46 protein-coding genes and 1 pseudogene (1 of these 47 only partly in view) are annotated in these 57671 nt (G+C 72.6%); 23 read left to right on the plus strand and 24 right to left on the minus strand.

The window, feature by feature from the left end:
• Positions 1–219: 219 nt before the first annotated feature.
• The gene (locus AB0K00_RS14215) at positions 220–2628 is read left to right on the plus strand and encodes a tetratricopeptide repeat protein (protein WP_363520193.1); all 2409 of its coding nucleotides are present in this window, start codon (positions 220–222) and stop codon (positions 2626–2628) included.
• 1095 nt (positions 2629–3723) lie between these two features.
• Here the strand turns inward: AB0K00_RS14215 and AB0K00_RS14220 are convergent.
• Together AB0K00_RS14220 and AB0K00_RS14225 are read right to left on the minus strand one after the other, a co-directional pair.
• On the minus strand, positions 3724–3900 hold the full coding sequence (locus tag AB0K00_RS14220; RefSeq protein ID WP_363520196.1) for a hypothetical protein: 177 nt from the start codon (positions 3898–3900) through the stop codon (positions 3724–3726).
• 673 nt (positions 3901–4573) lie between these two features.
• On the minus strand, positions 4574–4987 hold the full coding sequence (locus AB0K00_RS14225; protein WP_363520199.1) for a cellulose binding domain-containing protein: 414 nt from the start codon (positions 4985–4987) through the stop codon (positions 4574–4576).
• 204 nt (positions 4988–5191) lie between these two features.
• Here AB0K00_RS14225 and AB0K00_RS14230 point away from each other — a divergent pair.
• The 6 genes and pseudogenes from AB0K00_RS14230 to AB0K00_RS14255 form a co-directional block, all read left to right on the plus strand.
• A pseudogene (locus AB0K00_RS14230) lies at positions 5192–5350 on the plus strand (hypothetical protein); the annotation flags it as partial.
• A gap of 144 nt (positions 5351–5494) precedes the next feature.
• On the plus strand, positions 5495–6376 hold the full coding sequence (locus tag AB0K00_RS14235; protein WP_363520382.1) for an alpha/beta hydrolase: 882 nt from the start codon (positions 5495–5497) through the stop codon (positions 6374–6376).
• A 14-nt stretch (positions 6377–6390) separates the two neighbouring features.
• Positions 6391–7251, plus strand: a complete 861-nt coding sequence (locus tag AB0K00_RS14240) for an alpha/beta hydrolase (RefSeq protein ID WP_363520202.1) — start codon at positions 6391–6393, stop codon at positions 7249–7251.
• A 75-nt stretch (positions 7252–7326) separates the two neighbouring features.
• The gene (locus tag AB0K00_RS14245; protein WP_363520205.1) at positions 7327–7827 is read left to right on the plus strand and encodes a PH domain-containing protein; all 501 of its coding nucleotides are present in this window, start codon (positions 7327–7329) and stop codon (positions 7825–7827) included.
• The gene (locus AB0K00_RS14250; protein WP_363520208.1) at positions 7824–9368 is read left to right on the plus strand and encodes a PH domain-containing protein; all 1545 of its coding nucleotides are present in this window, start codon (positions 7824–7826) and stop codon (positions 9366–9368) included. The genes AB0K00_RS14245 and AB0K00_RS14250 overlap by 4 nt, the downstream gene beginning before the upstream one ends.
• Before the next feature lie 152 nt (positions 9369–9520).
• Positions 9521–10096, plus strand: coding sequence for a GIY-YIG nuclease family protein (locus AB0K00_RS14255; RefSeq protein WP_363520211.1), 576 nt, complete (start codon positions 9521–9523; stop codon positions 10094–10096).
• Positions 10097–10114: 18 nt separating this feature from the next.
• Here the strand turns inward: AB0K00_RS14255 and AB0K00_RS14260 are convergent, their stop codons facing one another.
• A complete protein-coding gene (locus AB0K00_RS14260; protein ID WP_363520214.1) occupies positions 10115–10648 on the minus strand; it encodes a hypothetical protein in 534 nt (177 codons plus the stop codon).
• Positions 10649–10782: 134 nt separating this feature from the next.
• Here AB0K00_RS14260 and AB0K00_RS14265 point away from each other — a divergent pair, with 134 nt between their 5' ends.
• The 3 genes from AB0K00_RS14265 to AB0K00_RS14275 all read left to right on the plus strand — a co-directional run bounded on the left by AB0K00_RS14265 (position 10783) and on the right by AB0K00_RS14275 (position 13217).
• Positions 10783–11985: an FAD-dependent monooxygenase gene (locus tag AB0K00_RS14265; RefSeq protein WP_363520216.1), complete on the plus strand. Its 1203-nt coding sequence runs from the start codon at positions 10783–10785 to the stop codon at positions 11983–11985.
• A 108-nt stretch (positions 11986–12093) separates the two neighbouring features.
• On the plus strand, positions 12094–12606 hold the full coding sequence (locus AB0K00_RS14270) for a hypothetical protein (protein ID WP_363520218.1): 513 nt from the start codon (positions 12094–12096) through the stop codon (positions 12604–12606).
• Between the two features lie 20 nt (positions 12607–12626).
• Complete coding sequence (locus tag AB0K00_RS14275) at positions 12627–13217, plus strand: DUF3995 domain-containing protein (RefSeq protein ID WP_363520221.1); 591 nt, start codon at positions 12627–12629, stop codon at positions 13215–13217.
• Positions 13218–13227: 10 nt separating this feature from the next.
• Here the strand turns inward: AB0K00_RS14275 and AB0K00_RS14280 are convergent, their stop codons facing one another.
• Positions 13228–14133, minus strand: coding sequence for an SAM-dependent methyltransferase (locus AB0K00_RS14280; RefSeq protein ID WP_363520224.1), 906 nt, complete (start codon positions 14131–14133; stop codon positions 13228–13230).
• A gap of 106 nt (positions 14134–14239) precedes the next feature.
• Between AB0K00_RS14280 and AB0K00_RS14285 the strand changes: the two genes are divergently transcribed.
• Positions 14240–14956, plus strand: a complete 717-nt coding sequence (locus AB0K00_RS14285; RefSeq protein ID WP_363520226.1) for a septum formation family protein — start codon at positions 14240–14242, stop codon at positions 14954–14956.
• A 51-nt stretch (positions 14957–15007) separates the two neighbouring features.
• Here AB0K00_RS14285 and AB0K00_RS14290 read toward each other — a convergent pair whose 3' ends face one another.
• The gene (locus AB0K00_RS14290; RefSeq protein ID WP_363520228.1) at positions 15008–15319 is read right to left on the minus strand and encodes a Dabb family protein; all 312 of its coding nucleotides are present in this window, start codon (positions 15317–15319) and stop codon (positions 15008–15010) included.
• Between the two features lie 136 nt (positions 15320–15455).
• Here AB0K00_RS14290 and AB0K00_RS14295 point away from each other — a divergent pair, with 136 nt between their 5' ends.
• The gene (locus tag AB0K00_RS14295) at positions 15456–15995 is read left to right on the plus strand and encodes an SMI1/KNR4 family protein (RefSeq protein ID WP_363520231.1); all 540 of its coding nucleotides are present in this window, start codon (positions 15456–15458) and stop codon (positions 15993–15995) included.
• A 3-nt stretch (positions 15996–15998) separates the two neighbouring features.
• On the opposite strand, the gene AB0K00_RS14300 is transcribed toward AB0K00_RS14295, so the two are convergent.
• Positions 15999–17225, minus strand: a complete 1227-nt coding sequence (locus tag AB0K00_RS14300) for an MFS transporter (RefSeq protein ID WP_363520234.1) — start codon at positions 17223–17225, stop codon at positions 15999–16001.
• A 137-nt stretch (positions 17226–17362) separates the two neighbouring features.
• On the opposite strand from AB0K00_RS14300, the gene AB0K00_RS14305 reads away from it, so the two are divergent.
• Complete coding sequence (locus AB0K00_RS14305; protein WP_363520237.1) at positions 17363–17968, plus strand: methyltransferase domain-containing protein; 606 nt, start codon at positions 17363–17365, stop codon at positions 17966–17968.
• Positions 17969–18065: 97 nt separating this feature from the next.
• On the opposite strand, the gene AB0K00_RS14310 is transcribed toward AB0K00_RS14305, so the two are convergent.
• Positions 18066–18689: an adenylate kinase gene (locus AB0K00_RS14310; RefSeq protein WP_363520240.1), complete on the minus strand. Its 624-nt coding sequence runs from the start codon at positions 18687–18689 to the stop codon at positions 18066–18068.
• Positions 18690–18827: 138 nt separating this feature from the next.
• Here AB0K00_RS14310 and AB0K00_RS14315 point away from each other — a divergent pair, with 138 nt between their 5' ends.
• Positions 18828–21632, plus strand: coding sequence for a LuxR family transcriptional regulator (locus AB0K00_RS14315; RefSeq protein ID WP_363520243.1), 2805 nt, complete (start codon positions 18828–18830; stop codon positions 21630–21632).
• A 60-nt stretch (positions 21633–21692) separates the two neighbouring features.
• On the opposite strand, the gene AB0K00_RS14320 is transcribed toward AB0K00_RS14315, so the two are convergent.
• Entirely contained in the window at positions 21693–24122 is a 2430-nt protein-coding gene (locus AB0K00_RS14320; protein ID WP_363520246.1) for a glycoside hydrolase family 32 protein, read from the minus strand.
• 143 nt (positions 24123–24265) lie between these two features.
• Here AB0K00_RS14320 and AB0K00_RS14325 point away from each other — a divergent pair, with 143 nt between their 5' ends.
• Both AB0K00_RS14325 and AB0K00_RS14330 read left to right on the plus strand, forming a co-directional pair.
• Positions 24266–25264, plus strand: a complete 999-nt coding sequence (locus tag AB0K00_RS14325; RefSeq protein ID WP_363520249.1) for a LacI family DNA-binding transcriptional regulator — start codon at positions 24266–24268, stop codon at positions 25262–25264.
• Between the two features lie 90 nt (positions 25265–25354).
• Positions 25355–26137: a hypothetical protein gene (locus AB0K00_RS14330; protein WP_363520251.1), complete on the plus strand. Its 783-nt coding sequence runs from the start codon at positions 25355–25357 to the stop codon at positions 26135–26137.
• On the opposite strand, the gene AB0K00_RS14335 is transcribed toward AB0K00_RS14330, so the two are convergent.
• Positions 26055–26501 (minus strand): helix-turn-helix domain-containing protein, encoded by a 447-nt coding sequence (locus AB0K00_RS14335; protein ID WP_363520254.1) that lies wholly within the window; start codon positions 26499–26501, stop codon positions 26055–26057. The two genes, AB0K00_RS14330 and AB0K00_RS14335, sit on opposite strands and share 83 nt — an antisense overlap.
• Before the next feature lie 82 nt (positions 26502–26583).
• On the opposite strand from AB0K00_RS14335, the gene AB0K00_RS14340 reads away from it, so the two are divergent.
• Positions 26584–27249 carry an NAD(P)H-binding protein gene (locus tag AB0K00_RS14340; RefSeq protein WP_363520257.1) on the plus strand — a complete coding sequence of 222 codons (666 nt, stop codon included), beginning with the start codon at positions 26584–26586 and terminating at the stop codon, positions 27247–27249.
• Here AB0K00_RS14340 and AB0K00_RS14345 read toward each other — a convergent pair.
• Positions 27235–27981 (minus strand): DinB family protein, encoded by a 747-nt coding sequence (locus AB0K00_RS14345; RefSeq protein WP_363520260.1) that lies wholly within the window; start codon positions 27979–27981, stop codon positions 27235–27237. The genes AB0K00_RS14340 and AB0K00_RS14345 overlap by 15 nt on opposite strands.
• 111 nt (positions 27982–28092) lie before the next feature.
• On the opposite strand from AB0K00_RS14345, the gene AB0K00_RS14350 reads away from it, so the two are divergent.
• On the plus strand, positions 28093–29349 hold the full coding sequence (locus tag AB0K00_RS14350) for an alpha/beta hydrolase (RefSeq protein WP_363520263.1): 1257 nt from the start codon (positions 28093–28095) through the stop codon (positions 29347–29349).
• A 184-nt stretch (positions 29350–29533) separates the two neighbouring features.
• Here the strand turns inward: AB0K00_RS14350 and AB0K00_RS14355 are convergent, their stop codons facing one another.
• Entirely contained in the window at positions 29534–34102 is a 4569-nt protein-coding gene (locus AB0K00_RS14355) for a pentapeptide repeat-containing protein (RefSeq protein WP_363520266.1), read from the minus strand.
• Positions 34099–34575, minus strand: coding sequence for a hypothetical protein (locus AB0K00_RS14360; protein ID WP_363520269.1), 477 nt, complete (start codon positions 34573–34575; stop codon positions 34099–34101). Before AB0K00_RS14360 ends, AB0K00_RS14355 begins: the two co-directional genes overlap by 4 nt.
• Positions 34576–34697: 122 nt before the next feature.
• Between AB0K00_RS14360 and AB0K00_RS14365 the strand changes: the two genes are divergently transcribed.
• Positions 34698–35894: a HAMP domain-containing sensor histidine kinase gene (locus AB0K00_RS14365; protein ID WP_363520272.1), complete on the plus strand. Its 1197-nt coding sequence runs from the start codon at positions 34698–34700 to the stop codon at positions 35892–35894.
• Here AB0K00_RS14365 and AB0K00_RS14370 read toward each other — a convergent pair.
• From AB0K00_RS14370 to AB0K00_RS14380, 3 genes are read right to left on the minus strand one after another with little or no spacing between them, the layout of a single operon-like run.
• Positions 35879–38596, minus strand: coding sequence for an ATP-binding protein (locus AB0K00_RS14370; RefSeq protein ID WP_363520275.1), 2718 nt, complete (start codon positions 38594–38596; stop codon positions 35879–35881). The two genes, AB0K00_RS14365 and AB0K00_RS14370, sit on opposite strands and share 16 nt — an antisense overlap.
• Before the next feature lie 36 nt (positions 38597–38632).
• Entirely contained in the window at positions 38633–39595 is a 963-nt protein-coding gene (locus tag AB0K00_RS14375) for a TIGR03885 family FMN-dependent LLM class oxidoreductase (protein ID WP_363520278.1), read from the minus strand.
• Positions 39596–39628: 33 nt separating this feature from the next.
• Positions 39629–40663 carry an aldo/keto reductase gene (locus tag AB0K00_RS14380; RefSeq protein ID WP_363520281.1) on the minus strand — a complete coding sequence of 345 codons (1035 nt, stop codon included), beginning with the start codon at positions 40661–40663 and terminating at the stop codon, positions 39629–39631.
• An 88-nt stretch (positions 40664–40751) separates the two neighbouring features.
• On the opposite strand from AB0K00_RS14380, the gene AB0K00_RS14385 reads away from it, so the two are divergent.
• A complete protein-coding gene (locus AB0K00_RS14385) occupies positions 40752–41354 on the plus strand; it encodes a TetR/AcrR family transcriptional regulator C-terminal ligand-binding domain-containing protein (protein WP_363520284.1) in 603 nt (200 codons plus the stop codon).
• 125 nt (positions 41355–41479) lie between these two features.
• Here AB0K00_RS14385 and AB0K00_RS14390 read toward each other — a convergent pair whose 3' ends face one another.
• Positions 41480–42760 (minus strand): FAD-dependent oxidoreductase, encoded by a 1281-nt coding sequence (locus AB0K00_RS14390; protein ID WP_363520287.1) that lies wholly within the window; start codon positions 42758–42760, stop codon positions 41480–41482.
• 138 nt (positions 42761–42898) lie between these two features.
• Here AB0K00_RS14390 and AB0K00_RS14395 point away from each other — a divergent pair, with 138 nt between their 5' ends.
• Positions 42899–44872 (plus strand): ATP-binding protein, encoded by a 1974-nt coding sequence (locus tag AB0K00_RS14395; RefSeq protein ID WP_363520290.1) that lies wholly within the window; start codon positions 42899–42901, stop codon positions 44870–44872.
• A 33-nt stretch (positions 44873–44905) separates the two neighbouring features.
• Here AB0K00_RS14395 and AB0K00_RS14400 read toward each other — a convergent pair whose 3' ends face one another.
• From AB0K00_RS14400 to AB0K00_RS14410, 3 genes are read right to left on the minus strand one after another with little or no spacing between them, the layout of a single operon-like run.
• Positions 44906–45520, minus strand: a complete 615-nt coding sequence (locus AB0K00_RS14400; RefSeq protein WP_363520292.1) for a methyltransferase domain-containing protein — start codon at positions 45518–45520, stop codon at positions 44906–44908.
• 52 nt (positions 45521–45572) lie between these two features.
• Complete coding sequence (locus AB0K00_RS14405) at positions 45573–46238, minus strand: response regulator transcription factor (protein WP_363520295.1); 666 nt, start codon at positions 46236–46238, stop codon at positions 45573–45575.
• On the minus strand, positions 46235–47365 hold the full coding sequence (locus AB0K00_RS14410; RefSeq protein ID WP_363520298.1) for a sensor histidine kinase: 1131 nt from the start codon (positions 47363–47365) through the stop codon (positions 46235–46237). Before AB0K00_RS14410 ends, AB0K00_RS14405 begins: the two co-directional genes overlap by 4 nt.
• Positions 47366–47529: 164 nt before the next feature.
• On the opposite strand from AB0K00_RS14410, the gene AB0K00_RS14415 reads away from it, so the two are divergent.
• Positions 47530–48258, plus strand: coding sequence for a DUF4386 domain-containing protein (locus tag AB0K00_RS14415; protein WP_363520301.1), 729 nt, complete (start codon positions 47530–47532; stop codon positions 48256–48258).
• Here the strand turns inward: AB0K00_RS14415 and AB0K00_RS14420 are convergent.
• The 5 genes from AB0K00_RS14420 to AB0K00_RS14440 all read right to left on the minus strand — a co-directional run bounded on the left by AB0K00_RS14420 (position 48216) and on the right by AB0K00_RS14440 (position 55153).
• Positions 48216–49811, minus strand: a complete 1596-nt coding sequence (locus AB0K00_RS14420; protein ID WP_363520304.1) for a CHASE3 domain-containing protein — start codon at positions 49809–49811, stop codon at positions 48216–48218. The two genes, AB0K00_RS14415 and AB0K00_RS14420, sit on opposite strands and share 43 nt — an antisense overlap.
• A 51-nt stretch (positions 49812–49862) precedes the next feature.
• Positions 49863–50849: a DnaJ C-terminal domain-containing protein gene (locus AB0K00_RS14425; protein WP_363520307.1), complete on the minus strand. Its 987-nt coding sequence runs from the start codon at positions 50847–50849 to the stop codon at positions 49863–49865.
• Positions 50842–51339: a nucleotide exchange factor GrpE gene (locus AB0K00_RS14430; RefSeq protein ID WP_363520310.1), complete on the minus strand. Its 498-nt coding sequence runs from the start codon at positions 51337–51339 to the stop codon at positions 50842–50844. The genes AB0K00_RS14425 and AB0K00_RS14430 overlap by 8 nt, the downstream gene beginning before the upstream one ends.
• Before the next feature lie 4 nt (positions 51340–51343).
• Positions 51344–53209, minus strand: coding sequence for a molecular chaperone DnaK (dnaK, locus tag AB0K00_RS14435; protein WP_363520313.1), 1866 nt, complete (start codon positions 53207–53209; stop codon positions 51344–51346).
• A gap of 144 nt (positions 53210–53353) precedes the next feature.
• On the minus strand, positions 53354–55153 hold the full coding sequence (locus tag AB0K00_RS14440; protein WP_363520316.1) for a right-handed parallel beta-helix repeat-containing protein: 1800 nt from the start codon (positions 55151–55153) through the stop codon (positions 53354–53356).
• A 195-nt stretch (positions 55154–55348) separates the two neighbouring features.
• On the opposite strand from AB0K00_RS14440, the gene AB0K00_RS14445 reads away from it, so the two are divergent.
• Positions 55349–57671 carry the 5' portion of an AAA family ATPase gene (locus AB0K00_RS14445; RefSeq protein ID WP_363520319.1) on the plus strand. Its footprint extends 884 nt past the window's final position, so the window shows 2323 of its 3207 coding nt (coding positions 1–2323); the start codon lies at positions 55349–55351; its stop codon lies off the right edge, out of view.

Consider the following 57671-nt stretch of genomic DNA (forward strand, 5'->3'; position numbering starts at 1 on the left):
CCGGGGCTTTTTCCCCCCCCCCCCGCCCCCGCGCGCCGGGGGGGGTCCCCCGCCGCCGGGGGGGGGGGCCCCCCCCGGCCGGCCCCCCCCCCCCACTGCGGTGGGTATCCGCCTACGCTGCCACGCATCGACCGCCGCGCCCGCACCGCAGCCGCCGACGCCCTCGCGGCGCCGGTCGCGGGTGCGCGCGCTGTTGGTGGCCCGGCGGTGGCCGCGGGTGTGCGCACCGTTGCGGATCTGGCGGCGGTGGCGGGGGTTCGCACTGTTGCGGAGCTGGCGCGGCTGCTGCGTGAACTGCGGCGCCGGGACGCCCGGCGGCGCGGCGGCACCGAACTGACCTACCGGGAACTGGCCGCGGCCACCGGCTGGTCGCACGGGATCATCGGCGGGTACCTGGCCGGGCGGGTCCTGCCGCCGACCGACCGGTTCGACGTCCTCATCCGCCTGCTCGGCGCGTCGCCCGCCGAGCAGGGCGCCCTCGCGACCGCCCGCGACCGGGTCCAGGAAGGTCGCCGCCCGGCCGCCGCCGCTCCCCCGTCGACACCTGTCCCCAGGCAGCTGCCGGCGGACGTGCCCGCGTTCACCGGCCGGGCGTCGCGGCTCGCCGACCTCGACACCGTCCTGGACGGCGGCCCGGACCGCTTCGTGCCGCGGGTGGCGCTGATCGCCGGCACCGCCGGCGTGGGCAAGACCGCGCTGGCGGTGCACTGGGCGCACCGGGTCGCCGCCCGGTTCCCCGACGGTCAGTGCTACGTCGACCTGCGCGGATACGACCCTCAGCAGCCCGTCGACGCCGGCGACGCCCTCGCGGAGCTCCTGCGCGGCCTCGGCGTCCCCGCGTCCGGCGTCCCGGCCACGACCGCCGAGCGCGCCGCCCGCTACCGCACGGAGGTGGCCGGCCGGCGCCTGCTCGTCGTGCTGGACAACGCCTCCGCCGCCGACCAGGTCCGGCCGCTGCTGCCCGGCACCGGCACCTGCGTGGTCGTGGTGACCAGCCGCGACGCGCTCGGCGGCCTGGTCGCCCGCGACGGCGTACACCCGATCCGCCTCGGCCGCCTCGACCGGGCCGACTCGCTCACCCTGCTGCGGCGGCTGATCGGCCCGGACGCCCCCACCGGCACCGTGGAGCTGCTGGCCGAGCGGTGCGCCGGCCTGCCGCTGGCGTTGCGGGTCGCCGCGACCCGGCACCGCGACCTGCACAACGACGGCCTCGACGCGTTCGACGCCGACGGCGACCCGCGCACCGCGCTGCGATCGGTGTTCTCCTGGTCGTTGCGGCATCTCACCCCACCGGCCGCGCTCGCGTTCCGGCTGCTCGGGCTGCACCCCGGCCGGGTCGTCGACGGTCCTGCGACAGCCGCGCTCGCCGGTGTACCGCTCCCCGCCGGCCGTTCAGCCCTGGACGAGCTGGCCCGCGCGCACCTGGTCGAGCCGGCCGGCGACGGCTGGTTCGGTATGCATGACCTGCTGCGGGCCTACAGCGTCGAGCTCGCCGGGCAGCTCGGACCCGACGGGTCACGCGCCGCCATGGACCGGCTCACCGCCCACCTGCTGCACACCGCGGCCGCTGCAACCGCCACCCTGTTCCCGCACGACCACCCGACCCGACCCACCGCTTCGTCCATTGTGGACACACCGGAGCGGGCCCAGCGGTGGCTGGACCGGGAACGGCCCGGGCTCATCGTCCTTGCCAGATCCGAGGCCGCTGTCGAGCTGTCTCGGATCCTGTGGCGGTATCTGGAGGTCGGCGGCCATTATCGCGACGCACTCGCGCTGCACACCGCCGCCGCGGTGCACGGCGACGCCGACGTCCACACAAACCTCGGCGCAATCCACTGGCTACTCGGCGACCACGACCGGGCAAAGCTCCACTTCGGACGGTCGCTGCACGGGCACCGTTCTGCCGGCGACACGGCCGGCGAGGCACGCGCGACGGCCCGGCTCGCACTGGTGCACGAGCGGCTCGGTGACCACGAGGAGGCCGCGGCCCGGCTCCGCGACGCCCTCGCCATGTACCGCGCCACCGGCGACCGCCACGGCGAAGCCGCACAACTGCTCAACCTCGGGTTCACGTACCATCGCATGGGCCGGCACACCGAGGCCCTCGGCCACCTGGAGCACGCCGCGGCCCTGTTCGCCGCCCTCGGCGACCGCCGCCTCGAAGGCTACGCACTGGGCAACCTCGGCGCCGTCGAGAGCGCCACCGGCCGGCACGACCAGGCTCTCACCCGCCTGCGACAGGCCCTGGAGCGCTGCGTCGCCGCCGCCGACCGAGGCGGCGAGGGCAGCGCCCACGCAACCATCGGCGCTGTGTACCACCGGATGGGCCACCACACGAAGGCGCTCAGCCACCTGCGCCGCGCCCTCACCATCAGCCGCGCCACAGGCGAGTGCGGCCTGGAGATGGAGACGCTCAACACCCTCGGCGACGTCCTGCTGGCCACCAACCACCCGGCCGCCGCCGCCCACCGGTTCACGGCCGCCCGCGCCCTGGCCGAACAAACCGGCGACCGCCACACCCTCACCCACGCGCTGGACGGCCTGTCACGCTGCACCCCCCACCTCAGCCAGCACCCACCCACCACCCTCGACCCGTCGCCCCACAACCACCACCCTCATCCCGCATAGCGACAGCCCAGACAGCACGCCACCCTCCCGCAGGGCAAGGCCATCATGGCGTGCCGCAACACTGCGGGCGGACGGCGAGACGGGCGGGCGGGACGGCGGATGGCGAAATGACGGGACGGCAGGTGCGCTGACGTCAGGTCGCGGTGTGGCGAGGCGGGCGCCGGTTTAACACAGCTTTCCGCGCAGACACCGGCAGCGCGGGCGCGGCGAGACGCGGGCGCAGGCGCGGGCGTGGCGGGGCGTGGGCGCGGCGAGACGCGGGCGCAGGCGTGGCGAGGCGGGGCCGGGCATGGCGAGGCCGGGCATGGCGAGGCCGGGCATGGCGAGGCCGGGCATGGCGAGGCCGGGCGCGGGCGCGGCGGGACCGAGCGCGGCGGGGCGGCGGATGGGGGCGGATGACGGGATGGTCGGTGCACTCAGGCCAGGTCGCGTCGAGTCGCGGCGGGCGCGGCAGCGGCGGGTTTGAACGCGGCATTCGGGCAGACGCCGGCGTGCGGCGGGGCGGGCGTGGCGAGGCGGAGGCGGAGGCGGAGGCGGAGGCGGAGGCAGGAAAGCGTGAGGGAATGGTCGGTGCGCTGACACCGGGGTCCGGGCGACTTTGGGCGTGCGCAGGCGTCCCGTTGGCGGCGGTGGCGGACGACGCGCCGTCAGCGGAAGGCAGGCGTTGGCGCCATGCCAGCGCAGGGCGGGCCCCGGTTTGGCGTCGCTGCAGATGCCAAACGGTTGCCGGACGCCCGCGCGGCGTGGCCCACATGGTGCGGGGCGTCGGTCGGCACGCAGGAGTGGCGGCGGAGCGGGTTGTGCCGTGTGCGGTGTTCGCGACGAGCCCCTGGGATGTCCGCCGGCTGGTGCACGGGCCGCGCTCGAGAGGACTCAGTGGTTGTGGGGCATGGATGCGAGCGAGTGCCCGGTGTTGCCGCAGCGTTCTGGATCGACGGTTGCGACTCAGCTGCCGGGCGAGCGGGCGCGGCTGCCGAGGTGTCGTCGGCTGCATCGCCTGGTGCGGGAATGGCCGTGACTGCTGCGTCATGCGGCGCGCCGCCGGCCGATACTGCCAGGGCTGATGGAGGCACGAGGCTGGCCGTGACTGCGGGATCACGTGGTGCTTGGCAAGCCGCCATCGTCGGCGCCATCGCCATCGCCCTCGTCGGCGTCGGCGTCGGCGTCGGCGTCGGCCGATCCGTTGCCGCTGGCGCTGGCGCTGAGGAGAGGCCCGCCGTGACCGTCGGTGCTGTACTGATCATGACTGCCGGGTCGCCGGACGTTGGCCACGCCGTCGGTGCCACCGCCGGCGCCGGCCTGACCACGGCGGCCGGCTTGGCACTGACCGCGGCGGCCGACTTAGCACTGACGGCAGCGGCCGGCGCGGAACTGACGGCAGCGGCACGCTTAGCAGCGGCACCGGCACCGGCACCGGCGGGCGGAGCGGAACTGGCGGTAGCAATCGGCGCGGAACGGGCGAGCGCCGGCTCAGCACTGACGGCGGGCGGAGCGGAACTGGCGGTAGCAGTCGGCGTGGGGCTGGCGGTGGTCGGCCGGTCTTCCGGCGTAGCTCTTTCCGCGCTCATTGCCGGCGCAGAAGAGGCCGCATCGGCCAGCAATCGGGCGGTTCGCAGCCGGGCCAGTTTCGTTGCGTGCCGGGCGGCCAGCCCGTGCGCGCGGGCCTCCGCGAACTCCGCCCTGACCCGAGCCTTCTCATCCCACCGACGCTGCCACTCGGCCCTCTGCGCGGCGAAACGAGCATCCCAGTCGATCGACCCAACCGTCGCGGTCGACCCGGAATCTGGTGCTTCCAAAGAGAAATACGGTCGTGGCACGTGCCGCCTCCCCCCGGTAGGCGCTACCCCTCCATTCTCGAGCCTGCACACCACCAGGTCCAGCGCCATGACCCCATGTAATCGACACCACACGCGCCGCAGCGCCCAAGAGCCCTGGCGGCACGCTGTCAGCAGGGTGTGCCGTTGACGGTGAGGTCCGTGGGCGCGGCCGTGGTTGTCGCCGAGGCGGTCCAGCCGAACGTCACCGAGCGGCCGGTGTCGATGACCGCGTTGTACGGCACGTTCGTCGCCGCCATCGTGAACGGGTCTGGCTGCTCAATCTTCGCCTGCCAGACGCTCAGGTTGCCGGTCGCGGCGGGCATCGTCCACCGGACTGTCCACCCGACCACAACCGGGCCATGGTTGGTGATCGTGAGGTCCGCGACGAACCCGCTGGGCCAGGCGACGAACCGGTAGTCGCACGCGACGGCACCAGCGGCACCCGCAGACGCAGACGCAGGCGCGACCCAGGCCAACGGCAGAACGGCAGCCAAGGCAACGGCCAAGAAGCGAACGGCAGGGAAGCGAACAAGACGGGGCACGGAGCCTCCACGAGGGGGTGGGGTACGGATCGGACACGGCGCACGCCGGACTCACGGCCCCACAGGCCGCGCCGGCCGCTCGGCTCCCACCGCGGCTCTCGCGGCCTGGAATCTACCGACCCGCCCACCCGCCGGTCAACGAATCGATCCCCGACCGGCAGTGTCAGCGGTAGCGGTTCGCCGTCGAGGAACGATGCGAAGGCAATGTCGTCGCGGTCCGGAAGGCTCGGCGCGCTCGTCTCCGCCGCGGACGGCCACGTCGGCACCGGCTTCCTGTCGACCCGCTACCTGCTACCGGTCCTCGCCGCGCGCGGGCACGTCGATTCGGCGTACACCATCCTCCTGCAGGACACAGCGCCGTCCTGGCTCACGATGCCCGCGACTCGTTGGACCGCGCCGAGAAGGGCACGGGCGCCGCGCTGCGGGTCGCCGGCCCGGGCCGGCGCACGTTTCGGCACGGCGAAACTGGCTAGAGACACCGCTTCAGTCTCTCGGTTCGGGAGGTGCGTGGCTGTGTTCGATGGCTTCCAAACGTTCGACATCGCGACCGCGGGCGCGACGATCCACGGGCGTCTCGGCGGCAGCGGCCCGCCGGTCCTGCTCCTGCACGGCATCCCGGAGTCCCACCTCATGTGGCACCGGGTGGCGCCCCGCCTCGCCGAGCGGCACACCGTCGTCGCCACCGACCTGCGCGGGTACGGCGACAGCGGCAAGCCGCCCAGCACCGCCGATCACGAGCCGTACAGCATGCGCGCCCTCGGCCGGGACCAGCTCGAGGTCATGCGACAGCTGGGCTACGACACGTTCAGCGTCGCGGGGCACGACCGCGGCGCGCGCTGCGCCTACCGGCTCGCCCTGGATCACCCCGACGCGGTGCGCCGGCTCGCCGTGATGGACGTCGTGCCCGTCGGCGAGGCGTACGACCGTGCCGACAAGGACTTCAGCCTCACCTACTGGCAGTGGTCCTTCCTCGCCGCGCCCGAGCCGGTGCCGGAACAGTTCATCGGCGCCGCGCCGGCCACCATGGTGGACTTCATGCTCGACACGTGGGCCGAGGTGAAGGACGCGTTCCCGGCGTCGCTGCGGGCCCGGTACATCGAGCATTTCAGCGACCCCTCGACGGTCCACGCGATCTGCGAGGAGTTCCGCGCGGCCGCGACCCTGGACTACCAGCAGGACGAGGAGGACCGCGGCCACCGGAAGATCGACTGCCCGGTGCTGTTCCTGTGGAGCCAGCACGGTTCGGTCGCGAAGCTGTACGACGATCCGCTCGCGCTGTGGCAGGCATGGGCCGACGACGTGCGCGGCGTGCCGGTGCCGGTCGGCCACTTCATTCCGGAGGAGGCACCATCGCAGACCGCCCGCCAGCTCATGTCCTTTCTCCAGTAGGACGGAGCCCTGTCATGGTCGACATCGCATACCGCACTGCGGACGTGGATGGCCTGACGGTCTTCTACCGCGAAGCCGGCGCCCCGTCGGCGCCCACGTTGCTGCTCCTGCACGGCTTCCCGTCCGCCAGCCACATGTTCCGCTCGTTGATCCCGCTGCTCGCCGACCGGTTCCACGTCGTCGCTCCCGACCTGCCCGGCTTCGGCAAGTCCGACATGCCGCCCCGGGCCGGGTTCGACTACACGTTCGACCACCTCACCGACGTCATCGACGGCCTGACCGAACGGCTGGGCCTCGACCGCTTCGCGCTCTACGTGTTCGACTACGGCGCGCCGGTCGGGTTCCGGATCGCCACCCGGCACCCCGCACGGATCACCGCGATCGTCTCCCAGAACGGCAACGCCTACGAGGCCGGCCTGAGCGACGCCTGGGCCCCTGTCCAGGCCTACTGGAAGGATCCGTCGCCGGCCAACCGGGAGGCGATCCGGACGCTCCTGGCACCGCAGACGACGGTCTGGCAGTACACCCACGGCGTCCCCGACCCGGCCCGCGTCAGCCCCGACGGCTACGAGCTGGACAACCACTACCTCGCCCGGGCCGGCGCCGATGAGATCCAGCTCGACCTGTTCGGTGACTACGCGAGCAACGTTGCGCTCTACCCCGCGTTCCAGCAGTACTTCCGGACCTCCCGGCCGCCGCTGCTGGCCGTGTGGGGCCGCAACGACCCGTTCTTCCTGCCCGCCGGCGCCGAGGCATTCAAGGCCGACCTCCCCGACGCCGACGTCCGTTTCGTCGACACCGGCCACTTCGCCCTCGAGACCCACGTCGAGGCGATCGCCACCGCCATGCGCGAGTTCCTCGCCGCCAACCCATGACATTTGTACCGCCAATCCCACGACGAACGGGCCCATGATGATTGGAGGCTGGATGCGACCCTGAAAGGCGTGACAATGACGGCAGATGTGGTGCGGCTGCGGCCTCCCCTGCACCGGGTCAGCCCCCGCGCCCTGTGGTACTGGGCGGCGAGGGCCGCGGTGCTGTGGATCGTCCTGCTCGTGCCCCAGGGGATCTGGTGGTTCGCCGACAGCGACGGCGCGCGGCTCCCCCACCTGGTCGTGGGCGCGGTGTGGCTGGTGCTGGCCGCGGCGCACCTGACGGTGATGCCGCAGTGGCGCTACCGGGTGCACCGCTGGGAGGCCACCGACACCGCGGTGTACACCCAGACCGGCTGGCTCAGCCAGGAACGGCGGATCGCGCCGATCTCCCGGGTGCAGACCGTGGACAGTGAACGCGGGCCGATCGAGCAGCTGTTCAAGCTGGCGAACGTGACCGTGACCACCGCGTCGGCGGCCGGCCCCATCAAGATCGACGGCCTGGCCGCGAAGGACGCCGACCAGCTGGTCGCCGACCTGACCACCCGGGTCGGCCAGAGCACCGGGGACGCGACGTGACCACGGCGGTCGAACCCGCGGAGGTGGCGGTCGAGGAACGCTGGCGCCGGCTGAGCCCCCGGATGCTGGCGGTACACCCGGTCATGGAGCTACGGCGGCTGATCTTCCCGCTGCTCGCGGTGCTGATCGGGCTGCGCAACGGCGACGGCGGCGAAGGCGGCTGGTGGGCGCTGGGCATCGGCGGCATCGGCATCGCGCTCGGGTTCCTGCGCTACTTCACCACCTCGTTCCGGATCACCCCGGCCTCCGTACAGGTCCGCCGGGGGCTGCTGCGCCGCCGGACGCTGACGGTGCCGCGGGACAGGATCCGCACCGTGGACGTCACGTCGCACGTGCTGCACCGCATCTTCGGCCTGGCCCGGGTCACCGTCGGCACCGGCAAGACCGACAAGAAGAACAACGGCGTGAAGCTGGACGGTCTCAGCGCCGCCGCCGCGGAGAACCTGCACCGCGAGCTGCTGCACCGCCCCGCGGCCCAGCCGGCCGGCGTCTCCCAGCCCGCCGAGGCCACGTCTGAGACCGTGCTGGCGGCCATGCGCCCGGCCTGGATCAGGTACGGCCCGTTCACGCTATCGGGCCTGCTCACCATCGGCGTGCTGTTCGGCATCGGCTCCCGCCTGGTGAACGAGAGCCACATCGACCTCACGAAGATCGGCGTCGTCCACGACGCGATCAACGACCTGCGCGACAGGCCCCTGCCGGTGGCGATCCTCCTGGTGGCCGCCGCGGTGGTCGTGTTCACCGCGGTCGCGTCGACCGGCGGCTACGTCCTGGCATTCTGGAAGTTCCGGCTGAGCCGGCACAGCAGCGGCACGCTGCACGTGCGGCGGGGCCTGCTCACCACCCGCAACACCACGATCGAGGAGCGCCGGCTGCGCGGCGTGGAGCTGAGCGAGCCGCTGCTGCTGCGGTCGGTGCGCGGCGCCCGGGTTCTGGCCATCGCCACCGGCCTGCGGGTCGGCCGCGGCGCCGAGCGCGGCGGTTCGGTCCTGCTGCCACCCGCGCCCCGGGCCGTCGCGGTGGCCCTGGCCGGCACGGTCATCGGCGACGCGGACCCGCTGACCGCGACCCTGACCCGGCACGGCTCCCGGGCCACCGTGCGCAGGTTCACCCGAGCCTTCACGTTCAGCACGGTGCTGATCCTGATCGTCCTGGCGTTCGTCCTCTTCGCCGGCGCCCCGTGGTGGGCGTTCTGGACGGCGGTGCCGCTGTTGCCGATCGGCGCGCTGCTGGCCTTGGACCGGGCCGGGTCCCTGGGCCACACCCTCACCCCCGACTGGCTGGTCAGCCGGCACGGCAGCCTGGTGCGCCGCCGCTACGTCCTGCGCACCGACGCGGTGATCGGCTGGAACATGACCACCTCGCTGTTCCAGCGCCGGGCCGGTCTGACCACGCTGACCGCCACCACGGCCGGCGGCCAGCAGCGGTACTCCATCCTCGACGTCCCCGACGCCGAGGCGATCCGGGTGGCCCGCACCGCCGTCCCCGGCCTGCTGGAACAGTTCCAGCCGTCAGCCGAGGACGTGCGCGGCCACCGGTGATCGTTGCGCCTCGGAAGTCAGGGCGCGTCTTCCCCTGCAGGTGGCCCGCGGGCAGCTCACCGAGGGCCACCACGACGACCACGGCTTCCAGTTCGGCCTCGACGTCATCCTCGACGGCCTGTCCCCACTGCTGCACGCCTAGCATGGTCCCGATGACCACTTCCGAAGCGCGACCCGACAACGTCCCGATCGACCGAGCCCGGGTCGAGGAGGCGCTGCGGCTGCTCTCCGGCGTGCCGTTCGGACTCGGTGTCGCCGTCAAGAGACTCAGCCGTGGCAGCGGCGTCTACGCCTGGTGGGCTGCGCCAACGGTCTTTCCCGACCTCGCCGGGCCGCCGAATGCAAGCGCCCCGTCGCTGCGGCTGTTGTACCTCGGGCGGGCGACCAGCCTGCGGGGCCGGATCCTGCGCAACCATCTGCGGCGCTCGGGCAGCTCGACGCTGCGCCGCACGCTGGCCGGGCTGCTTGTGTCCGAGGGCTACCGGACGACCTGGACCGATCGCGTCGTCCTGGTCCCTGAGGACGAGACGCGGCTGACCGCGTGGATGCACACGCACCTGCGCCTGACCTGGGCGGAGGACGCGGAGCCGGCATCGATCGAGGCCGAGCTCGTCCGGCGCATGCACCCGCCGCTCAACGTGAGCGGCGTCGACCCCGAGCACCTCCAGGCGGCCGTGGTCGCCGCCAAGCACTCGTACAACACCAGCAGCAGCCCGGTCGAGCCCTAGCCGTTTGCCCGGTGCGGCTCACCCGTCCGCCGGCTTTTCGCGCAGTTCGCGGATCACGCCGTGGCGCCGCAGCGCCCACGCGAGACGGCGGGCGTGGCGATGCCGCACGACGAGGATCACCGCCTCGCGGATCAACGCCCAGCGGCGCCCCCGGAACTGGTTCTCGACCACCTTCCAGATCACCGCCCGCAGCGGCGCCGACTCAAGCGCGTCACGCAGGTCGGCGCGGACCTCCGGATCGTCCAGCGCGGACCGGATCGACAGGGCCAGGCCCGGCCGGTCAGCGATGCTGCCGGCGATGCCCGCCGCGAGGTTGTGCCGGATGTCGTCGTCCTCGACGAGCAGCAGCGTCGCGCGCCGGATCTCCGCCGTGTCCAGGCCCGAGCGGAGCAGGTCCATCGCCCGCAGCTCGACCTCGTGGTCGTGATCCTCGACGGAGAGCGCGGCGAGCAGGCTGGTCACCTCGTCGAGGTCAATCACATGCTGCAGCCCGGTCCGAAACTCGGCCCGGTCCCAGGCGAAGAGCAACGCCTTGACGAAATGACGATCCATGCCCGCTGATACCCGCAATCCTGACCACCCGAAACGGATCCTCGCAGCCGAGCAGTCCGGCAGTCGACAACGTGGCCACCGTACGTGTCAACCTGGGTTGACAAAGGATCGCGTGTCAAGTTAGGTTGACAGCCATGTCGACCCTGACTGATGCATCCGTCCTTGACGTGGTCATCGTCGGCGCCGGGCCAACGGGCCTGCTGCTCGCCGGCGACCTCGCCGGCGCAGGTGTCCGTGCGGTCGTTCTCGACGACACCGCCGAGCCGGTCCAGATCCCAAAAGGCAACGGCGTTGTCGGCCGGGCCGTGCTGGAGCTGCGGCGACGCAAGCTCCTGCGGGGCACCGGCCTGCGGGTGGTACGGCCACCGCGGTTTCGCTTCGGCCCGCTCACCCTCGAACTCGGCCTGCTGCGCAGTCCACTGCACGTGCTCCCGGTGCCACAGCACCGGCTGGAAGGCCTGCTGGCGGAGCGCGCCGCGCGCCTCGGCGCCACGGTCTTGCGCGGGCACGAGGTCACCGGGTTCGAGCAGGACGGCAACGGCGTGACCGTCCAGGCCACCGCCGAAGGCGCGCCCGTCGAGCTGCGCGCCCGGTACCTCGTGGGTTGCGACGGCGCACACAGCTTCGTGCGCAAGAGCCTCGGCATCGGCTTCCCCGGCGTCACGAGCACCAACATCTCCCGGCTGGCCCGCCTCACCATCCCGGCGGGAGCCGTGGCCCGGGTCGGCGATCGCATCGACGTGCGCGGCGTCGGCCAGCTCGTGCCCTTCCAGCCCAACCGGACCGGCCACGGCTCGATCACCATCGCCCCCGCCGACGCGCTCGACCGCTCCGCCCCGGATGACGTGTACATCGTCAGCACGCACGAACCACGCGGTGACAGCGAACCGACCAACGAGCTGAGCGACGACGAACTGCGGGCAAGCCTCCGCCGCGTCCTGGGTACCGATCTGCCGTACACGACGGCCTATGCCGCGAGGAGCGTCGTCGCGAACAGCCGGCACGCGGAACGGTACCGGGAAGGCCGGGTCTTCCTCGCCGGCGACGCCGCGCACATTTTCAGCGCCGGCGGCTCGGCCATCAACGCCGGCCTGCTCGACGCCATCGCCCTCGGCACGACCCTCGCCGCGGTACTGCGCGGCGCAGCGCCGCAGACCCAGCTCGATGCCTACCAGTCGGAGCGGCACCCTGCCGCGCAACGCACCCTCGCGCTGACGCGCCTGCAGGTCACGCTCGAAGCCGACGACGAGACCGGCGAGGCACTGCGCGAGGTGCTCGGCAGGCTGGTGCAGGACCGCGCCACCGCACGCCGCATCGCGACGCTCATCGAAGGCTGACTGGCCCTCTCCGCATCTGGCCCGCAACTCCTCCAAAGCATCGGAGCAGAAAAATGTCGGTGGTGGTCTCTATGCTGCTGTCGCTGGTTCACGACACGGGGAGACAACATGCGAACGCCACGACTGCTACCGGTGCTGCTCCTTGCCACGATGGTCGGCCTGACCACCGGATGCACCAAGGAGCCGGACACCACAACGGCCACGAACGGGGCGGCTGCGGGCGGGGCAGCCACGAATGCGGCGGCCGCACCGAGCGCCACCGTTGACGTGAAAGCCAACACCGAGGCGGTGTGCAAGGCGGTGGTGGCCGCCTACAAGGCAGAAGAGGGCCAGCTGCTGCCGCTCGGCAGTGCGATGGCCAAGGCGGCGCTCAGCCATGACCAGCAGCAGATCGCGAAGGTCAAGGCAGATGCCGAGGTCGTGCTCAGCAGGCTGGACAGGGTGATCGACGCCGAGCTGGCCAAGGCCGCCGATACCGCGGCGAAGGCAGCGATCAAGCAGTATTCGGTGGTCTACGCGGACACCTGGCGTGCCGACAGCTTTGCCACCATTGACCCCATCGACGAGATGGACAAGGCCAATGCCGCGGTCAAGCCGTACTGCCCGGCCTTGAAGATGTAGCCGGTTCCCATGCCTGCTCCATGTCCATCGGCACGCCGTCCCGCACCGGCAGATCCTGCCGGCTTGTAGCATCGATGACCATGGCTATACGGCGGCTACGGCAGGCGGCGGCGGTCACCTTCGGGTGGATCGTCGTGTTCGACGCGCTGCATGTGTACTGGGAGTTGGGCGGCCGGTTCGGCTTCGGTGACCAGGCCGATCCGCTGCCGTCGGCACAGACCGCCGGGCAGCGGGTGTTCGCGGCCGTCGTGCTGGCGCTGTTCGTGATCGGTACGGTGCTGCCGCTGGCGTTCGTGCAGCGGTGGGGCAAGCGCATCCCGCGATGGATCCTGATCACCATGGCGTGGGTTGCCGCAGGCCTGCTGAGCGTGCGTGCCGTGGCCGCGTTCCTCGATGATGCGATGCGCACGGTGTTCGGGTCGCCGACCGGTCTGTCCGGGTTGACGTACGAGCAGGTGTTGGGCACGGCCACGCCTTCGGCGTACACGCTGTGGTCCGCCCGGACGATCGACTTCTACTTCCTCATCGGCGGCGTCCTCTACGGTGCGACCGCCTGGTCCGCCAGTCGCCGTGCTGACGAGCAACCGGACCCGCCGCACCGAGCCGAATGACGGCGTTTGATCAGCGACGATCCAGCACGGCGCTCAGGAACCGGGTGTCCAGCCACGGTGGCGTCGCCTGCCGGCCGAACGGGTCGGACAGGTCCCGGCCGTACCGTGCCGCCACGGCCGCCACGGGCTCCTCGCCGACGCTCCAGCCGGCCGCCCGCAGGTGCTCCGCCGGATCCCCGCGCCGCTCGGTATTGATCAGGGACCGCATCTGGACACCGGACCGTTCGCTGAGCTCGTCGAGCGGCGCACGGTCGGCGGCGAGGTGGTCCACCTGGACGATGTGGTCCAGCGCAAGGCGGCTCCCCGGCACGGAGTGTTCGTCGACGCGCCGCAGCAGCTGATCCTCCGCCTCCGCCGGCAGGTACGCCAGCAACCCCTCCGCCACCCAGACGGCCGGGGCGTCGGCGTCGAACCCGGCGCCGGTCAACGCCGCCGGCCAGTCCTCGCGCAGGTCCGCGCCGACCGGGACGCGGACGCAGGCCGGGCTGGCACCCGCGTGATCGAGCACGTCATCCTTGAACGCGACGACCTGCGGCTGGTCCAGCTCGTACACGGTCACTCCGGGCGGCCAGCCGAGCCGGAACGCCCTGGTGTCCAGGCCCGCGGCGAGGAGCACGACCTGCCGGACGCCACCGCCGACCGCCTCGAGGACGACGTCGTCATAGAACCGTGAGCGCACCCCGATGTAGCGCGAGCCGTGCAGATGCAACGCGTCCCGGTCACCGACCTCAGCGCCGGGCTCGGGCCAGCGCACCGGGAACGCGACCGGCGACTCGACGGCGCGGATGAACGCGGCGCCGAACGGGTCGTCGATCAACGCGTCCGGACGCGACGATTCGACGGTACGCGACGCGGCAAGGCCGAGGGCCGTGATGCCCGGCCCGGTGGTGACATCCCAGCTGCGGTGTCCCGCCACGTCCCACACCTTCCTCGTGTCCCGGCGAATCTCCACGCTCCCGCCGCAGCAAGGCAGGGCGGCGGGCGGGCCTGCCAGAGTCGTGTCCGACGGGTATCTTCCGCGCGTGAAGTTGAAGATTGCGATCGGTGTGGCCGTTGCCCTCGTGCTGTCGTGTTGTGGTTTCGCGCTGTACCGGCGCATCGTCCCGAATCATCACGCGTCCGGCGAAAAAGGCTGCGTTGCGAGCACGACCAACGCCGGCAAGCTCGCGTCCTCGCGTTGCACCGAGTCACACGAGGCCGAGATCGTCGACTTCTTCTACCCTGAGGGTGCCGAGGCCGGCTGTCACCGGTCGGCCGAGGAGTTCCTCGGCGGGTCGCTCGCGGACGCCCGGATCGACCTGCGCCTGCTCAACTACGTCCGGAAGGACTTCACGTCGTTGGCGTGCGGGCTGGTCGTCGTCAGTGACTCCGACGGTACCGATGCGCCGCACACCGGGAGCCTGCAGGGCACCATGCGCGGGGACCGGCCGATGGCGATCACCTGCGGCCACTACACCAATGGCGTGCTGAAGTACCTGACGTGCGCCGAGGCGCACTCGGCGGAGTACGTCGGGTCCGTTGTGGACGGCGGCGATCACGACACCAGCTGCCGGCAGGCGGGGGCAGCCTACCTAGGGCTGAGCGACGACGAGTTCGCGACCCGCGGCGATCTGCGGTCGCACTGGCTGACCACGCCGCGCGGCGGCGAGCGGACCGGCTGCGTCGTGGTGGAGGTGTCCGGCAAGGACGTCCTGACCGGCTCGGTCAAGGGCCTCCGGACCGGACCGCTCCCCGTTTGAGGCCGCGCAGCGCGGTGGGCCGCTCCCGACGGTGTACGGCAGGCGTGACCGTCAGCTCAACAGGTCGGTGTCGAGGTCGAAGATGCGTACCGCTGACCACAGCGTGCCGCATTCGTCGCGGAACGCGTCGTGCACCGGATCGGTCTGGTAGGCATCATGGGCCGCCTGGTCGGGAAATCTGAGAACCATGCCGTACGAGTAGGCACGGTCGATGACGGCCCGGTCGGTGCCGGCGGGCGGGCCGAAGCTGCCGTCGATGGCAGACCGGATGGTCAGCAGGGAACGGACGCCCGCGAGAAACCTGTCGTGCTCGGCCGGCGTGAGGTCGGACCGGAGCGAGAAGTACACGGAGTGGATGAACACGTCGGCACGCTACAACACACACCGCTGACCCGTCTCCTACACCACCAGCGCGGACGCGACCCGCGGATCAGACCGACTGGATCGATCACGAGACCAACGACGCGGGTGGGATCGACGGACCGCATAGACTTCGTTGGTGGAAGGCGAGGACCGTACTTTGCCGGCGGCGCTGGCTGCTGCTCACGTTGAACGCTTCTGCGACGACCATGACGGTCACGACTTCCAGCCGTACGACGAGTTCATGTGGTCTGTCGAGACGCTTGAGTGGTGCCGGTCCTGGATCGGAAACCCGGCTGTGGATGCAGTGCCGTTCCGGGTCTTCGGGCAAGACGGGTCTGGTGGTCTTGCGGCCTTCTGGATCCGGGTTGCGGACGCCGAGATCGAGACCCAGCCCATCGTGTTCCTGGGTTCCGAGGGCGAGCTGCACGTGGTTGCCAAGGATCTCGGCGACTACCTGTGGCTGCTGGCCAACGGCGTCGGCCCTCTCGAGACCGTCGACGGCACCAACCGCACGACGACGCCCATCCCCGCGCTGACCGCGGTCGCGCAGCGCTACACCGGTGAGCTGCACCGGCCCACCGCGACGGTCATCGACGCAGCCCAAGCCGAACTCCACGCTTTGACAGCGCTGGTCGACAAACGTCGGGAGCATCCAAATGCCTCCCCCACCAGGTGATGGTCACCGACGCACCGGGCGGCGGCGGGTCGGTCCGGGTGAACGTGGGAGCCGCTCGTCCGCAGGGGTGGTCAGGTGCCGGACGGTGCGCCACCAGATGGCCAGTTGTGCGACGGCGAGGGCGAGGGCGAAAGGCGGCAACGTCCAGAGGCCGATGCTCTCGGCGATCGCGCCGGCCAGGAACGGGAACAGCGCGCCGCCGAGCACCGACACGCCGTTCAGCAGGCCGATCGTGGTGGGTGCCAGCCGCTGCGAGGCCAGGGACGGGGCGACCGCCATCGTGGTCGGGAAGATCGGGCCGAGGCAGAAGCCGAGGAGGGCGAGCGCGGGCACGGCCAGTACCGGCGCCATCCAGAGCAGCGCGGTGGCGGTGGTGACGCCGACCAGGCACGCGAACGTCAGCCGAGTCGCGGTCCAGCGCAGGCGCGCCGCGAGGGGGCTCAGCACGAACCGGCCCAGGGTCAGGCCCAGCCAGTACCCGCTGATCGTGTAGCCGGCGAGGAGGTCGCCGTGGCCGCGCTCGCTGACGAGGAAGCTGAAGCCCCAGTTGCCGACGCTGATCTCCAGCCCGACGTACACCGCGAGGAACGCGGCGCCGAGCAGGACCGCGGGCCGGCGGACCGCGACCCGCAACAGTCCTTCCCGCGGCGGGTGCCCGTCCGGCGGCCGGGCGGGCAGTGGGCGCAACGTGGCCTGGAAGCCGACCACGAGCGGCACACACGCCAGCGCGAGGACGAGCCAGACCGACGTCCACGCGGTGAAGCCCAGCATCCACGTCGCCAGCGGCGGCCCGATCAGCGCGCCGACGCCGAAGAACGCGTGCAACCAGTTCAACAGCGTGGTCGAGGAGGGCAGCGCGGCGAGGTGGGCGTTGAGCACCGATTCGAGGACACCGGTGCCGTACCCGGCGACGACCTGCACCGCGACGAGCGCGACGAACGCCGGACGGGTCGCTGTTGCCAGCCCGGCGACGATGAACGCGGCCCCGCCCACGCTCAACGCCGCCCGCGTCCCGAGCCGGTGGATCAGCGCCCCGGCGGTGGCCCCGGCGAGCAGGAACCCCGCCGAGAAGGCGAAGAACGTGACGCCGATCGTCGCTTTGTCCAGCCCGTAGTCACGGATCTGCGCGGGCAGCAGGACCCCGCCGACGCCCGCGCTGAGACCGACCAGGACGAAGGCGGCGTACGCGAACACGATCGGCGCCCAAGCGCGCGGCGGAGACGCTGACACCGGACCTCCACGGGACGACGTATGGTCGACATCATGCCGAACCACGGCCATCCGTTGGTGCGGTCGGGCTTTCGAAAGTCGAAGAAGCCGAAAGCCGAAAGTCGAAAAGCCGGACGAACGCAGCGAAAGAGGCGTGGATGTCGCACCGCAACGGCTGGCTCGAGCTCGTCGAGGCCGACCCGGCGCACTCGCAGCGATACATCGACCGTTTCGCGTCGATGGCCGAGGCCGGCGCCGACCTGGCCGGCGAGGCTCGGCTCATCGACGCGATGCTGCCGCGCGGGTCACGGATCCTGGACGCCGGTTGTGGTCAGGGTCGCGTCGGCGGTCACCTCGCCGCGGCGGGGCACGACGTGCTCGGCGTCGACCTCGATCCGGTCCTGGTCGCGGCGGCGCGGCGGCACCATCCCGCGGCGCGGTGGCTCGTCGGCGACCTGTCGGAGCTGGACCTGCCGGCGCAGGGCATCGATGACGGGTTCGACGCCATTGTCTCCGCCGGCAACGTGATGACGTTCGTCGCGGTGGACACCCGGCGGGAGGTCCTGCGCCGGGTGCGGGCGCACCTGCGTGGTGCCGGCCGGGTCGTGGCTGGGTTCGGCGCCGGCCGCGGCTACGACTTCGACGAGTTCGTCGCCGACGCCGCGGCCGCGGGGCTGGTTGCAGACCTGATGCTGGCGACATGGGACCTGCGCCCGTTCACCGCCGGCGCCGACTTCCTCGTCACGGTCCTACGTCCCGCGTAACCGTCACGGTCCAGCGTCCCGCGTAACCGTCGCGGTCCTGCGGGACCGCATAACCGTCGCGGTCCCGTGGCCCGCGTAACCGCGTGCGCCGTGGCGATCAGGCGGCGGCCAGCAGCTCTGGGACCGGGCCGGGGCGGCTGACACACTGTCCCCGCCTGGTCCCCAGCGCCGCGATGACGTCCGCGGTGACCTGGTCCGGGCTGGGCATCCCGTCGACGGACAGCAGGATGCCGCGGCGGTCGTACCAGTCCAATATCGGCTCGGTGACCTCGTGGTACAGCGCCAGCCGCCGCCGGATGACGGGCTCGGTGTCGTCGGAGCGGTGCTCGATCCCGGCCCGCGACAGCAGCCGGCGGACCACCTCGTCGTCGTCGACGCGCAGGTGCAGCGCGACCTCGGCCGTCGCCCCCAGCGACGTGGCGATCTGGTATGCGGCCCACGCCTGCGCGGGGGTGCGCGGATAGCCGTCGAGGACATAGCCGCCGCCGGCGGCGGTCGCGTCGGCGAGTGCCCGTCTGACCAGGTCCTGCATCACGCGATCCGGCACCAGGCTGCCACGGTCCAGGTAGTCCTGCACGGTGCGGCCCAGGCTCGTGCCTCGGGCGACGTGGCGCCGCAGCAGGTCGCCGGTAGCGAGGTGCGGCACCCCGAAGTGGGCGGCGATCCGGGCGCCCTGCGTCCCTTTTCCGGCTCCGGGTGGCGCGATCATCAGTACCCGCATGGTCTCTCCTTGTCCGGTGGATGGCTACCAGTGAATGCTGCGACGGGGCCCGGTGCCCGGCATGGGTCAGATGACTGCATCCCGGGCTACCGTGGGACACGCCACACATCGCAACCCTCGCACCGGGGGGTCTCCACGGTGAAGGTTCCAGCGCCGCCCGGCGACGACCTGCTCGGCCGGGCATCCGAACTGCGCACCATCGACGCGTTGCTCGCCGGCACCGACCCTCCGGGGCCGAGCCTGCTGCTGCGCGGCGATCCGGGCGCCGGCAAGACCGCCCTGCTCGACGCCGCCGCCGAGCGCGCGACCGCCGCCGGTGCGCGGGTGCTGCGGGCGGCCGGCGCGCCGTTCGAGACCGGGATCCGGTTCTCCGCGCTGCATCAGATGTTGTACGCCGCCCGGGACGTCGCCGGGAGGCTCCCCGACGACCAGCGCGATGCCCTGGGGCACGTCTTCGGCCGGGTCGCTGCCCCTGACCCCGACCCGCTCGTGCTGTCCACCGCGGTGCTGGCGCTGATGGGTGAGCTCGGCTCGGGACGGCCCCTGCTGCTGGTGGTCGACGACGTCCAGTGGATCGACCGGGCCAGCGCGACGGTCCTCGGGTTCCTCGCCCGCCGCGTCGGCAGCACCCCCGCGCGGTTCCTCGCCGCCCTGCGCAACGGCACGCCGGGCATCTTCGACGAGATGCGGCTGCCGGAGCGCACCGTCGGCCCGCTGCCCGCGCAGGCCGCGGCCGCGTTGCTGGACACCTGCCAACCCGGCCTGCCGGGTGTCGTGCGCCGCCGCCTGCTCGCCGACGCCGCCGGCAACCCCCTGGCGCTCGTCGAACTGCCCGGGTCGCTGACGGACCAGCAGCGGTCGGGGCAGGTCGCGCTGCCGGCGTTCCTGCCGCTGAACGGCCGCCTGGAGGCGACGTTCGCGGCCGGGCTGGCGGCGTTGCCCGAGCCGGCCCGGGCGGTGCTCCTGCTGGCCGCGCTGGACGCCGAGGCGGACCTGCCCACGATGCGGGCCGCCGCCCGGCCGCACGCGGACCTGCGGGACCTGACGCCCGCGCGGCGCGCCGGTCTCGTCACCGTGGACGAGGCCGGCGACCGGCTGGTCTTCCGCCACCCGCTGATCCGCGCCGCGATCGTCCAGCTGGCGTCCGCCAACGAGCAGCGGCACGCGCACGAGGCCCTCGCGGCGGCGCTCGCCGCCGCACCGGCCGGCGGCGGGGGCACCGCGCCGGAACGCCGCGCCCGTCATCTCGCCGAAGCCGCGACCGGACCGGACGAGACGGTCGCCCGCGCGCTGGACGCCGTGGCCAAGGCCGCCTGGGACGGCGGTGCGGGGCGGCGGCACGGCGGGGCGGCCGGGGCGGTCAGCGCGCTCGTGCGCGCCAGTGAGCTCAGCGACCGGCCGGCGCAGCGGTCGCGGCGGCTCGTCGAGGCCGCCTTCCTCGCCAACGTGACCGGACAGCTCAACCGGGTGCCGCAGCTGCTGAACGACGCCGGGCAGACCCCCGACACGGCGACCGGGCTCGTCTTCGCCGCCACCGCGCACTTACTGACCAGCGGCGACGGCGACGTCGAAACGGCCCAGCACCTGCTCGTCAAGGCGCTCGACGACCTCGACAGTCCCCCGGGTGGCGTCGTCAAGGGCTGGGACGGCTACGGTGTCCTCTACGCCCTGCTGTTCGTGTGTGTCTACAGTGCACGACCGGAGCCGTGGGAGCTGCTGCGCACGGCGCTGGACCGGTTCGACCCGCAGTCGGTGTCGGCGCTGCGGCTGTGCTACGACGCCTACGCCGACCCGGTCAGCACCGCGCACCCCATCCGGCAGCGGCTGGCGATCGCCTTCGAGGACCTGTCCAACGATCCCGCGCCGTGGCAGTTCATCCCCCTGGCGTATGCGGCCGTCGAGCTCGACGCGCTGGCCGGATACCGGCACCTGTGCGAGCGGGTCATCGACCGCGAGCGCGACGGCGGCATCGTGACCGTCGTCATCGTCGGGCTGCTCATGCTCAGCGTCGACTCGATCGCGCACGGGCAGTGGGACGAGGCGGAACGCCTGGCGACGGAGGCGCTCGACATCGCCCAGGCGGACGGCTACCACCTCCTCGAAGGGCAGATCCGGTGCCGGCTGGCGCTGATCGGGGCGGCCCGCGGCGACGTCGGACGCACCCGGACGCTGACGGACGAGGTCACCCGCTGGGCGACGCCGCGCGGCGTCGGCCTGGCCCAGGCCCTGGCGCGGCAGGCGCGCGGCGTCGCAGCCTTGGGCCGCAGGGACTACGAGGACGCCTACCTGCAGGTGGGCCGGATCGACCCGCCCGGCGACCCGAGCGTCGGCATCCCGGGCCGGTGGATGGTGCTCGACCTCGTGGAGGCCGCCGTCCACATCGGACACCTCGACGAGGCGCGGGCCCACATCGACGCCGCGCGCCGCGCCGGGCTCGCCGACGTGTCCTCCCGCACCGCGCTGCTCACCGCCGGCGCCGCTGCGCTCGCCGCGCCCGACGCCGAGGCGGACCGCCTGTACGCCGCCGCGCTGGCCGTGCCCGAGTCCGACCAGTGGCCGTTCGAGAAGGCACGGATCCGGCTGGCCTACGGCGAATGGCTGCGCCGTAACCGTGACACCGCCACGGCCCGGCTGCAGCTGCGGCGGGCGCTGGAGTGCCTGGAGCGGCTCGGGGCCCGCCCCTGGGTGGAGCGGGCCCGCAACGAGCTGCGGGCCGCCGGCGTGGCGACGGCCCGCAACGGCCAGACCGGGACGCTGACCCCGCAGGAGCGGCAGATCGCCACGCTCGCGGCGACCGGCCTGACCAACAAGCAGATCGGCGAGCGGCTGTTCCTGTCGCACCGCACTGTCGGCGCCCACCTGCACCGGCTCTTCCCGAAGCTCGGCATCACCTCACGCGCCGCCCTCGCCAGCGCCCTGGAGGCGCATCCACCCGAGGACTGACGCGCCGCCCTCGCCAGCGTCGTGGAGGCGCATCCGCCCGAGGGCTGACGCACGCCGCCCTCAGCCGCGGGTGAGGTTCTGCACCACCCCCGTGCCGTCGAAGACGTTGGCGCCGAGGAATCCGCTGCTGTACGCGGTGTCGGTGGCGTCGATGACCGGCGCGGCGCCGCGGTTCAGGTACACCTTGATGCTGGCGCCGCTGGCGACGACCTTCAGGTGGTAGCTGCGGCCCGGCACGACCGCCGTGGCGAAGGTGGCGATGTCGCGGCCGGGCCGCCACAGCTTCACCACGCCCGACGCGTCGATGTTCGCGGTGTAGTGCTGGGTGGCGTCGGCGTTGGCGCGGAACGTGAGCGCGGCCGCGGTGCCGTTGACGATGGTGACGTCGCCCTCGTAGGTGAAGTCGGCGGCGACGGTCCGGCTGAGGTAGAAGGCGTCGCCGGCGGCGGTGCCGTGCACGCCGGGGCGCGCCGCCGCCGTCGTCCAGGTGCCGTTGACGGGCTGCCACGGGCCGGCGAGGTTGGTGGCGAACCCGGGGCCGTTGAGGGTCAGGTTCTGCACGGTGCCGGTGCCGTTGAAGACGTTGGCGCCGAGGAGCCCGCTGCTGTACGCGGTGTCGGTGGCGTCGATGACCGGCGCGGTGCCGTGGTCGAGGAACACCTTGATGCCCGCCCCGGCGGCCACGACCTTCAGATGGTAGGTCCGGCCGGGCGTGACCGTGGCGGCGGCGGTGGCGATGACCCGGCCGGGCCGCCACAGCTTCACCACGCCGGACGCGTCGATGTTCGCGGTGTAATGCTGGGTGGCGTCGGCGTTGGACCGGAAGGTGAGCGCCGCGGCGGTACCGGTGGCGATCGTGACGTCTCCCTCGTAGGTGAAGTCGGCGGCGGTCGTGGCGCTCAGGTAGAAGGCGTCGCCGCCGGCGGTGCCCCGCTTGCCGGTCGCGGCGTCGCCCCACGACCCGCCCACGGCACGCCAGGGCCCGGCGAGGTTCGTCTCCAGGGTCGCCTCGCCCTGGCCCCACGCGGAGCGCAGCCGGTGCATTTCCGCGGAGACCAGCCGCACCGAGCCGCCGGTGGCGAACAGCCGGATGCCCTGGCTGGCCGGCGCGGAGTTGAAGTTGACGTTGTCGGTCCAGGACAGCCGCCCGTCGTTGCCGAAGATCTCCAGCTGCCCGCGGTCGACCAGCAGCCGCAGCTTCACCCGGCCGTTGAGCGGTGGCAGCGGCGCGCCGTACAGCGTCTGCGCGGCCCGGTCGTAGGTCACCGCCCGGTCGTAGCTGCCGTCGGCGCGGCGGTGCAGCTGGAAGCCGAACTGTGCCGCGGTGGCGGTGCTGGTGTCGAACTCGGCGATGATCTCGTATGTGTCGGCGGTGATCCCGGCGAACGGGTCCGTGGCCGGGTCGGCGGTGATGGTGCGGTTGGACCAGGTGGTGGTGTCGGCGCGCAGGCTGGCGAGCTCCGCGACCGGGTTACGGGTGATCCGCAGGCCGGCAGGCGTGGTGATGAGCCGCAGCTGGGCGGGGAACGACGCGTTGCCGGTCCAGGTGCTGCCGTGGTTGCCTGGCTGCCAGGCCATCTGCACGGTCCGGCCGTCGGGCAGGTTGTTGAACGTCAGGCCCGCGTAGAACGAGCCGTCGAAGGCGTTGCGGCCCTGGTCCATGCGCTGCGGAGCGGACCAGTCGGGTGCGAACGTGGCGCCGTCGAAGGTACCGGTGACGTATTCGCCGGACGCATCGGTCATCACCCACCGGACGTTGCCGGTGTTGCCGTCCACCGGCAGCGGGAAGAAGTCGGGGCACTCGAAGAGCCAGCCGGCGGCGTACCGGCTGCGGTAGGTCCAGTCGAGCAGGTTCGTCGACGTGTAGACGTTGACGCCGTTCCCGCCGCCGTCGGACCAGACGACCATGACCCACCGGCCGCGGGCGGCGTCCCACAGGACCTTCGGGTCGCGGCTGGTGCCGGCCGGGGTGACGACCTTGCGGCCGCGGTCGTAGCTCTGGAAGGTGCGGGCGCCGTCGGTGCTGTAGGCGATCGAGACGCCGTTGGTGCCGGTGAACACGACGATCGGGGCGTCCGTCGCGGTCCGCAGGCCGGAGGTGTTGCCCGCGTCGACGACCCCGGCGCCGGAGAACAGGTCGCCGGGGTGCACCCCGGGCTCCAGCGCGATCGGCTTCTGCGTCCAGTGCACCAGGTCCGGGCTGGTGGCGTGGCCCCAGTGCATGGTGTCCCAGGCCAGGCCGTGCGGGTTGTGCTGGTAGAACAGGTGGTAGAGGCCGTTGTAGTACAGCGGCGCGTTGACGTCGTTCATCCAGCCGCTGCGCGAGCTGAAGTGGAACTGGCCGCGGTAGGGCTCGTCGTAGCCGGTGGCGGCCGGGTACGGGAACTCCGGGTAGTCGCTGGACGCGCTGGCGCCGGCGGGCGCGGCGGCGAGCAGCATGCCCGCGACGAGCGCGAGCACGGACAGGATTCGGAGGCGAACGGTGCGCATGGTTGCGGTCCCTTCGGCGGGAAGGTGCCTGGTCTCCGGCTGGCGGTGCCGGTACGTTGTGGAAACGTTTCCTGACGCGTGTTCGACAGTGTGCGCTTGACGATGGAAGATGTCCATATATGAATGTCCATGTGCGTGCCACGATGAAGGATGTCGCGGCCCTCGCAGGGGTCGGCCTGGCCACCGTCTCCCGGGTGCTCAACGGCGTGCCGGTCGACCCGCACCTCACCGGCCGGGTCCTGGCCGCCGCGCGGCAGCTCGGCTACCGCAAGGACACCGCCGCCACCAGCCTGCGCCGCGCCGACCGGCGCACCAACACCATCGGCCTGGTCCTGCAGGACGTCGCCAACCCGTTCTCCTCCGCCCTGCACCGGGCCGTCGAGGACGTCGGCGTCCAGCGGGGCCTGCTCGTCCTGGCCGGCAGCAGCGACGAGGAGCCCGAGCGGGAGCGCGAGCTGCTCGGCGTGCTGCGCACCCGGCGGGTCGACGGCCTCATCGTGGTGCCGACCGGCGCCCCCGACGACGAGCTGGAGTCAGCGCACCGCGACGGCACCCCGATCGTCTGCGTCGACCGCGCCTCACCGGTGCCCGGCGTGGACACCGTGACCGCCGACAACCGCGGCGGGGTCGCCGGCGCGGTGCGGGCGCTGCACGCGCTCGGACACCGCCGGATCGGGTTCGTCGCCGACCACAGTTCACTGTGGACGGCCCGCGAACGGCACGAGGGCTTCGCCGGCGCGATGGCGCAGCTGCGGTGCCGGACCCGGCCCGCCTGGGTGTGCCGCGACGTGCACACCGCGGAGGCCGCCCGGCTGGCGGTGACGGGGATGTTCGCCGCCACGCCCGCGCCGACCGCGCTCGTCACCGCGCAGAACTGGCTGACCGTCGGCGCCCGGCGCGCCCTCGTCGACCTCGGGCTGCACCGCACCGTCGCCCACGTCGGCTTCGACGACTTCCCCCTCGCCGACATGCTCGACCCGCCGGTGTCCGTCATCGCCCAGGACCCGGCCGAGATGGGCCGGCGGGCAGCGCTGATCCTGCTGTCCCGCCTCGACGGAACGGACGCACCGCCGTCGGCCGTCACGCTGCCCACCCGGTACATCGCCCGGGGCTCTGGGGAGATCCCCGCACCGCGCCGATGACCCGAACGTCACCGGCGCCTCCACCGCCGATCCGTTTCTGCCCGAACGGGCGGATGTGGCGCCGGGTGGCGGGCCGTAGCGTGGCGTGCCATGACCGAGGATGTGGTACGTCCGCCGCGCCCCGCACAGGTGAACGTGGCGTTCTGGCTCCAGCTCGCCGCCGTCACCCTGCTGCTGGGCGTCGTCGGGGCGACCATCGCGCAGGCCGTGCACTACAACGCCGAGGTCTCGCGGGTCGCCGCGCTGGTGGGTGGCGTCGACCCAGGAGAGGTGCGCGACGAGCGCGCGAGCAACATCATGCTGGCGCTGTTCGTCGGCGTGCCGACGGTGGTGCTGTGCCTCTGGCTCGCCGTGACGGCGTGGCCGGTGCGGCGCGGCAGCAACATCGCGCGGATCTTCGTCTTCGTCGCCGGGGGCGGGCAGGTCCTGCTGGCCGTGGCGCAGGTCTGCGGCGGGTTCCTGCTGGCGCCGCTCGCGTTCACCGCCATGGACAGCGGTGACGACGTGATCGTGGACGACGGCGTGTCCTGGGAGGGCGACTCGGAGTTCATCGACACCCTGTACTCCAGGACCGAAACGGTCTCCGGGATCTACTTCGTCGGCGTGCTGCTCGCCGCGCTCAGCGTGCTGGCCATCACCCTGACGGTCGTGCTGCTGCTGGCCCTGCCGCCCGCGCACCGCTACTTCTCCCCGAAGCCCCCGCAGGCCTGGCCGCCGCACCCCGCCCTCGGGCCGATGCCCTACTACATCTGCCCGGACCCGTCGGCCCACCTCCCGGCCGCGGCCACCATCACCGCCGAACCGTCGACGCTGGCGCCACTGTCGGCACCGACACCGGCGCCGGCGCCGGCGCCGGACCAGCCGCAGGACTGACCCCCGCGGCGGCGTCGTGGGCCTGCCTGGCGGCGAGCAGCCTCGGCAGGTGCTCGCCGCTCCAGGCCCGCACCGCCGCGATGAGCGTCAGCAGGCTCCGGCCCAGCTCCGTCAGTTCGTACTCGACGCGCGGCGGGTGCTCCGGGTACGCGGTGCGCACCACCAGGCCGTCGCGCTCCATGGCGCGCAGGGTCTGGGTGAGGACCTTCGGCGTGACGGCGCGCAGCGGGACCCGCAGCTCGGTGAACCGCCGCGGGCCGTGCTCCAGGCACAGCACGACCATCGCCGTCCACTTGTCGCCGATCTGGAACGGCAGCGCGCCCGACGGGCACACCGGGTCGAACATCTCGGGGTCGAGGTCCATCCCAGTACCTTTGCAGTAACCGGTGCCGGCATGGGTACCGTCCCCCGCAGTCAGTGTCACGGCCGGGCGGAGGAGCGGGAACATGGGCGGTATCGCCATCTTCGGGGCGGGCGGCAGGGCCGGTCGGGCGGTCACCGCCGAGGCCCTGCATCGCGGGCATCAGGTCACCGCCGTCGTGCGGGATCCGGGCCGGCACGCCGACCTCGCCACCGCCGGCGTCGACGTCGTCCAGGGCGACGTCCGGGATCCCGCCGCCACGGCCACGATCCCGCGCGGCCACGCGGCCGTGGTCAGCGCGGTCACCCCGTTCTCCAGTCCGGAGGCACTCGCCCGGTCCGCGCTCGACGAGCGGTTCTTCGTCGACGGGGTCGAGGCGCTCCTCGACGGCCTGCCGAAGGCCGGGGTGCGCCGGCTCGTGCTCATCGGGCTGTTCGCGAACCTGCTGGGCGTCGACGGCCGCCCGGTGCTGGAGGACCCCGCGGCGTTCCCGGCGCAGCTGCGGCCCTTCGCGCTGTCGCACACCGCCGGGCTGGACCGGCTCCGGGCCGCCGGCCCGAGCGACGTCGACTGGCTCATGCTCACCCCGCCGGCTGGGCTCGACCCGGCGGGTCCGCGGCTCGGGCGCTACCGGACCGGAGGCGACGCCGCGCCGGCGACCGGACTGTCCTATGCGGACCTCGCGGTCGCCGTGCTCGACGAGATCGAGACCCCCACGCACCACCGCACCCGCGTCTCAGTCTTCCACTGACAGCACGGCCAGGTCCCGCTCGGCATACAGGCGGTGCGACCACTCCTCGTTGAGCACGATCGTCAGGCACTCGCGCACCGGGAAGCTGCGCGACGGCGGCCATCCCGGGCTCTCCGCCGGCTCGGTGTCCGCGACGAGCCAGTCGTCGGTGAGCCCGTCGACGAGCGTGCGGACCGTGGCCATCCGCTCGCGGCGCAGCTCGAGCACCACGTCCAGCGCCGGCCGGGCCTCGCGGTCGCGGGGCACGCCGGGGATGTCCGGCATCGTGTCCCACGGCAGCGCCAGCGGGTGCCACGGGGCCGGGTCGCCGAGCACGGCGCGGCGGATCCACGAGTCGGTGACGAACACCAGGTGCCGCAGCGTCTCGATGAACGACCACTCGCCGTCGACGGACTCGTGCAGCAGCGCGGGATCCAGGCGCCGGGCCCGCTGCACGGTGCCTTCCCAGAGCCGCTCCACGACGTCCCACGCCTCGCGGAAGCCGGCCGGGTCCGTCGGGCGCATCTTGACCCGATCGGGATACCGCCGGTTGAGCTCGGCCTCCACCAGCGGGCCGACGTCGACCCCGTTGATCGTCAGATTGCTGATCTCGCCGTCAATGTCGGCGTCGACCAGCTCGACGCCCCGCATCACCACGCCCCTGAGGTCCACGTCCTGGAACCGGGCACCGGCGAGGCGGACCGCGCGGAACCGCGCACCCGACATGTCCTTGTCCTCGAACCGTTCGGCCATGCCGCGACCCTATCGCCGGATCGCGGGCGCGTCTCGACATGCGGGCCACCGGAGTAGATAATGCACTGGCAGTGCACAATCATGCCCGCCTATTTCAAGGGGACGCTCAGCATGATTCGCCTCACCCTCGGGCTCCTGCTCGTCGCCGCGCTGCTGGCGACACCGGACCCCGCCGCCGCCCACCCCGCCCGGCAGCACCGCCCGATCGTCTTCGTGCACGGCTCGGCCGGCTCCGCCCAGCAGTACCAGACGCAGGCCAAACGCTTCGCCAGCAACGGCTATCCGGCGGCGCTGGTCGAGGCGCACGAATACGACTCCACCTTCACGCTCAACACGCTCGACCAGGTCTGGTCCGGCCTCGACGCCCGCATCGACCGGCTGCTGCGCGACGCCGGCACCGACCAGGTCGACCTGGTCGCACACTCGCTCGGCACGTTCGTCGTGCAGGGCTACCTGAACAGCAGCCCGGCCCGCGCCGCCCGCGTCGCGCACTACGTCAACCTCGACGGGCGCACCGCCACCGCCCTGCCCGGCGGCGTGCCGACCCTCGCGATCTGGGGCGAGGGCGACCCGGCCCGTACCATCGCCGGCGCCACCAACGTGTCCTTGGCCGACCAGTCCCACACCCAGACTGTCACGTCCGTGGAGAGCTTCACCCACGTGCACCGCTTCCTCACCGGCAAGGCCCCACGGACCACCCGCGTGCAGCCGCAGCGACGGATCACGCTGTCCGGCCGGGCCGTGCTGTTCCCCGTCAACGCGGGTGTACCGTCCGGCACCCTGCAGGTGTACGCGCTGAACGGCCTCGGCACCCGCACCCGGCTCGTCGCGACCGCTCCCCTGTCCGGCGACGGCGCCTTCGGCCCGATCGGGGCCGACGGCGACACCCGGTACGAGCTCGCGGTGGTACGCCCCGGCGCGGCGACCCACCACTTCTACTTCACCCCGTTCCAGCGCACCGACCTGCTGATCCGCCTGCTCACCAGCACCCCCGGCGAAGGCCTCGGCGCCCTGGTCGAGACCAGCGACCGGCACGCCGCAATCGTGGTCAACCGCAACAAGGAATGGTGGGCCGGCAGCGACCGCCTGCGAATCAACGGCCAGGACGTCCTCAACGAGGCGAACAGCCCGCGGGTGAAGCGGGTCATCGGCATCTTCGCCTTCGACAAGCACAGCGACGGCGTCACCGACCTGTCAGCGCCGCTGCCGGAGTTCTACGCCCAGACCTTCATCACCGGCATGGACGTCTACATCCCGTCCCACGGCCACACCGTGGTCACCGCCGTCGAACGCGGCACCGGCACCCTCACCGTCCTGCCGATCCCCGCCTGGCCATCAACCAACCACCGCAGCACCGTGAACCTCTGACCGGCCCGTTGAACCTGCGCTACAACAGCTCGCACAGCCAGACGGTCGGCGACGGACTGGGCGCCCAGTCCTTCATGGCCGGCCAGACCGTCACCGAGGCGCCTACGAGCCGACCAACGGCTCCGGAGTCACGTCGCAGGACACGGTGCCGTTCGCGCTGTGGGCCGCCTCGGCGACTGCTCGGCTAGCGCGAGCGAGGAGTCGGGAGTGGCGGAAGCGGCCCCAATACCTCCGCCGGCAGTCCGTCGGGCCACTCGTCACCAGTGAAACTCCAGAATATCCACCGCCATGCGTCGGGGGTTGCGCCGATGAGGTGTCCCGAGGCGGCGTCGAAGACTGCTGTCTGGCTGTTGGCGAAACTGTAGGCGACGAATCCATCAGCTTGACCGCTGCTCGAGTTCCAGGTCCGAAGGGTGCCATCGTCGCTGCCGGCTGCCAGGCGACTGCCGTCAGGAGACCACGCCACCGATCTAACCCAGCCGGTGTGACCAGCCAACCGCAGGTGCTCGGCACCGGTCACCACGTCCCAGACCCGCACACTGAGATCGTCGCTGCCAGTGGCCAGGCTGGCCCCGTCCGGAGACCAGGCCACGGCGTTCACGAAGCCGACGTGACCGGCAAGTTGGAGGCGTTTGGCGCCGGTAGTCACATCCCAGACGAGCACGCCGCCGTCGGCGCCACCAGCGGCCAGGCCGGTCCCGTCCGGAGACCACGCCACCGCGCTCACGGAGCCGTCGTAGTCGGGGAACTGGCGGCGCTCGACATTGCCAGCCACGCCCCAGACCAGCACATTGCCGTTGGCGTCGCCAGTTGCCAGGCGGGTCCCGTCCGGAGACCACGCCACCGCACTCACGGAGCCAGCGTGGCCAGCCAATTGCAGACGCTCGGCACCGGTCACCACGTCCCAGACCTGCACACTGCTGTCGCCGCCAATCGCCAGGCCGGTCCCGTCCGGAGACCACGCCACCGCGCTCAGAAAGCTGGCGGGAACCGCCAACCGCAGGCGCTCGGCACCGGTCGCGACATCCCAGACCCGCACACTGCCGTCGCCGCCGCCAACGGCCAGGCCGGTCCCGTCCGGAGACCACGCCACCGCGCTCACGGAGCCGGCGTGGCCAGCGAACCGAAGGTACTCAGCACCGGTCACGACATCCCAGACTCGCACAATGCCGCCGTAGCCGCCGGCGGCCAGGTTTGTGCCGTCCGGAGACCATGCCACCGACCGAACCCGGCCGGCGTGACCAGTCAACTTGAAACATTCGGCACCGGTCACCAAGTCCCAGACCCGCACACTGAGATCGTCGCTGCCAGACGCAAGGCGGGTCTCGTCCGGGGACCATGCCACTGCGCTCACGGAGCCGACGTGACCGGCCAACCTGAGATACTGGGCACCTGTCACGACATCCCAGACCCGCACACTTTTGTCGGCGCTGCCAGTGGCCAGCCGGATCCCGTCCCGAGACCACGCCACAGACCGAACCCGGTCGGCGTGACCAGCCAACTGGATACGTTCGGCACCGGTCACCGCATCCCAGACCCGCACAATGCCGCCGTAGCCGCCGGCGGCTAGGCCGGTTCCGTCCGGAGACCACGCCACCGCGCTCACGGAGTCGGCGGCACCAGCCAGCTGCAGGCGCTCGGCACCGGTCACCGCATCCCAGACCCGCACACCATTGTCGCCGGCGGCGGCCAGGCCGGTTCCGTCCGGAGACCACGCCACCGCGCCCACGGAGCCAGCGTGAACAGCCAGCTGCAGGCGCTCGGCACCGGTCACCGCATCCCAGACCCGCACACTGCCGTCGTCGCCGCCGGACGCCAGTCGGGTCCCGTCCGGAGACCACGCCACCGACCGAACCCAGTCGGTATGACCGACCAACTGGAGCCGCTCGGCACCGGTCACCGCACCCCAGACCCGCACACTGTAGTCGCCGCTACCGGACGCCAGTCGGGTCCCGTCCGGAGACCACGCCACCGCGTTCACGGGGGACACGTGTCCGGATGCAACCCAGGGTGTTGCGGTGTTCCGAAGCCGGGCCCGTTCCTCGCGCGGCAAGGGAGCAATCAGGAGGTCGTCGGCTTGCCGGGGCGGAGGCGTGCACCACAGAAGCTGTGTCCGGTGGCGGATGGTCCGCGTGAAGTCGACATCGTCGATCGCACAGTGGCGCAGGACAGCCGTAGCGATCAGCGCACGATCGAGGCGGGCCTGGCTCAGACGACTGTCGTGCAGTTCGGCAGTGTCGAGGCGAGCGTCGGTGAAGTCCGCGCCAGCTAGATCAGCATGATGGATCCGTACACGGCGGAGGTTGGCTCCACGAAAGTTCGCGCCAGCCAAACTCAGCGCATCCACACCCGCCTCCGGACGGCCGATGGTCCACTCAGCAAGGTCGGCGCCAGGGAGTTGGACACGCACCAAGCTGTGGTGCGGGTGTCCTTGCTCAGCGGCGCGCAACGCATACGCGAAGGCGAGTTCCGATGCCGTCGGCGTGTATTGGTCCCGAATCACCGCGAGTCCTGCAAGTGCTGCCGCGCAGGTATCCGGCGTGGCCGCCGCGAGGCACTGCCCGAGGAAGTCAAGCGTCTCCGGACTGGGCACTGGCATGGCCACCGGCCCGGCCCCAGTCGCGGATACCTCACGCAACGCTCGGAAGAGGTAGCGGGCGAGGAAGTACTCGAACAGCGAGCGGTGGCCGAACTCGAATTCGTCCCCGTCGCGGCTCAGGAACGTGGCGGTGCGGAAGTCGGTCTTCCAGAGGTCAGGGACGTTGTCCCGGTAGTGACTGCGCAGATCTGGGCGCTGGTTGAGAAGGTTGACCAACCAGTCGTCCACGTCGTTGGCGGTCCAGGAGTTCCGACCCGAGCGCCAGATCTCCGCAGCGATCGCCTCCATGAGCAGCTGCTTATGGCCGGGCAGCAAGGTGTGCTTGCCGCTGTCCCGGGCCAGCCACCGCTCGACCACCTCCCCGTAGAGGTCGACCGCACGCACCTCCCGGCCCTGCAGCTTCGCGGTCTCGATGAACTCGACCTGGTCGGAGATCAGCTTCAGCGTCATCGGGCGGCTGGCCAGGTCCGTCAGGTCATGGACGCTGCCGATGAGCGTCAGGAACGCCTCGACCTTGTCCGGCGAGGCGTTGAGGTTGCCCGCGAGATAGTCCCGGATCTGCTGCGGCCCGAACGGCAGCATCAACAGCGCTAGGTAATCCTTGCCCTGTGGACCCTGCCGGTCGTCGCCGGTGAAGAAGTTGACCTCGTCGCGGATTGTGCGGAAATACTGCGTCCGGCAGGTCAGCACCATCCGGGTGCTGGTCGTGCCCTCGACGGCGCGCCACAGCTGGCGGATGAACAGCCGCTGGTCGTGTGGCCCGAGATGCACCAGTGCCTCGTCCAGCCCGTCGAAGATCACCACGACGTCGCCCTGTGCCAGCCGGCGGCGCACGGTGTCAGCAGACAGCCGTTCCCGGGGCACCGCGGCTGGGCGGCTGGCCTCCAGCATGCTGTCGAGGATCGTGTCGAGGGTGATCGCCCGGGTCAGGTCGGTGGCGCGGACGTCGCGCAGGTCGAACAGCAACGGCAGCGGCGCCCCGCTCGCGCGCCGGTCGAGCAGGGCCCGCGCGAACAGTTTCGCCGTCGTGGTCTTGCCCAGGCCGACGTCGCCCAGCAGCGCGCACAGTTGCGGGCCGTCCTTCGCCGTGGCCCACTCCAGCAGCCGGTTGACCGCCGCCAGTGCCGGGCCGCGCTCCGGTGCGTCGAGGTGGGACTCGCGGAACGTGGTCTCGCTGACCTCGGCGTCGACCAGCACGGCGCTGTCGTTGCCGCCGCGGCGGTCGGTGAGTCGTTTGGTGTGTTCCGCGAGTTCGGCCGTGCTGTCGGGCGCCGAGGTCGGTTGCCGCGGCGCCGCGAGCTCGCGGTGCAGCTCGTCGACGAGTTCGTCGATGTACTGCTTGCGCTGCTGGTCGCCCCGTAACCCGGCCCACGGCTGGTCGCGGCGGCGCACGTCGCGGCGGCGCAGCGGGCCCAGGGTGGACGTCGCGCCGGGCAACCCGGTCAGCGCGAAGAAGACCCGTCGGCCGGGCCGGTCCAGGACCCGGGTCCGTTCGGCCTCGTCCGCCGGGTCGGTGAGATAGGACGGGCTGATCAGCACGACGCGGACGTCGGCCTGCGCACAGCGCCGATCGCGGGTGGCCTGCACGTCCTCGCCGAGGCCGATCGAGTCCGGGTCCGCGATCTCCCACTTCCGGTCGCCGTCGAGCCGAAGGTGCTGGCCGAGCATGGTGAGCAGCTGACGCGTCGATCGGGAGGCGGCGTCGGCCGCGGCGACGCTGACGTAGACCCTGGTGCGGCGGGAGTCGCCCAGCTCGGTGACCTCGGGTGCGATCGGGTGCGCGATCCCGGTGTCGTCGGCCGCCTGACCCGTGAACGCCGCGATGCCCTCGTCCATCAGGTCCCCACCGGCGAACCAGCCGTAGCGACGCTCCGGCGTGCTCTTGCGGGCTTCCAGCTCCAGCCGCACGTCGACCCCGAACGCCGCCGCCGCCTCGTTGACCCGTTTCCGGAAGTCCTGGAAGGCGTCCTGGCCCCGCGCCTGGTCGACGGGGAACTCCGCCTCGTCCAGGGCCGGGCGCAGCAGGAACCGTCCGTGCTCGTCGAGGAGGCGCACGATCACGCTCAGCCGGGCCGCCTGTAGCTCGGTCAGTGCGCCACCGGAACGCAGCGCGTCCACGCGGGCGGCGGCCTCCGCCGGGGAGAGGGCGGTCACAGCGGCTCGAACCCGTTCAGGTCGAGGACCCTGGCGCGGATCGCGTCGGCCAGCGCGTTCGCGAAGATCGTCCGCTTGATGCCGGACAGTTCGGCATAGCTGCCCTGCTCCTGGCCGAAGATCAGTTGGCGCTCGATGCCGCCGAGGTCGCGGTAGGTGCTGAGCGGGGGCAGCGGGCCCAGCGCGACCGGCAGCGAGCCCTTGTCAGCATCGGGTCCGGCGAACCGCGGGAGTTCGTGTTCCCGGATGAACGGCCGGGAGAAATACGCGCTGGTCAGCAGCAACAGCCCGAAGTCGGCCTCGCCGAAGCGCTGGACGATGCCCGGGGTGAACTCCTCACCGCAGGTCAGGTGGCTGTCCTCCCACCACTGGACCTCCAGGTCCCGGAAGAGTCCGAGCGCCGGCAGCAGGTCCCGCAGCAGCAGCTCCTTGAGCCGCCGGTCCCGATGGCACCAGCTCAAAACGATCCGCACCGATCGCATCAAACGACCCCCCGGATAGCCCGGATCAAACCCCGGATAGATTTCCGCGACTCTAACACAACACAGCGTGACCACCGGTCAGGGCAGCGAGCGGGCCATAGAATCGGTCCGTAATGTGGCGAAGAACCGGTTTTGACGGGAGTGTCGGAGCGGCCCGCGCCGCGGCCGGCCTGTTCCTGCTCGCCGGGGTCCTCGCCGTGCTCGGGATCGCGCAGCCGCACAGCCGGACCCGGGACCTGCTCGTGGTCGCGGTCGCCGACTTCGGCATCGCGGCCGCCGCATGGTGGGTGCCGTGGCAGCGCCTGCACCCGAGGGCCACCGTGGCGCTCGCCGTCGCCGGGCTGGCGGTGCTGGCGTTCTCGACGTGGGCGTTCGGCGGGACCGCTTCCGGCACCGGGCCGTTCTTCGTGCTGCTGTTCGCCTGGGTCGGACTGCATCATCCGCCGTGGATCGCGTACGCCCTCGCGCCGCTGACCGCGACCGCGTACGTCGTGCCGCTGGTCGCCACCCACCAGCCGCCCGAGGTCGTCGGCAGCGCGGTGGTGTTCGTGCCGGTCGTGACCGCCGTCGCGGTCCTGATCGCCGGGCGGGTGCGACAGTGGCGGGACGCACGGGCCGAGGTCGCCGCGGCCGAGCGGTGGCGGGCGTCGCTGATGCTGACCCTGGCGCATGACGTACGGTCGCCGCTGACCGCCGTGCAGGGCGCCCTGGAGCTGCTCGACGAGGACGCGGACCTGCCGCCCGAGCGCCGGGCCCGGCTGACCGCCGCCGCGCTGCGGCAGGTGGCCCGGATCGCGCGCCTGGCCAGCGGGCTGCTCGACGTCGGCCGGGTCGAGGACGGTGTGCTCCGGCTGGACCTGCGCGCGGTCCCGGTGCGGGCCGCGGCGCACGACGCCGTCAGCCTCACACCGCAGGCCGACGCCGTCATAGACGTCGACCCGGGCCTGACCGTGACCGCCGACCCGGACCGCCTCGAGCAGATGCTGGTCAACCTCATCGGCAACGCCGTGCGGCACGGTGCCGCCCCGATCTGCGTGAGTGCCGCCGCAGCGGACGGTTCGGCGCTGTCCATCACGGTCCGCGACCACGGCCGGGGCGTGCCGGAGGCCTCGGTCGGCAGCCTGTTCTCCCGGTACGGCGGCGACGGCAGCGCGCACTCCGTCGGCCTCGGACTGTGGATCGTGCGGGAGCTGGCCCGCGCGCACGGCGGCGACCTCACCTACGAGCCGGCCGACCCCGGTGCCCGTTTCGTCATCACCCTGCCGCAGCAGGGCCCGGCGCAGGGAAAGGCGGCTCAGCCGAACGGCTGATCGGAGGAGATCCGTGAGCGGGCGTGGAAGCGGGTGGACTGCGCGGTCGGCAGCGTGAAGGACAGCCTGGCGCCGCCGCCCGGGTTGTCGTTGGCGGCGATCGTGCCGCCGTGCCGCTCCACGACCCGCTGGCAGATGGCGAGGCCCAGGCCGGTCCCGGCGTAGCCGGCGGCGCGGTGCGCCCGGTGGAAGCCGGTGAAGATCGCGTCGTGCTCGCCCTCGGGGATGCCGATGCCGCGGTCGGCGACGTCGACGCGGACCCAGCCGGTGCCGTGCGGGGTCGCGCACACGTCGACCCGGGCCGGCTGCCCCGGCGGCGTGTACTTCAACGCGTTGCCGATCAGGTTGTCCAGCAGTTGCCGCAGCAGCGCCGGGTCGGCGTGTACCGACGGCATCGCGCCGACGAAGATCTGTGCGGGTGGGCTGGTCGGGTCGACCGCCTGCGCCGCGAGCCGCTCGGTGACCACGTCGTCGACGACGGCGCGCAGGTCGAGATCGCGGGCGTCCAGGACGGCGTCGCGGGCCGCGGCGTAGCCGAGTAGGTCGTCGATGAGCCGCCGCATCCGCGCCGTCGTGGCCAGGGTGCGGTCCAGCACGGCCCGCTCCTCGTGGTGCTCGTGTCCGGGACCGCCGTCGGCGAGCGAGTCGCGGACGAACTCGGTGAACCCGCCGATCGCCGTCAGCGGGCTGCGCAGGTCGTGGGCGACGATGCCGGCGAACGCGGTGAGCTCGGCCTCCCGTTGCCGGAGGGCGGTGATGGTGTACGACGATGCGACGGCACCCATGATCCGGCCGTCCCGGTCCCGCAATGGCCGGGCGTGCATCATGGCGACCTGGTGGTGCCCGTCGGCGTGGGTCACGTGCGCCTCGACGCCGTCGACCCGCTGGCCGCGCAGCGCCACCAGCAGCGGCAGGTCGTGCTCGGCGAACGGGGTGCCGTCGGGTTGGGTCATCCGCAGCCGGCGGCCGCTCTCGACGACCGGCAGCGGCACCCCCGCGTCGGCGTCCACACCCGGGATCGCGGCCCGCGCCGCACGGTTGGTGTGCACCAGGATGCCGTCGGCGTCGCAGGTGATGACGGAGACGTCGAGCGCGTCCAGGACCTGCCGCAGGTAGGCCCGCTCCGTGGCGAGGTCGTCCCGCGCGGCCCGCAGCTCCGCCTCGGCCGTCTCGCGCAACCCGAGCTCGTCCCGCAGCGCGGTGTTGGCCTCGGCGATCGCCCGGTCCGCGGCGGCGCGCGCGGTGATGTCGTGGAACACCGCCACCGCGCCCGGCCGCCCGGCGCTGCCGTGCAGCGGGCGGGCCGACACGGTGATGACGATCCCGTCCGGGTTGCCGGGGTTGCGGATCACCATCGGCACCTGGTCGCTCGGCTCGCCGCCCAGCGCCCGGGCCAGCGGCAGTTCACCGGTGGGGAACGGGGTGGTGCCGTCGGGGTAGAAGATGCCGTAGTGCTCCTGCCAGGACCCGGCGCCCTCCTGGCTGTCCTCCTCCACCCCCAGCAGTGCCTTCGCCGCCGGGTTGTGCAGCAGGAACCGGCCCTGCTCGTCGACGACCCCGACGCCGTCGCTGACGCTGTCGACCACGGCGGTGAGCAGGTCGGCGTGTTCGCGGGCCTCGGCCTCCGTGCGCCGCAGCCGCGCGGTGGCGGCCGCGACCCGGACGTCGGCCCGGGCCCTGCCGGTCCCCAGCACGAACGTCAGCGCGGCCAGCAGGCCGCCGAGGCCGAGCCCGGCGGTCGTCATCGCCGCCGGGAACGGGCCCGCGCCGGGCAGGTCCGCGGCGACGACGCTGATCCGCAGCCGCCACTGCGCCTGCGCAACGTCGACGTCGACGGCCCGGTGGTCGGTGCGGTGCCGGTCGGATTTCGCGCGCACCTCCGCGACGGTGCCGACGGTGCCGTCGGCGTCGCGGGCCGCCAGCGTCACGTCCGCGGTGTTCTGGGTGCTGCGCCGCACCGCGGCGGCCATGAAGTCCTGGCCCCGCAGCCCCATCAGCACCCAGCCGAGAAACGGTCGCGCCCCGGTCGGGTCGGATGCGCGCGGCGTACCGGGGGTGCCGTACACGGGAGCGGCGAGCACGAACGACTTCTGTCGCTGGTGTTCGGGCAGGTCCCGGTCACGGATGAGCAGGTAGGTGTCGGACACCGTGACCTCGCCCGACCGGCGGGCCTCGGCGAGCGCCCGCGTCGGCGTCGCCGCCTGGGTGACGTCGACGCCCCGCGCACCGGCGGTCGTGCCGTCGAACGGCTCGCTGAAGACCGAGAAGATGTGTGCGGGCCCGGGCCCCTTCGGCGTGAGCGTCAGGTCCGGCACGCCGCGCTGCCGCCACAGTTCCTGGACCCGGTCGATGTCGCCGTCCTGGGCCGGGACCATGAACGCGATCGACGTCGCGCCCGCCAGCCCCATGTGCCGCAGCGGGTCGATCGCCTGGGCGAACTTCCCGGCGGTCAGCGGCTCGAACGCGCCGGTGGCCGCGGCGATGGTGCGCAGGGTGTCGACGTACCTGCCGGTCTCGTTGGTGACGGCCGCGGCAACCGCACCGACCTTGCGGTCCAGGGCCTGCGTCATCTCCCGCTGCTGGGCGCGGTCCAGCACCACCCCGGCCCCGACGGACACCGCCGCGGCGAGGGCCGCGACGAGTGTGGCGAGGACCCCGGCGCGTGACACCACGCGCCCGACCCGCCGCACGACGGACCACATACCCGGTTATCGGACTGCGGCCGGGGATCCTTCGGCTTATTGGTGATGCAGCTGCGGCAGGACCTTGGCGCCGAACGCGTCGATGAACTCGTCCTGGTGCTGCCCGACGTGGTGCAGGTAGATCTGGTCGAAGCCAAGCTCCAGGTAGCCGTGCAGGATCTCGGCGTGCCGGCCGAGGTCGGCGCTCACGTGCACGGTCTTCGCCACCTGCTCGGGGGTTACGTCGCGGGAGACCACGTCGAAGTGTTCGGCCAGCTCCAGGTCCCAGCACACCGGCGGCGCGAAGATGTTGCTGCGCCACTGCTCGTGCGCGACCGCCAGGGCCTCCTCCTGCGTCGGTGCCCAGCTGACGTGCACCTGCAGGCACAGGTCGCCGCGGCCGCCGGCTTCGCGGTACGCGTCGATCATCCGGCGCAGGTGTTCGACCGGCTGGTTCACGGTGATGAGCCCGTCGGCCCACTGCCCGACCCAGCCGGCGGTCTCGACGCTGACGGCGGCGCCGATCAGCTTCACCGGCTCGTCCGGCCGGGTCCACAGCCGGGCCCGGTCGACGGTGACGAGGCCGTCGTGGCTGACCTCCTCACCGGCCAGCAGCGCCCGGATGACGTCGACGCACTCGCGGAGCCGGGCGTTGCGGACGTCCTTGCGGGGCCAGCCGCCGCCGGTGATGTGCTCGTTGCTGGCCTCGCCGGTGCCGAGCGCCGCCCAGAACCGCCCCGGGTACATCGCGGCGAGGGTCCCGATCGCCTGCGCGATGATCGCTGGGTGGTAGCGCTGCCCGGGCGCGTTGACGATCCCGAACGGCAGCTGCGTGGCCTGCAACGCCGCGCCGAGCCACGACCACGCGAACGCCGACTGCCCCTGCCGCTCGCTCCACGGCGAGAAGTGATCGGAGCACATGGCGGCGGTGAACCCGGCCGCCTCGGCCCGCCGCACCGCCGCCAGCAGCGCGGACGGATGGATCTGCTCGTGCGAGTTGTGCAACCCGAAGACCGTCATGGACTCCTCTTACCCAGCGGGCGCAGATCGGCCTCACACGGGTGCCGGGTTGAGGCGTGCGAAGCCCTCCTGGCGCTGGTACGGGAAGTGCGGGTACGGCGCGGTCCGTGCGCTGGCCGCGTCGAGGCGGGCGACCTGCTCGGGCGTGAGTGACCAGCCGACGGCGCCGAGGTTCTGGCGCAGCTGGGTCTCGTCGCGGGCGCCGATGACCACGGTGGCGACGGTGGGGCGGTGCAGCAGCCAGTTGATGGCGATCTGCGGCACGGCCCGGCCGGTCTCGGCGGCGACCTCGTCGAGGGCGTCGACGACGGTGTAGAGGTGCTCGTCGTCCACCGGCGGGCCGAACGCCGCGGTCTCGTGCAGGCGGCTGCCGGCCGGCGGCGGGGTGCCGCGGCGGATCCGGCCGGTGAGCCGGCCCCAGCCGAGCGGGCTCCACACGACGGCGCCGAGGCCCTGGTCGAGGGCGAGCGGCAGCAGGTCCCACTCGTAGTCGCGGCCGACGAGCGAGTAGTACACCTGGTGGGCGACGTACCGCGGGTGGCCGTGCCGGTCGGCGGCGGCCAGGGACTTCATGATCTGCCAGCCGGCGAAGTTGGAGACGCCGAGGTAGCGGACCTTGCCCGCGCGGACCAGGCCGTCCAGCGTCGACAGGACCTCCTCGACGGGGGTGCCGGCGTCGTAGGCGTGCAGCTGGAACAGGTCGATGTGGTCGGTGCCGAGGCGGCGCAGCGCGGCGTCGCAGGCGCGGATCAGCCGGGACCGGGACGAGCCTGCGTCTTCGGGGCCGTCGCCGGTCGGCAGGCTGGTCTTCGTGGACAGCAGGACCCGGTCGCGGCGGCCCTTGACCGCCTCGCCGAGGACCTCCTCGGAGGCGCCGGCGGAGTAGACGTCGGCGGTGTCGAACATCGTGACGCCGGCGTCGAGGCAGATGTCGACGAGCCGGCGGGCCCCGCGGGCGTCGGTGCTGCCCCAGGCGCCGAACAGCGGCCCGCTGCCGCCGAACGTGCCGGCGCCGAAGCTCAGCGCCGGGACCTTGAGCCCGGACGCGCCCAGTCTCCTGTACTCCATGACCGCTCCCCCTTAATGGTGCTGTGGTTCCGTTAGTGCTTCCGCTACGCTAGCACCGGCGGAACGCAAACGGAACTGGAGCACCGTTATGACGGGGAACACGCGGCCCGGTGGGCGCACCGCGCGGGTGCGCGGGGCGGTGCTGCGGGCGGCCGGGGACGCGCTCGCCGAGCACGGGCTGGCGGGCCTGGACCTCGCCGACGTGGCGCGGCGGGCGGTGGTGGGCAAGACGACCGTGTACCGCCGCTGGGGCACCGTCACCGGGCTGGTCGCCGACCTGCTGCTGGACATGGCCGAGCAGTCATTGCCGCGCACCGACACCGGCTCGCTCGCCGGGGACCTGCGCGCGAACGCCCGGCTGGTCCAGCGGACCCTGACCGACCCGCGGCAGGGCCCGCTGTTCAAGGCGGTCATCGCCGCCGCGACCTCGGACCCGCGGACCGCCGAGGCACTGCACGGCTTCTACCGCACCCGGATCCGCGAATGGGCGCCGTGCGTGGACCTCGCCGTCAAGCGCGGCGAGGTCCCGGCGGGCACCGACCCGGACGAGGTGATCCGAGCGGTGTCGGCGCCGCTGTACTACCGGCTGCTCGCCAGCGGCGACCCGGTCGACGAGGCCGCCGCCGACACGGCCGCGGCGGCGGCCACCACGGCCGCCCGAGCCGGCGTCTTCATCCGCCGCCCGCGCTGAAGCGCCAGACTGAAGCGCCAGACTGAAGCGCCAGACTGAAGCGCCGGGCCGAAGCGCCGGGGCGAAGCGCCGGGGCGAAGCGCCGGCCCAAGCGTTGCTGAGGCGGCCCGGCCGCGGCGCAGCGGTCACACAGAGGTCGGTGCCGGCGCGGACAGGCGCTCCGCGATCCACGGCGCGAACAGCGCCGACGGCGGGTCGACCAGCGAGGTCACCCGGATGAACGCCTCCGCCAGCTCGGCGTCGTGCACCGCGGCCAGCTGCAGCCGCCGCATCGGCTCCGACGGGCCCTCCACGTCGGCGCGGACCGCCAGGGTCCACGGCGCGTCGAGCAGCGCGGCCTGCGCGGCGAAGAACGCGGCCGGCTCGACCGACGTGCGCAGCGCGCCGGCGCACATCGCGGCGACCGACATGCCCTGGCCGTACACGGGGTTGAACGCACAGGCGGCGTCGCCCAGCACCAGCAGCCCCTCCGGCACCGTCGCCAACCGCTCGTAGCGGCGGCGGACATACGTCGGGTAGCGGAACGCGACGGCGTCGCCGACGGGGGTCGCTGCACGTACCACATCCGCCGTGGCAGACACGGGCAACGATTCGGCATAGGCGGTGAACCCCGCGAGGTCCGCCGGTGCCCGCTCGCCGTGCACACCGGCGAGGGTGACGAGGGCGCGGCCGCCTTCCAGGCGCTGCATCACCGCGCTGCGGTGCTGACCCGGGAAGCGGGCCGTGACCACGACGATGTCGCCGTCGAAGAGCTCGTCGGGCACGTCGAAGACCCGGGAGGTGTACGCGAGGTCGATGCGCACCTCCTCCTCCGCCGGCCCGGGCAGGCCGAGGTCGGCGAGCCAGCGCGGGGCGCGGGACCCGCGGCCGGTGGCGTCGACGACGAGGTCCGCGGGCATGACCCGGGAGCCGCCGCCGTGCAGGCTGGTGACCCGCGCGCCGGTGACCCGGCCGCCGCCGTCGTTCGCGCAGACGCCGACGACGTCGTGGCCGTCCAGGAGCGTCACGTTGGGCAGGGCGAGGGTGAGGTCGCGGATGGACCCCTCCAGCAGCGGCCGGCTCGCGGACAGCGCGGCCAGCCCGGTGTGCGCCTGCCGCAGCGGCAGGCCGTTGAGATACCAGCGGGTGTTGCCGAGGATGTCGCCCTGGTGCCCGCCGGCGGTGAGGACCCGCTCGGTGAACCCGGGCAGCAGCTCCTCCACGATCCGCCGGCCCTGCGGCTGCAGCCCGTGCACGTGCCTGCCCTGCGGCACGCCGCGCCGGTGCGCGCCGCCGGTGTCCTGCGGCAGGATGTCCCGTTCGACGACGGTGACGCTGGTGTAGCGCTGTGCCAGTGCGGCGGCCGCCATCATCCCGGCGACGCTGCCGCCGAGGACCACCGCGCGGTCCGAATGCTGATTCGACATGGGGTGTGTACCTCCTTGACGACCGACGATCCACCGGTCGCGCGGCGGCGTCTGTGTCGAAGGGCGCACGTGGAAGGACGGCTAGCCGACGTATCTGCGCGGCGGCGCCTTGCTCAACTGTGCGGGGTTGCGTCCGATATGACGAACATGCCGGACCAGCTCTACCTGCTCGGCAACGTCGTGATCATGGTGGCCTACGCGGCGATCATGGTGGCGATCGTCGTGCCGGTCTCGCGGGCCGGCCAGCTGCGCACGAACAAGCTCGCCGTGGCCACCGCATTGATCTTCTTCAGCTGCGCCGTCGGGCACGGGTTCCACGCGCTGCTGTCCTACCGGAACATCCTGCACCCCGGGCACGGCTCGCCGTCGGGCTGGTCGTGGTCGGCGGCGCTGTGGGACGCGTTCACCGCCGTCGTCGGCGTCTACTACTGGACGCTGCGGCGCGGGTACGGCGTCCTGCTCGACAAGGGTGCCATGTACGTCGATCCGTGGCGCCAGCACCGCCTCGCCGCCGCCGGGGAGCGGGAACGGGCCGCCCGCGCCGCCGCGGAGAACCACCGGGCCACCCTCGCCGCGGTCGTCCAGCACACCGCCGACGCCATCATCGGCTCCACCCCGGACGGCGTCATCACCGCGTGGAACGCCGGCGCCGAACGGCTGTTCGGCTGGACCGCCGACGAGGCGATCGGCCGGCACGCGTTCATCGTGACCGACGGCGGCGGCACCGGCGAGCAGGCGCAGCTGCTGGCCCGCATCCGCGCCGGCGAGCGGGGCCTGTCCTACGAGGCGCAGCGGGTGCACAAGGACGGCTCGCCGCTCGAGATCGCGTTCACCGTCGCCCCGATCGAGGACAGCGCCGGCACCGTCATCGGCATCTCCGTCGTCGCCCGCGACATCGCCGCGGCCAAGGAGGCCGCGGAGCGGCAGCGCGCCATGCAGGAGCGCACCCATCAGGCGCAACGGATGGAGAGCCTGGGCAAGCTCGCCGGCGGCGTCGCGCACGACTTCAACAACCTGCTCGCGATCATCGTCAACTACACCGACTTCGCCGTCGAGCAGAGCCACGGCGACGCCGCCGTGCGGGCCGACCTCGCCCACGTCCGCACCGCCGCCGACCGCGCGATCAACCTGACCCGGCAACTGCTCACGTTCACCCGCGGCGACGCCATCCAGCCGCAGGACGTCGACCTCAACGTCGCCGTCGCCGAGGTCCAGACCATGCTGGAGCGCACCATCGGCGAGCACATCACGCTCATCACGGTGCCGTCGGCGCGGCCGCTGACGGTGCGCGCCGACCCCGGCCAGATCCAGCAGGTGCTGCTGAACCTGGCGCTCAACGCGCGCGACGCCATGGCCGACGGCGGCACCCTGGTGATCGAGGTCAACACCGCCGAGCTCACCGGCGCCGAGCTGGAGATGCAACCCCAGCCGGCCGCCGGCCACTACGCCCGGCTGCTCGTCAGCGACACCGGCGAGGGCATGCCGCCGGACGTCGCGGCGCACGTCTTCGAACCCTTCTACACGACCAAACCGCGCGGCCAAGGGACCGGCCTCGGGCTGTCGACGGTCTACGGCATCCTCGCCGAGGCGGGCGGCAGCATCAACCTCTACACCGAGGCCGGCGTCGGCACCACGTTCCGGGTCTACCTCCCGCTCGTCACCGCGACCGGCGCCGCGCCCACCCCGGCACCCCGGCACGACAGGCCACCCCGCGGCGACGGTCGCACCGTCCTCGTGGTCGAGGACGAACCGGCGCTCGCCCGGGTCATCACCCGCATCCTCGGCAACGCCGGCTACCACGTCATGTCCGCCGCGAACGGCGAGGAGGCCCTGACCGCCGACGAGCAGCGCCCCTGCGACGTCCTGCTCACCGACGTCATCATGCCCGGCATGTCCGGCCGGCGGCTCGCCGAGTGCCTGCACGAACGCCGCCCCGACCTGCCGGTGCTCTACATGTCCGGGTACAGCAACGGGCTGCTGGGCACGACCCACATCCTCGACGAGGACATCGCGTTCCTGGAGAAGCCGTTCACCGCCGACCAGCTGCTGTGCAAGGTCTACGACGTGCTGGCCGCCACCGCCGACCTCGACGACGCCCCGGTCGCCACCTGACCGCCGCTACCGGTGCCGCGGCGGCCCGCGGGCTCAGCTCGCCGCCGGCCCGTGGACCGCCGCGATCGCGGCGTGCGACCGGTGCGTGCCGTCGCTCGGGCGGTGCTGGCGCTCGACCTCCGTGAAGCCGGCCCGCGCCAACCGCTCGGAGAGCTCGTCAGGGGGCCAGCGGTAGGCCGTCACGACCTTGTGCTCGAACCCGGCGAGCTCGTCGCCGTCGAAGAAGCCGACCACCAGCCTGCCGCCCGGGGCGATCACCCGCCGGAACTCGGCGAGGACGCCGTCGAGGTCCTGCGGCTGGAAATGGATCAGCGAGTACCAGGCCAGGATGCCGGCGATCGCACCGTCCTCGACGTCGAGGTGCCGCATCGACCCGAGGTGGTAGGTGCCGTCCGGGTGGGCCGCCTTCGCATGGGCGATGAACTCGGGGACCAGGTCGATCCCCGCCGCGTCGACACCCAGCGACCGCAGGTAGCCGGTGATCTGGCCGGGCCCGCAGCCGAGGTCGAGGACCTTGCCGGGCCGGATCGACAGGTGCCGCCCGATGAAGGCGAGGTCGTCGGCATGGACCTGCTGGCTGGTGCCGAACAGTTCGATGTAGAGATCTGCGACGGAGGTGTATGCGTCCCGAATCTGCTCCACGTTCACCGCGCCACCCTAAGGGCTCCCGGATCCCGCGCCGGCACAAGGCCCCGGCTTCTCAGGACAGCCAGCCGGGGCGTACCAGGCCGGCCTCATAGGCGAACACGACCAGCTGCGCGCGGTCACGGGCGCCGAGCTTGACCATCGCGCGCGACACGTGGGTCTTGGCCGTGGCGGGGCTGAGCGTCAGCCGGGCGGCGATCTCATCGTTGCTCAGGCCGGTGCCGGCGAGGGCGACCACCTCCCGCTCCCGGTTGGTGAGCTCGGCCAGCTTCCGCGACGGCGCCGGGGCGGCGGTGCGGGCCGCGAACTGCTCGATCACGCGGCGGGTGACGCTCGGCGACAGCAGGCCGTCGCCGGCGGCCACGACCCGCACGCCGTGGATGAGCTCGGCCGGCATGGTGTGCTTGACCAGGAAGCCGGCGGCGCCGGCCCGCAGCGCCTCGGCGACGTACTCGTCCAGCTCGAACGTGGTGAGCACGACGATGCGGACCGCGGCCAGCTCCGGGTCGGCGGCGATCTGGCGGGTGGCGGCCAGGCCGTCGACGCCCGGCATGCGGATGTCCATCAGCACCAGGTCCGGGCGGGCCTGCCGGGCCAGCCGGACCGCGTGCGCGCCGTCGCTCGCCTCCCCCACCACCTCGATGTCCGGTTCGGCGTCCAGCAGTGCCCGGAAGCCGGCGCGGACCAGCGCCTGGTCGTCGGCGAGGACCACCCGGATCACTGCGACACCCCCGGCGCCGCGGGCAGGCTGGCGTCGACCCGCCATCCGCCGCCGGGCGCGGGGCCGGCGGTCAGCGAACCGCCCAGGGCCGCGGCCCGCTCGCGCATGCCGGTGATCCCGTTGCCCGGCGGTGCGGGGTCCGCCGGTTGCCGCGCCCCGCCGTCGTCGTCGATCCTGATCACCAGGGTCTGCGGCAGGTATTCGATCGTGATGCCGGCGGTGGCGCCGGGGCCCGCGTGGCGGCGCACGTTGGTCAGTGCCTCCTGGATGATGCGGTACGCGGCCCGGTCGATCTCGGCCGGTAGCCGCCGGGGTTCGCCGTCGATGGCGGTGCGGACCGGAAGGCCGGCGTCGGCGGTCAGCCCGTCGAGCCGGTCCAGCCCTGGCGCCGGGGCCCGTGGGGCGGCCTCGCCGGCCGGGTGCAGGGTGTTGAGGACCGACTGGACCTCGCGCAGCGCCTCGGCGCTGGTCTGCTGGATCGTGTCGAGCGCGATCCTGGCCTGTTCGGGGTCGCGGTCCATCAGGTGCCGCCCGACACCGGCCCGGATGTTGATCAGCGAGAGGTGGTGACCGACCACGTCGTGCAGCTCGGCGGCGATGCGCAGCCGCTCCTCGCTGGCCTGCCGCCGCTGCCGCTCCTCGGCCAGCCGCCGCTGCTCCTGCGCCGCCTGCCGGAGTGCCCGGGCGGCCGGGGTGGCGAGCTCGGTGAGCGCGTACCCGCCGGCGACGAGCGCCGCCGCGATCAGGGCCCGGTTGAGCGTGGGGGCGGTGAGCGCCGCCCACAGCCCATAGCCACCGCACATGGCCGCCCAGACCAGCCGGCGGTGCCCGGCGCTGATCGCCGCCGACGCCGCGATCGTCGGTGCGAGAAACGTCAGCGCCGGCGGGAGGCCCAGGACGTGGTACGCCGTGATCGCCGCCGCCACGATGACGAAGTTGCGCCGGGGAAAGCGGTGCCGGTCGGCCAGCGCCAGGCCGCTGAGGACCAGCAGCACGTATCCGACGACACCGACGTCGGCCGGGTGCCCGCGGGCCACGATCGCGGTGCCGGCGCCCTGCACCAGCGCGGTCAGCAGCGCCAGGCCGGGGTGTGACATCGACCCCGGGCGCAGACGTGATGAGGTCATGACAGCACTGTAGGCGTGCGGCACCGCGGTGGGCGCCTCCCCGCGGAGGCGGTCCGTCTACTCCCCCGGTAGTAGATCCGGCGGGTTCTACCACCCGGGGAGCAGTCCGAACGCCTCCGCCGGCGTGACGTGACGGGACCGGCGGCGCCCACATGCTGCACGGCATGACAACAATCAACACGATCGACGCCTCGCAACGCCGTGCCGCACGGGTGGTCGGAGGCCTGTACCTGCTGCTCATGGCCAGCGGGGTGTTCGCACAGATCTACGCCCCGGGCAGCCTGCCGGGCAGTGAAGTCACCGCCGACAGCGTGCGGGACGTCGCGGACCACGCGCAGTTGCTCCGGCTGGGCGCCGCGGTCGAGACCCTGACATTCGCCGGCGACGCGGTCCTCGCGGTGGCCTACTACGTGCTGCTGCGCAACGTGAGCCGGGGCCTCGCCATGCTCGGCGCCTTCTGGCGGCTCGCCCAGGTCGCCATCCTCACCGCGTACACGCTGTGCACGATCGTGGCGGTGGAGCTGGCGACCAGCCAGGCGTTCAGCACCGAGCAGGCCGCGGCCATGGTCCAGCTGGTGACCGGCGCGCACAACGTGGGCTACGCGATCGGCTTCGTCTTCATGGGACTCGGTTCGATGGTCTTCAGCTACCTGCTCCTGCGGTCCCGGTACGTGCCGCGGTGGCTGGCGGGGCTGGGCGTCGTCGCCTCCGCGCTGCTGGCGACGGGCGGCCTGGTCACCATCGCCTTCCCGGAGGCGACGTCGCTCGTCAACCCGGCCATGTTCGCGCCGATGTTCGTCTTCGAGGTGACCACCGGCCTGTGGCTGCTGATCCGCGGCGTGCGGCCACCTCAGCGGGAGGCCAGCGCGTCCTGGGCGACGTCGGCGGCCTGAACGTCGGCGGGGGCACGCGGCAGCGTGAACACGAACCGGGCGCCGTCGTGGTAGGTGTCGTCGAGCCGGATCGTGCCACCGTGGAACTCGACCACCTTCTTGCACACCGCCAGCCCGATGCCGGTGCCGGTGTAGGTCTCCCGGGAGTGCAGCCGCTGGAAGATGACGAAGATCTTGTCGGCGAACCGGGGGTCGATACCGATGCCGTTGTCCTCGACGCTGAACTGCCACATCCCGCCGGCCTCCTCGACCGCGATCCGCACGACCGGGTCGCGGTCCGGGTGGCGGAACTTGATGGCGTTGCTGAACAGGTTCTGCCACAGCATCGTCAGCAGGGTCACGTCGCCGGGGATCGTCGGCAGCGGCGGGCGCTCGATCCGGGCCCGGCGCTCGGTGATCGCGCCGGCGAGGTTCGCCTCGGCCTGTGCGGTCACCTCGTCGAGGTCGACGGAGCGGCTGTCGTCATACACGCGGCCGATGCGGGAGAAGGTCAGCAGGTCCGTGATGAGCCGCTGCATGCGGGTGGCGCCGTCGACGGCGAACGCGATGTACTGCCGGGCCCGGTCGTCGAGCTGGTCGCTGTAGCGGCGCTGCAACATCTGGCAGAACGAGGCGACCTTGCGCAGCGGCTCCTGCAGGTCGTGCGAGGCGACGTAGGCGAACTGCTCCAGGTCCGCGTTCGAGCGGCGCAGCTCCAGCTGCTGCTGCTCGAGCGCGGCCCGCGCCTGCTGGCTGGCGGTGAACGCGTCCACGATCCGCTGGCGCATCGTCTCCACGTCGCCGGTCAGCCGGGCCAGGTCGGCGGGGCCCTGCACGGCGAGGCGGTGGTCGAAGTCCCCGCCGGCGACCCGGCGCACGCCCGCGCTCAGCCGGTCGAGGGGCTCCAGCACCACCAGGCGCAGCAGCACCGCGATCACGATGATGAACAGCAGCAGGAACCCGGCCATGCCGACGAACACGCTGTCGCGCAGCCGGCGGGCCGCGTCGAGGTCCGCGCGGGCATGTTCCCGCACGCCGTCGAGGTGCCCGTCAAGGGTCGCGATCCGGGCGCGAACCGCGTCGAACGCCACCTTGCCGGTCAGCACCGCGTCGAGCGCGGTCGCGGCGTCGCCACCGCGGCGGCGGGTCTCGATCGACGGGTCCGCCACGGTGGTCCGCCAGTCGCGGGCCTGCGCCTCGACCCGGTCGAGGTCGGCGAGGGGGACCGGCTCGCCGGCCAGCAGCTGCCGGATGCCGGCCAGCAGCGTGCGTTCGTCGGTGACGCCCTGCGAATACGGCTCCAGGAACCGCTCGTCGCCGCTGAGCAGATAGCCCCGCACGCCGGTCTCCTGGTCGACGAGCGCGGCGGTGAGCTCCACCACGGCCGTGCGTGCCGGGGAGATCCGGTCGCTGAGCCGGTTGGACACCCCCGAGGTGTGTGCCAGGATCGCCGCGCCGACGACCGTGCCGGCCAGGACCAGGACCACCATCGCGATCAGGACCGACGCGAACCACCGTTGTGTGCTCCACCGGTGCCGCAGCCGGGCGGGCGGGTATGCATCCGTGCCAGTCACAGCAGCACGGTACGCGATCAGCGGCGGCACCGCCCGCCAGGCCGCGGCCCGTCAGCCGCCCCAGGGATTGCGGGGGTTGAAGTGCGACGCCTCGCCGAGCTCCTGGAACAGCCGGCGTTCCGCCTCGGTCAACGTCGGCGGCACCATGATCTTCACCTCGGCGTACAGGTCGCCGGGGTTGCCGCGTGGGTTTGGCAGGCCACGCCCGCGCAGCCGAAGCCGGCGCCCGGACGATGTCCCCGGCGGCACGTCGACGCGGACCGGCCCGCCGGGCGTCTCGAGGGGCACCGGCGCGCCGAGGGCCGCCTCCCAGGCTGACACCGGCAGGTCGAGCACGACGTTGCGGCCCTCGACCCGGAACCGCGGGTGCGGGGCGAGGTGGACGACCAGGTACAGGTCGCCCGGTGGGCCGCCCGCCACGCCGGGGTTGCCCTGGCCGGCGAGGCGGATCCGCTGCCCCTCGATGACCCCGGCCGGGATGTTCACGTCGTAGCGGCGGGGACGGCCGTCAGGCCCCGGCAGGGTCACCTGGCGCCGGCCGCCGCGGAAGGCGTCCTCGACGCCGATCGTGATCCCGGCCTGGGTGTCGGCGCCGGGGACCGGCCCCGCCGCGTGCCGCCCGCCGAACATGCTGCCGAGCAGGTCCTCCAGGTCGACGTCGATGCCCGGCCCGCGCCCGGCCGACCCCGGAAAGCCGGCACCGGATCCCCGGAAGCCGGCCCCCCGGAAGCCGCCGCCCGGCACGCCGGCACCGGAGAAGCCGGAGCCTGGGCCGCCGGCTCCGGCGCCGGCCCGCGCGAAGTCGTCCGGCACCTGGCGCCACTTGCTGCCGAACCGGTCGTATCTGGCGCGGCGCTCCGGGTCGGACAGCACGTGGTACGCCTCGTTGATCTCCTTGAAGCGCTCCTCCGCGCCGGGTTCCTTGTTGATGTCGGGGTGCTGCCGGCGGGCCAGGGTCCGGTAGGCGCGCTGGATCTCCTCCGGTTTCGCGTCCCTGGCCACGCCGAGCACCTGGTACGGGTCGCGGGTCTCAGCCACCGTCCGGACCCGCTTCCTGGACGATCGCCAGGTCGGACGGCGCGCTCACCGCCACCACGGCCGGGCGGAGCAGCCGTTCGCCGTCGCCGTACCCGGGACGCAGCACCCGCACCACGGTGCCCGGCGGTGCGTCGCTGTCGCGGATGACCTCGGCCGCCTCGTGCCGCACCGGGTCGAACGGCTCGCCGACCTCGCCGACGGGCTGGAACCCGAGCCGCGCCAGGACACCCAGCGCCTGGTCCCGCACGCCGGCGACGCCCTCGACGATGGTGCGCGGGTCGGCGTCGCCGTGCCGCAGCGCCAGGTCAAGATTGTCCAGCACCGGCAGCCACGCGGCGGACACCGCGAGCCGCTCCTCCTGGCGCTGCCGCGCCGCCTGCCGGTCGGCCCACTTGCGGGTGTTCTCCACGTCGGCGGCGGCCCGGTGCCAGCGTTCGGTGAGCTCGGCTACGTCCGCGGTCTCCTCAGGGGCCGCATGCTCCTGCGCCATGGCGTCACCCGGTGTTGAAGTCGGCGTCGATGACGTCGTCGGCGTCCTGCGGCTGCGCGGCCCGCGCCTGTCCGGCCTGGCTGCCGCCGCTGCTCAGGGCCATGGTCATCTGCCGCACGTCCTCCGTCAGCTGCCGTAGCCGCGGTGTCGGCGTCTGTTCCTTCACCGCCTGCCGGGCCTCCTCGATGAGCATCGTGGCGCGGGCCCGCTCGTGCTCCGGCACCTCGCCGCGATCCTGCAGGCCACGTTCCAGTTGGTACGAGGCGCTGTCGAGCTCGTTGCTGGCGTCGACCCGCTGGCGGATCTGCTGGTCCTGGGCCCGGTTCTCCTCCGCCTCGCGGACCATCCGCTCCACGTCGGCGGCATCGAGGGTGCCGCTCTCGGTGATGGTGATCTGCTGCTCCGCGCCGGTGTCCTTGTCCTTCGCGGACACGTTGAGGATGCCGTTGGCGTCGACGTCGAAGGTCACCTCGACCTGCGGGGTGCCGCGCGGGGCGGGCCTGATGTTCTCCAGCCGCATGCGGCCCAGGACCCGGTTGTCGGCGGCGCGTTCCCGTTCGCCCTGCAGCGCGACGACGTCGACGGCCGGCTGGTTGTCCTCGGCGGTGGAGAACGTCTCGGCCCGCCGGGTCGGGATCGTCGTGTTCCGGTCGATGATCTTCGTCATCAGCCCGCCGAGGGTCTCCACGCCCAACGACAGCGGCGTGACGTCGAGCAGGACGACATCCTGCACGTCGCCCTTGAGCACCCCGGCCTGGATGGCGGCGCCGAGCGCGACGACCTCGTCGGGGTTGACGCTCATGTTCGGTTCCTTGCCGCCAGTGAGGCGGCGCACCAGGTTCTGCACGGCCGGCATGCGGGTCGCCCCACCCACGAGGATCACCTCGTCGAGGTCGCCGGCGGAAACCTTCGCGTCCTGCATCGCCTGCTTGACCGGCGCCATCGTCCGCTCCAGCAGGTCGTGGGTCAGCTCCTCGAACGTCGAGCGGGTCAGCGTCATCGTGAGGTGCTTGGGCCCGGTCGCGTCGGCGGTGATGAACGGCAGGTTCACCTGCGTCTGCGTCACCGACGACAGCTCGACCTTGGCGCGTTCGGCGGCCTCGGTGAGCCGCTGCAGCGCCTGCGGGTCGGTGCGCACGTCGATGCCCGTCTCCCGCTGGAACTGCCCGGCGATGTGCTCGACGAGGCGGTGGTCGAAGTTGTCGCCGCCGAGGTGCGTGTCGCCGGACGTCGCCCGGACCTCGACGACCCCGTCGCCGACGTCGAGGATGCTGACGTCGAAGGTGCCGCCGCCGAGGTCGAACACGAGGACCGTCTCGTGGCCCTTCTTGTCCAGCCCGTACGCCAGGGCCGCCGCCGTCGGCTCGTTGATGATCCGCAGCACGTTCAGCCCGGCGATCTTCCCCGCGTCCTTGGTCGCCTGGCGCTGCGCGTCGTTGAAGTACGCCGGGACCGTGACGACCGCCTCGGTCACCTTCTCGCCGAGGTGCTTCGCGGCGTCGTCGGCGAGCTTGCGCAGGATCTGCGCGGACACCTCCTCCGGCGACAGCAGCTTGTCGTGCACGTCGAAGCGCACCATGCCGTCGGGCCCGGAGACCACGTTGTAGGTGACGCCCTGGGTCTCCTCGCCCACCTCGTCGAACCTGCGGCCGATGAAACGCTTCGCGGAGGTGATCGTGCCCTTCGGGTTGAGCACCGCCTGCCTGCGGGCGAGCTGCCCGACGAGCCGTTCGCCACTGTCGGTGTACGCGACCACGGACGGCGTGGTCCTGCTGCCCTCCGCGTTGGGCAGGACGGTCGGCCGTCCACCCTCGAACGCGGCGATCACGGAGTTGGTCGTGCCGAGGTCGATTCCCACAGCGCGTGCCATGCGCGTCTCCTCTCGAGCCCTTCAGCTGGCATGCCGCCTCCAAGGCTCACCGCGCCGCCACGGCCGTGTCTCACCCGGTCGGAGTGACCGCGCCGGGCGGCGGTCCGGCCGCCGCCCGGCAGGTCCTGGTCAGATCCCGGCGCCTCAGATCCTGGCGCCGGCGTCCGCGCCGTTGGCCGGGCGCAGGAACGGCGACGACGCGATCGCGCCCGACGACGTCCGCGGGCCCGTGATGACCGTGGCGTCGGTGCTCTGCAGCGTCCACGTGCCGCCGAGGTCCCAGGAGTTGCCGCTCCCCGTGGAGCTGCCCATCGACACCTGGACCCGGTTGGCGACGGCGAGGTTCGCCGTCACGGTCGCGGCGGCGTCGGCGACGTCGAAGCCGGTGCCGCCGTTGCGCCAGGCCGTGTTGTGATCGAGGCGCAGCTGGCCGGGGTTGGCGTTGTCGATGAAGCCGCCCTGCGCGTTGTCGAACGCGATGCTGTTGCGCACGACGTGCCCGGCGGGCAGGTCCACGTCGCCGCCGCCGAGCTTGAAGCCGTTGCCGTCGCCGGCGAAGTCGGGAAAGTTCCACCGGTTGACGCCGTTGCCCCACGCGACCGACGACTCGATCGTGACCGGCGACAGGAACTCCCAGGCGTCGAACCCATCGTCGACGTTGTTCCACAGCCGGGCGCCGCGCACCACGTTGCCGGTGCCGGATCCCTCCTTGATGGCCAGGCCGTCGGCGCTCTCGCCGTTCTTGCGTGGGTCGTGGTTGCCGTAGCTGTCCAGGTTCAGGATCTGGTTGTGGCTGGAGGCGCCCTGGATGTGCAGGCCGCTCTCGTAGTTGTCGCGGGTGGTCAGCCGGTCGAAGACGTTGTTGCCGCAGTCCCGGCAGAAGATGCCGTAGGGACCGTGCGCGATCTCGATGCCGCTGATGCGCCAGTAGGACGCCTCGATGTGGATGGCGCCGCGCTCCGCGTTGGGGATGCTGGCGTCCAGTGGTGCCGGCGTGTGCGGCATTTCCTCCGCGTCCAGCAGCACGTGCTCGCCGGCGTGGTTCGTGATGGTGTACGGCGCGGCCGCGGTGCCGCTCTTCGTCAGCTGGATGTTGCTCGTGGGCGTGTACGTTCCACCACGCAGCGCGATCGTGGTGCCCGGGCGGGCGAGGTCGACGGCGCGCTGGATGGTGCGCAGCGGCGCGGCGAGCGTGCCGGCCGCGGCGTCGTTGCCATTCGGTGCCACGTACAGCGTGCTGCCGGCCGGGCCTGAAGAGGCGCTGGGGCTCGCCGGCCCGCTGGGACTGGGACTGCCCGACGCGCTCGGCGGCGTGCCCGGCCCGCTCTGCGCGGTGACGTCGTCGAAGTCGGCCGACGCGCGGAACGTCTGCACGCCGAGCCGCCCCGTCGCCGACTGGCTCGGGCCGCTGCCGACGAGCGCGCCGTCGACGTAGCCGCGCACGGTCGGGCCGGACTCCTCCAGCCGCAGCGTGTACCAGCGTCCGGTGCTCACCGGCAGGCTCACCGAGCCGAGCACGGTGACCGCCCCGGAGCGCACCGCCTGCAGTTCGGCCCGGTTGCCGCTGAGCAGCACGACCCGGTCGTAGCTGGTGGAGCCGCCCGAGCGGGCGGCGAGCCCGGCGAACCGGTCGGCGCCGGTGCCGTCGAACGCGAGCGGCCGCACCCTGGCCTCGGCGGTGTAGTCGCTCCAGCCGGTCTGGCCGGCGAACGCGCGGGACAGGTCACCGGCGGCCTTGGACTGCCGGTAGACGCCGGAGCCGTCGGTGACGACCGACCACGTGCCGCCGGACTTCGACCAGCCGTTGGCGTTGCCGTCGTTGAAGTCGTCGGCGAACAGGGTGGCCGCGAACGCGAGCGGCCCGAACACGACGGCGGCGGTGGTGCACAGGACGGCCGCGGCGGCCAGGAACGGCCAGCGGCGGCGGGTTTGCTGGGTGTCCACGAGAGAAACTCCACGGGTGGCGACGGGCGCGCGCCCGGGGTGGACGGCCGGAGACTGGGCGGGTCTGCCGTCGACACGCGAGGAAAGCGTATTCCTGCCGCACACCGTAGCCACCGCCTCGCAAAGGGTCAACCACGGGCGCGGGCGCCTCAGCACGTAGCCTTTTCCTCAACATCTCCGGCGAGGAAGGGCTCGATGGCTGCACTGACCTTCCAGGTCCTCGGTCCGCTGCGGGTATGGCGGGACGGCGTCGAAGTCGACGCCGGGCCGCGGCAGCAGGCCCACCTGCTGGCCCTGTTGCTGCTGCAGGCGGGTCGACCGGTCAGCACTGCCGAGCTCATCGACCTCGTCTGGGACGACGGTGCGCCCACCTCGGCGTTGAACATCGTGCAGAAATACATCGGGACGCTGCGCCGGCTGCTCGAACCGGACCTGTCCGCCCGGGCGCCCGGCTCGTACGTCCACCGTCGCGGCGGCGGCTACCAGTTCGACGTCAGCCGGGTGGCGCTCGACCTGACCGAGTTTCGCCAGCTCCTCGGCCTCGCCCGCGCCGCGCTGGACGCCAACCGGCTCGAGGAGGGGCTCGACGCATACGAGCAGGCCTTGTCGCGGTGGCGAGGGCCCGCGGGCGACGGGCTGTCGCTCAGCGCCGCCGCGGGCTCCCTGTTCACCTCCGTCAACCGCGAGCTGCTCGACGCCTGCGTCGAGGCCGCCCGGGTCACCGTGCCGGGCGATCACGCGAAACGCATCGTGCAGCCGCTGCGCCTGGCCGCGTGGATCGCGCCCTTCGACGAGAGGGTTCAGGCGGCGCTCATGACCACGCTGGTGGCGTCGGGCCAGCGGGCGGAGGCCCTGTCCGTGTTCGACACGGTGCGCGCACGGCTGGCCGACGAACTGGGCGTCGATCCCGGTCCGGCGCTTCGCGAGGCGCACCGGCAAGCGCTGCGACCGGCCGGGGCCGCGTCCGCGCCACGCTTCGCCGACCCCCTCCCAGCGGCCGCGCCCAGATCCGCCGCGCGACCAGCACCCGGCGCGCGAGCGCCTTCCGGCCGCCGACCCGATCGTCTCGTCGGCCGGCAGGAGGAGCTTGCCGTCCTCCGTCATGCCGTCGACTCGGCCGCCTCCGGCCGAGGGCAGGTCGTGCTCGTCGAAGGTCCGCCCGGCGTGGGCAAGAGCCGGCTGCTCGCCGACGTCACCGGCGAGGCCGCGGCGAACGGTGCGCTGGCCTTCTGGGGCCGATGCCAGGACGGTGAAGGCACCCCGTCGATGTGGCCCTGGGTCCAGATCGTCGAGGCCCTGATCCCGGCGCTGCCGCAGGACGAGCGGGCGCGCTGGACGGCCGGGCTCGGCGACCTGCTGCAGCACCCCCCGCACGGCGTCGACGTCCCGGCGCGGCCGGACGCCCGAGCGCAGTTCCGGTTGCACAGCCAGGTCGTCGCACTGTGCGGCGCGGCCGCCGCGCGGCAGCCCTTGATCGTGGTCGTGGACGACCTGCACTGGGCAGACCAGTCCTCGCTGCAGCTGTTCGCGCACCTGGCCGAGTCGCTCCCGGCCGGGAGCGTGCTGATGGGCACCCTGCGTGGCCATGCACCGACGACCAGTCAACACGTGGGGCGCATGCTGGCGGCGGTCGCGCGACTCGAGCGGCACCGGCGCATCGTGCTCGGCCCCCTCGACCCGGCCGACGTCGCCGAGCTGGTCCGCCAGGAGACCGGACGGGCGCCCAGTCCCGGCGTCGCCCGAAGCATCCAGGCCCGCACCGAAGGCAACCCGTTGTTCGTGCGTGAGCTGGCGAGATTCCTGGCCGAGGAGGACCACCTGTCCGACCAGGCGGCAGCCCAGGCCGCCGTCCCGTCCACGGTGCGGGACATCGTCCGGGACCGGACGAATACGCTCGGCGACAGGGACCGCCGCCTCATCGAAATCGCGGCGCTGATGGGCCGTGACATCGACGTCCGCCTGTTGGCGAGCGCGTCGGACCTCGACGTGTCGCAGTGCCTCACGCACCTGGAGGCGCTGGAAGCCGTCGGCATGGTCGAAGTGACCGCCGGCTCCATGGGTGACTGGCGGTTCGTGCACGATCTCGTCCGCGAGTCGGTGGCCCGCTCGATGATCCGATCGGAGGCAGCCCAGTTCCACCTGCACATCGCGGCCGCGCTCGCGCAGACCCAGCAACCGGCCGAGCGCCACGGTGAGGCACTCGCCCACCACCTGTACGCGGCGGGCCCGCTCGCCGAGCCGAAGCAGACGGCGGAGGCACTCCTCGTCGCGGGACGCATCGCGGCACGGCGATCCGCCTATGAGACCGCGGAGAAGCACCTCGACACCGCGAGCCGGATCGCCCGCGGCGCCGGGCTCCTCGACCTTGAGCTGACCGCGCTCACCGAGCTGACCGCCGTCGCGGGCATCCACGCCGGCTTCGTCGGCGCCACCATGGACCATCTGGACCGCGCCGAGGAGGTCGCGCGGACACTCGGCCACGACCGGGACGCCACCGGCTTCCTCTTCACCCGGTTCC

The sequence above is a fragment of the Dactylosporangium sp. NPDC049525 genome, assembly GCF_040676755.1.
Classification (GTDB): Bacteria; Actinomycetota; Actinomycetes; order Mycobacteriales; family Micromonosporaceae; genus Dactylosporangium.

Coding starts and splice junctions, on each gene's coding strand:
- AB0K00_RS14385 (WP_363520284.1), top strand. CDS start 40,752: ATGACGGGGAACACGCGGCCCGGTGGGCGCACCGCGCGGGTGCGCGGG.
- AB0K00_RS14340 (WP_363520257.1), top strand. CDS start 26,584: ATGGGCGGTATCGCCATCTTCGGGGCGGGCGGCAGGGCCGGTCGGGCG.
- AB0K00_RS14380 (WP_363520281.1), bottom strand. CDS start 40,663: ATGGAGTACAGGAGACTGGGCGCGTCCGGGCTCAAGGTCCCGGCGCTG.
- AB0K00_RS14270 (WP_363520218.1), top strand. CDS start 12,094: ATGCGAACGCCACGACTGCTACCGGTGCTGCTCCTTGCCACGATGGTC.
- AB0K00_RS14415 (WP_363520301.1), top strand. CDS start 47,530: ATGACAACAATCAACACGATCGACGCCTCGCAACGCCGTGCCGCACGG.
- AB0K00_RS14410 (WP_363520298.1), bottom strand. CDS start 47,365: ATGACCTCATCACGTCTGCGCCCGGGGTCGATGTCACACCCCGGCCTG.
- AB0K00_RS14305 (WP_363520237.1), top strand. CDS start 17,363: ATGTCGCACCGCAACGGCTGGCTCGAGCTCGTCGAGGCCGACCCGGCG.
- dnaK (WP_363520313.1), bottom strand. CDS start 53,209: ATGGCACGCGCTGTGGGAATCGACCTCGGCACGACCAACTCCGTGATC.
- AB0K00_RS14350 (WP_363520263.1), top strand. CDS start 28,093: ATGATTCGCCTCACCCTCGGGCTCCTGCTCGTCGCCGCGCTGCTGGCG.
- AB0K00_RS14245 (WP_363520205.1), top strand. CDS start 7,327: ATGACGGCAGATGTGGTGCGGCTGCGGCCTCCCCTGCACCGGGTCAGC.
- AB0K00_RS14240 (WP_363520202.1), top strand. CDS start 6,391: ATGGTCGACATCGCATACCGCACTGCGGACGTGGATGGCCTGACGGTC.
- AB0K00_RS14320 (WP_363520246.1), bottom strand. CDS start 24,122: ATGCGCACCGTTCGCCTCCGAATCCTGTCCGTGCTCGCGCTCGTCGCG.
- AB0K00_RS14345 (WP_363520260.1), bottom strand. CDS start 27,981: ATGGCCGAACGGTTCGAGGACAAGGACATGTCGGGTGCGCGGTTCCGC.
- AB0K00_RS14310 (WP_363520240.1), bottom strand. CDS start 18,689: ATGCGGGTACTGATGATCGCGCCACCCGGAGCCGGAAAAGGGACGCAG.
- AB0K00_RS14365 (WP_363520272.1), top strand. CDS start 34,698: ATGTGGCGAAGAACCGGTTTTGACGGGAGTGTCGGAGCGGCCCGCGCC.
- AB0K00_RS14335 (WP_363520254.1), bottom strand. CDS start 26,501: ATGGACCTCGACCCCGAGATGTTCGACCCGGTGTGCCCGTCGGGCGCG.
- AB0K00_RS14265 (WP_363520216.1), top strand. CDS start 10,783: ATGTCGACCCTGACTGATGCATCCGTCCTTGACGTGGTCATCGTCGGC.
- AB0K00_RS14325 (WP_363520249.1), top strand. CDS start 24,266: ATGAAGGATGTCGCGGCCCTCGCAGGGGTCGGCCTGGCCACCGTCTCC.
- AB0K00_RS14255 (WP_363520211.1), top strand. CDS start 9,521: ATGACCACTTCCGAAGCGCGACCCGACAACGTCCCGATCGACCGAGCC.
- AB0K00_RS14260 (WP_363520214.1), bottom strand. CDS start 10,648: ATGGATCGTCATTTCGTCAAGGCGTTGCTCTTCGCCTGGGACCGGGCC.
- AB0K00_RS14275 (WP_363520221.1), top strand. CDS start 12,627: ATGTCCATCGGCACGCCGTCCCGCACCGGCAGATCCTGCCGGCTTGTA.
- AB0K00_RS14430 (WP_363520310.1), bottom strand. CDS start 51,339: ATGGCGCAGGAGCATGCGGCCCCTGAGGAGACCGCGGACGTAGCCGAG.
- AB0K00_RS14390 (WP_363520287.1), bottom strand. CDS start 42,760: ATGTCGAATCAGCATTCGGACCGCGCGGTGGTCCTCGGCGGCAGCGTC.
- AB0K00_RS14375 (WP_363520278.1), bottom strand. CDS start 39,595: ATGACGGTCTTCGGGTTGCACAACTCGCACGAGCAGATCCATCCGTCC.
- AB0K00_RS14330 (WP_363520251.1), top strand. CDS start 25,355: ATGACCGAGGATGTGGTACGTCCGCCGCGCCCCGCACAGGTGAACGTG.
- AB0K00_RS14395 (WP_363520290.1), top strand. CDS start 42,899: ATGACGAACATGCCGGACCAGCTCTACCTGCTCGGCAACGTCGTGATC.
- AB0K00_RS14370 (WP_363520275.1), bottom strand. CDS start 38,596: ATGTGGTCCGTCGTGCGGCGGGTCGGGCGCGTGGTGTCACGCGCCGGG.